We start from the raw sequence: 56,558 nt of genomic DNA on the forward strand, positions 1-56,558 counted from the left end.
GGACAGTGGCGGGAGGCCGCGCGCAACAACGGCGCCACCGGCGTGCAGTACTGGCGGTTCGTGGCCCTGCCGGTCCTCGCGCCCTCGCTGCTCGGCGGGCTCGTGCTGCTCTTCGGCAGCGCCTTCGCCGCCTACGCCACCGCGGCGGCGATGGTCGGCAGCGCGGTCCCGCTGGCCACCCTCCAGATCGCCGACGCCATCTCCGGCAACGTGCTGGTCGGCCAGGAGAACGTGGCCCTCGCCCTGAGCCTCGACATGGTCCTGGTCGCCGGCCTGGTCATGGCGGTCTACCTGCCCCTGCAACGACGGAGCGCCCGATGGCTCGACGCCTGACCCCCTGGCGCTGGGCCGTCCTCGGCCTGGCCGCCCTCTACTTCCTCATCCCGATGGGCGCCTCCGTCCTCTTCACGGTGGACGTGCCCGGCCAGGGCATCACCTTCGACGCCTACACCCAGATCGTGTCCGCCGACGGCTTCCTCTCCAGCCTGCTGCTCTCGCTGGAGCTGGCGGTCGCCACCATCGCCGTCGTCCTGCTGCTGATGGTGCCCGCCGTGGTCGCCCTCCGGCTCAGCGCGCCCAAGCTGCGCCCGGTCGTCGAGATCGTCTGCTCGCTGCCGCTGGTGGTGCCGCCGATCGCGTTCGTGGCCGGCATCGTCACCGTGCTCAAGTGGGGCCCCGACCATCTGTCCAGGACCCCGCTGTTCGAGACGTTCGTCGCCGTCCAGAACCCGGCCTTCCCGGTTGTCCTGGTCCTCGCCTACGTCGTGATGGCACTGCCCTTCGTCTACCGGTCGCTGGACGCCGGACTGCGCGCGATCGACGTGCGCACCCTCGTCGAGGCCGCCCGCAGTTGTGGGGCTTCGTGGCCGCAGGCCCTTGTCCGGGCCGTCCTGCCCAACCTGCGCGGGGCGCTGCTCAACGCGTCCTTCCTCACCCTGGCCCTGGTGCTCGGCGAGTTCACGGTCGCCCAGCTGCTCGGCTTCCAGCCGTTCGCCGTGTGGATCTACAACGTCGGCGGCTCCCAGGCCCAGATGTCCGTCGCCGTGTCCGTGCTCAGTCTCCTGGTGACCTGGGCCCTGCTCCTCGCGCTCGCCGGTGCCGGCGGCCGTGACCGAACCGCTTCCTCCCGGGGATGAACCATGAGTGTCAGCACGCCCGAGAAGGCCACCGCCGCCACCGTCGAATTCCGCTCCCTGCGGCGGGAGTTCGGCGCCACCGTCGCGCTCGACGGACTCGACCTGACCGTCCGCCCCGGCGAGTTCCTCGCCCTGCTCGGCCCGTCCGGCTGCGGCAAGACCACCGCGCTGCGCATGCTCGCCGGGTTCGAACACCCCGACTCCGGTGCGGTGCTGGTGGACGGCGAGGACGTCACCCACGTCCCGGCGCACCGCCGTGACGCCGGGATGGTCTTCCAGTCGTACAGCCTCTTCCCGCATCTGAACGCCGTCGACAACGTGGCGTTCGGGCTGCGCATGCGCAAGGTGCGGACGGCCGAACGCCGCTCCCGCGCCGCCGAGTTGCTGGACCTCGTCGGGCTCGGCGACAAGGGCGAGCGGTTCCCGCACCAGCTCTCCGGCGGCCAGCAGCAGCGCATCGCGCTGGCCCGCGCCCTCGCCCTGCGGCCCCGCGTGCTGCTGTTGGATGAACCGCTGTCCGCGCTTGACGCCAAGGTCCGGCTCAGCCTGCGCGAGGAGATCCGCCGGCTGCAGCAGGAACTCGGCATCACCACCCTGTTCGTCACGCACGACCAGGAGGAGGCGCTGTCCATCGCCGACCGCGTCGCCGTCATGCGCGCCGGACAGCTCGAACAGTGCGCCGAACCGGCCGAGTTGTACGGCCGCCCGGCCACCGCCTTCGTCGCCGAGTTCGTCGGCACGATGAGCCGGATCCCGGGCACGGTCAAGGACGGCTCGGTCGAGGTGCTCGGCCAACGGCTGCCCGTCGACGGACCGGCGCCGGACACGGCCGAGGTCGACGTCCTGGTACGGCCCGAGGCGGTCCAGGTGCGCGCGGACGGCGCCGGTACGGCCACCGTCGTCGCCACCGCCTTCCTCGGCGCGGTCGTCCGGGTCACGGTACGGCTCGCCGACGGCACCGAGGCCAAGGCCGACCTGCCCGCCCACGACGCCGCCGAGCTGGGCGCCGGATCCGCCGTGACCGTGTCGCTGCCCGAGCGGCCGGTGCTCGTGGCGGAACGTGCCCAGAAGTAACGCATCCAGACGTCCGAAAGTATCCGGAAGCTCACCAGCCGAGTGTCCGGAAGCCCAGAAGTGAGGAATGACGACAACGTGACCTGCCACCCACGACTCCCGCTCCAGGCCGTCCTGTTCGACATGGACGGAACGCTCGTCGACACCGAGCGGCTGTGGTGGGAGGCGGTGGAACAGGTCGCCGGACGACCGCTCACCGAAGCGGACGAGCCGGACGTGCTGGGGCGCCCGGTGGAACACACCGCCGGGTGGCTCGCCGCCGCCACGGACCGGCCGGCAGACGGCCTCGCGGCCGCGCTGCACCGGGAGTTCGCGGACCGCGTCCGCACCGGCATCGTGCCCCGCCCCGGCGCCCTCGACCTGCTGGACGCGCTGGCCGCGGCCGCCGTCCCCACCGCCCTGGTCACCGCGTCCCCACGCGCGGTCGCCGACCTCGTGCTCGACGCCCTCGGCGCCGGCCGGTTCGCCGCCTCCGTCACCGCCGACGACACCGGCCGCACCAAGCCCGCCCCCGACCCGTACCTCGCCGCCTGCCGCGCCCTCGGCGTCGAACCCGCGGCCTGTGTCGCCGTCGAGGACACCGAGACCGGGGTCGCCTCGGCCGAGGCGGCCGGCTGCGCCGTACTGGCCGTGCCCTCGCTCGCGCCCATCGGCAGCGCGCCCGGCCGGACCGTCCGGGACAGCCTCGTCGGGGTCACTCCGAAAGAGCTGAGCGAGATGGCCGCACCCCGACTCCGCGTCATGTCCTGGAACCTGTGGCTCGGCGGCAGCCCGGTCGACGACCACCGGGCCAAGCAGGTCAAGGCGATCCTGGACGCGGGAGCGGACGTCGTCGGCCTCCAGGAGACCGCCGGAACAGGTGCCCAGGGGCTGGCCGAGGCCCTCGGCTGGCACCACCACACGGCCGGCGAGAACCTCGGGATCATCAGCCGGTACCCGATCACCGCCCGGCTCGGCGACCCGGAGGTCGGCTTCTACGGAGCCGCGGGCGTACGGATCGCCGTCCGCCCCGGCCGCGAGGTCGACATCTGGACGGCGCATCTGCACTACACGCCCTACGGACCCTACGAGTTCCACTTCGACGGGCTCGGGGCGGCCGACCTGATCGCGCACGAAGAGGTGCGGCTCGGACAGATGCGGGAGGCCCTCAGGCGGATCGGGGACGGTGACGTACCCGTGGTTCTGGCGGGGGACTTCAACTGCCCGTCCCATCTGGACTGGACGGCCGTCGAGTGGCCGGTGACCAGGGCCGCCGAGGAGGCCGGGTTCGGCGACTCCTACCGGGAGGCGCATCCGGACCCGGTGGCCGCGCCCGGGCACACCTGGTCGCCGATCCACCCCGTCCACGAGGACGGCAGCGGGCGGCCCGAGCCGCAGGACCGGATCGACTACGTGCTGCACAGGGGGCTGCGCGTGGTCGACTCCCGGACCTTCGTCCTCGGCGACCCGGCTCCCTGGCCCGAAGTGGCGGGCAACGACTGGCCTTCTGACCACGCGGCCGTCGTGACAACGTTCGCCATGGAGCCCTAGCCAGGGGTTACCCGGGGCAACCATTGCGGTGGGGGTGTCGATGACTTAGGTTGTGCGGGCCTCCCTACTAACTGGTAACACCGGCAGGTAATCCATGCGCTGGCCCCTCGGCCGTCCCACCACAGTCCGTGCGCGGATCGTGGCGCTCGCGCTCGCCCCCGTCGTGGCGCTGACGGTCCTGTGGAGCTTCGCCATGGTGTCCGTCACCGCCGAACTACGCGCGCTGATCCGGCTCCAGGGGGTGTACGACGACTTCGGCACCCCCGTCGACACGGCCGTCGGACAGATCCAGATCGAACGACGGCTGTCGGCGGCCTACCTGGGCGCCCGGCTCGACACGGCGACCGCCGCCGACCTGCTGGCGCAGCAGCGGAGCACCGACCGGGCGGTGGACGCCATGCGGCACGCGATCCAGGACGGCGACCGCGGCCGGCTCAGCGGTCGGCAGCGCCAGTCGCTGGACGCGATGGTGGCCGCCACCGGCAAGCTGGAGAAGCTGCGCGCACGGGTGCTGTCCCGGGAGATCTCCTGGGACAGCGCGGTGGCCGACTACAGCGCCCTCGTCGAGCCCGGCTTCGACGTCGAGTCCACCCTCACCGCTCTCCAGGCCGGACAGCTGGCCAGGGAGTCCCAGGTCGTCATCGAGCTGGTGCGGGTAAGGGAGTTCGTCTCGCGCGAGGACGCGCTGGTCGCCGGGGCGCGGGCCGCCGGACGGCTCACCGACCGGCAGTACGACACCCTCACCGCGACGATCGAGGACCGGCGGGTCTTCGAGCGGACCTATGTCCCGGACCTGCCGTCGGACTCACGGGCGCTGTTCGAGCGGTTCCAGCGCGGGCAGTTGCACCGCTCCCTGGTGAACGGCGAGGACGCACTGCTGCGCGCGGGCGCCGACCGGGCCGGTGCGGCCGTCGCCGCGAACACCTGGCGGTCGACCACGGACCGGGCCGTCAAGCAGTACATGCTGCTGTGCACCAGGTCGGCGGAGAACTCCGGCGCGCGCGGACGGGCCTTCGCCTACCGCGAGTTGACCAAGGCGGCCGTCGTCGGCGTGGCCGGGCTGCTGGCGGTGGGTCTTTCGCTGTGGTTCGCGTGGCGCGGGGCACGCCGTATCTCGCGCCGCCTGGAGACGTTGCGGGACGCGGCCGACCTGCTGACGGCACGCCAGCTGCCCGCCCTGATGGCGCGGTTGAGCGCCGGTGAGCACGTCGACGCGGTCACCGAGGCGCCACCGCTGGCCGCCGGAGAGGCCGGGGACGACGAGATCGGGGACGTCGGCCGGTCGTTCAACCGGGCACGGCTGGCCGCCGTCGAGGCCGCGGTCACCCAGGCCGGCCTCCGCAGGGGCCTGTTCGCGGTCCTCCTCAACATCGCGCGCCGCAACCAGGCTCTGGTGCACCGCCAGTTGAAACTGGTGGACACCCTGGAGCGGCGCACCGAGGACCCGGTCGTCCTCGGCGAACTGTTCCGCATCGACCACCTGACCACCCGGATGCGGCGGCACGCGGAGAGCCTGATCATCCTCTCCGGTGCCACCCCCGGACGGCGCTGGCGGCGGCCCGTGCCCATCGCCGACGTGGTGTCCTCGGCCGTCGGCGAGATCGAGGACTACACCCGGGTCGTGGTGCCGCCGATGCCCGAGGTCGGGGTCGCGGCGGACGCGGTCGCCGACGTCGTGCACCTGGTCGCCGAGCTGCTGGAGAACGCCGCGGTGTTCTCGCCGCCGCACACCCAGGTCACCCTGCGCACCGCCGTGGTGGGCCAGGGCTTCGCCCTGGAGATCGACGACCGGGGCCTCGGTCTCGACGCCGACCAGCTCACCGAGGCCCACCGCACGCTCACCGACCCCGACGCCTTCGACCCGACCCGCCACGACCGGCTCGGCCTGTACGTCGTGGGCCGCCTGGCCGCCCGGCACGGCATCGAGGTGACCCTGCGGGCGTCGGCGTACGGCGGGACGACCGCGGTGGTGCTGCTGCCGCGGGCGGTGCTGGCGGAGGCGGCGGCCGAGGGGGAGCCGGGACGAGCCGAGCGGCGGCTGCGGGAGGTGCCGGCCGGGGAACGCCGGCCGGTGCCGGTGCCCGGCACGCCCGCGGCGCCCGCGCTGCCCACCCGCACCCGCCAGGCCTCCCTCGCCCCCGAACTGCGCACGGAACCGGCGCCCAGCGATACGCGTGACCTGGACGCCGATGAGATGCGGGCGGTCTTCGGCGCCTTCCAGCGTGGTCTGGAACGGGGCCGCAGGGGCCTGCCGACCGAAACCGAGGAGCCGAGCGACATCCAGGAAGGGACGCCCGCCGACGATGAACAGTGACGACCGGAAACAGACCCCCGAAGCGGCCGCGGACCCGTCCGGCGCCCAGCCCGGCAGTGACCTCGGCTGGCTTCTCGATGATCTCGTCGCCCGGACCGACCACGTCCGGCAGGCCGTGCTGCTCACCGCCGACGGGCTGCCGCTCAGCCAGTCCGACGGCATGCGGCGGCGCGACATCGAGCATCTCGCGGCCGTCTGCTCCGGCTTCCACAGCCTGGCCCGCTCGGCCGGTGACCGGTTCGGCGCGGGGGAGGTGCGGCAGACCATGGTGATGCTCGACGACGCCTACCTCTTCGTCACCCCCGCCGGGCACGGCAGCCGGCTCGCCGTCCTCAGCGACGTCCGTACCGACGTCGGCCAGCTGGCCCACGAGATGGCCCTGCTCGTCCGCAGGCTCGGCCGCCACCTGGACGCGGCCGCCCGCTCGACCCCCTGACACCGCGGTGAGCGACGAGCACTGGTACGAGGACGAGACCGGCTCGCTGGTCCGCCCCTACACCGTGACCCAGGGCCGTACCGAGCCGTCCGGACGGCACAGCATCGATCTGATGTCCCAGGTCACGGCGGTGGATGCGGACCCGGCCCGGCCGGACGTCGACCATGCCCGCGCCGCCCTGCTCGCCCTGGTGCGGCGCGGCGCCCGCCCGGTCGTCGAGCTCGCCGCGGACGCCGACCTGCCGCTCACCGTGGTACGCGTGCTGCTCGGCGATCTCGCCGAGGCCGGCCTGGTCCGCATCGACGAGCCGCGCCGTCTTGAGCCGACCGGTCCCGCCGCCGACCCCCGGCTGCTGGAGGTGATCGTGGAGCGGCTGCGCGAGCTCTGACCCCGCGCAACGAATCGCCGCCCGACCCCGGTATCACGCAACGAACCGCTCACCGGCACGCAACGGCTCCTCCTTGTCCGGCCCGGCCCGCGAACCGTACGGTCTAAATGGCCCCAGACCCCCTTGCGTACCGGTGAGGACCCCGCATGCGTACCGCCCTGCTCCAGAGCTCCGGCCGCCCCGGCTCCACCGTCGAGAACCTCAAGGTGCTCGACGAGGCCGCCGGGCGGGCCGCCGCCGCGGGCGCAGCACTGCTTGTCGCCCCGGAGATGTTCCTGACCGGCTACGCGATCGGCGACGACATCGCCCGGCTCGCCGAGCCCGCCGACGGCGACAGCGCGGACGCGATCGCCGAGCTGGCCCACCGGCACGGTCTGGCGATCGTCTACGGGTACCCGGAGCGCGACGGCGACGCCGTCCACAACTCCGCCCAGCTGATCTCCGCCGACGGCATCCGGCTCGCGAACTACCGCAAGTCCCACCTCTTCGGCGGCTTCGAGGCGGACCACTTCACGGCGGGCGACCAGCCGGTCGTCCAGGCCGAACTGGGCGGTCTCACCGTCGGGATCATGATCTGCTACGACGTGGAGTTCCCGGAGCTCGTCCGCGCCCACGCCCTGGCCGGCACCGACCTGCTCCTCGTCCCGACGGCGAACATGCACCCCTTCCAGCTGGTCGCCGAGTCCCTGGTCCCGGTGCGGGCCTGGGAGAACCAGATGTACGTCGCCTACGCCAACCGGGTCGGTCACGAAGGGGAGTTCGAGTTCTTCGGCCTCTCCACGCTGGCCGGACCCGACGGGGTCGCCCGCACCCGCGCCGGCCGCGGCGAGGAACTCGTCATCGCCGACGTCGACCCCGCCTTCCTCGCCGCCTCCCGCGAGGCGAACCCGTACCTGAAGGACCGCCGCCCCGGCCTCTACGGCTCCCTGGCCTGACCTTCCCTCTCCCCCTCTACTTCACGCACGCCGCAAGGAGCCGTACCCCATGACGTCCACCGTGCCCAACGCCGTCGAGCACGCAGACGAGCAGCAGCCGCCGATCACCATGTTCGGCCCGGACTTCCCGTACGCGTACGACGACTTCCTCGCCCACCCGGCGGGCCTCGGCCAGATACCGGCCGGCGAGCACGGCACCGAGGTCGCCGTCATCGGCGGCGGCCTCTCCGGCATCGTGGCCGCGTACGAGCTGATGAAGATGGGCCTGAAGCCGGTCGTGTACGAGGCCGACGAGATCGGCGGGCGGCTGCGGACGGTCGGCTTCGAGGGCTGCGACCCCTCGCTGACCGCCGAGATGGGCGCGATGCGCTTCCCGCCCTCCTCCACCGCCCTCCAGCACTACATCGACCTGGTGGGCCTGGAGACCCGGCCGTTCCCCAACCCCCTTGCGGAGGCGACCCCTTCGACCGTCGTCGACCTCAAGGGCGAGTCGCACTACGCCGAGACGATCGAGGACCTGCCGCAGGTCTACCGTGATGTCGCCGCCGCCTGGAACAAGTGCCTGGACGAGGGCGCCGACTTCTCCGACATGAACCGCGCCATGCGTGAGCGGGACGTGCCGCGTATCCGCGAGATCTGGGCGAAGCTCGTCGAGAAGCTCGACAACCAGACCTTCTACGGCTTCCTCTGCGACTCCGAGGCCTTCAAGTCCTTCCGGCACCGCGAGATCTTCGGCCAGGTCGGCTTCGGCACGGGCGGCTGGGACACCGACTTCCCCAACTCCATCCTGGAGATCCTGCGGGTCGTCTACACCGAGGCCGACGACCACCACCGCGGCATCGTCGGCGGCAGCCAGCAACTCCCGGTCCGGCTCTGGGAGCGCGAGCCGGAGAAGATCGTGCACTGGGCGTACGGGACTTCGCTCGCACAGCTGCACGAGAACGGCGAGCCGCGCCCCGCCGTGACCCGGCTGCACCGCACCACCGGCAACCGGATCACCGTGACCGACGCGGGCGGTGATATCCGCACCTACAAGGCGGCGATCTTCACCGCCCAGTCCTGGATGCTGCTCTCCAAGATCGCCTGCGACGACTCCCTCTTCCCGATCGACCACTGGACCGCGATCGAGCGCACCCACTACATGGAGTCCTCGAAGCTGTTCGTGCCGGTCGACCGGCCCTTCTGGCTGGACAAGGACGAGGACACCGGGCGGGACGTCATGTCGATGACGCTCACCGACCGTATGACCCGCGGTACTTACCTCCTCGACGACGGTCCGGACCGGCCCGCCGTCATCTGCCTCTCCTACACCTGGTGCGACGACAGCCTGAAGTGGCTGCCGCTGTCCGCGAACGAGCGGATGGAGGTCATGCTGAAGTCGCTCGGCGAGATCTATCCCAAGGTCGACATCCGCAAGCACATCATCGGCAACCCGGTGACCGTGTCCTGGGAGAACGAGCCCTACTTCATGGGCGCGTTCAAGGCCAACCTGCCCGGCCACTACCGCTACCAGCGGCGCCTGTTCACGCACTTCGTGCAGGACCGGCTGCCCGAGGACAAGCGGGGCATCTTCCTCGCCGGCGACGACATCTCCTGGACGGCCGGCTGGGCCGAGGGCGCCGTCCAGACCGCGCTGAACGCGGTCTGGGGCGTCATGCACCACTTCGGAGGAGAGACCGACCCGGCCAACCCGGGCCCCGGCGACGTCTACGACGAGATCGCGCCGGTCGAACTCCCCGAGGACTAGACCCCGGCCGCCCGCGCCTTCTCGTACACCTCGGCGGCGACGTCCTTGAGTTCCCGGGCGTCGCGCGCGCTGCTCTGGAGGTCGATCAGGATCTCCTCCAGGCCGACCTCCGCATGCGCCACGAGGTCCTCGACGATCTGGTCGACGCTGCCCTGGAAGGGGCGGCGGTCGGAGCCGTCGTAGGCCTTGGGGGTGTACGTGAGGTTGACCCGCAGGACCGTCTGGATCGGCTCCTGGCGGCCGCGCTCGGCCGCCAGGTCCTGCAACTCCCGCCACTCCGTGGCGACCTGCGCGGCGCCCATGCCCACCGGCAGCCAGCCGTCCGCGTGGTCGACCAGGCGTCGCTTGGCCTTCTTGTTGGTCGCGGCCAGCAGGATCGGGATCGGCCGGGCGGGCTTGGGGCCGACCACGGCGGAGGCGATCTTCGTGAGCTGCCCGTCGTAGCGCACGGGGTCCGGGCCCCACACCGCCCGGCACACCTCGATCAGCTCGTCGAGCACCTTGCCACGCTCCTCGAACGGCCGGATTCCGGCGGCCGCGTACTCGTCGAGGGACCAGCCGGTGCCCAGCCCCGCCACTACCCGGCCGCCGCTCGCCGCGTCCAGCGTGGCCAGGGACTTGGCCAGTTGGAAGGGGACGTGCAACGGCGCCACCAGCACACTGCTGCCCAGCCGCACCCGTTCGGTGGCCGCGGCGGCGAGCGTGAGCGTGATCAACGGGTCCGCCACGCCCCGGTACTCGTCGGGCCAGGGCACCCCCGTCATGCCGTACAGGCCCTGGGTGGCGGGCTCCGGGAACAGGGCCCGCTCGAAGACCCACAGACTGTCGTAGCCGATCTGCTCGGCGGTGCGTGCCACGTCCGGGACGTCCGTGCCGAGGGAGTACTGCCGCATCTGGGGAAGACTGAGGCCGAGCCGAGTCGTCATACCGGTGCTCCTATGCAGTCGGGTGCGCGTCGTCAACGTAAGGCGATCACAAAGGGATTCCGAAGCGGCTCGGGCGCCGACCGGATCAGGCCACCTCAGCCGGGCAGCGGGGTGAGCAGCATCCGGCCCGCCAGACCGACCGCCGCGTCCAGCCGCTCGGTGAACTCCTCGGCCAGGTCGTCGAACCGGCGCAGCGCCCACAAGGCCCGCGCCGCCGACCAGGTCGCGTCCCGCGCCCGCTCCAGACTCCAGGATCCGAGCAGATGGGTCAGCGGGTCGGCGATCTGGAGGAGGTCGGGCCCCGGCATCAGGTCCTCGCGGATGCGCTCCTCAAGGGAGACGAGGAGTTCGCCCACCCGGTCGAACTCGTCCTCCAGGTCCGCCGGTTCGCAGCCGAGCGTGTGGCAGGCGTCCACCACGGCCAGCGCGAGGTCGTGCCCGATGTGCGCGTTGATGCCGGCCAGGGCGAACTGCAGCGGGCGCACGCCGGGATGGCGGCGGAACTGGAACAGCGGGCGCCAACAGGCGGGTGGACGACGGCCGTCGGCCTCCGTGTCGACGGCGGCCAGGTACCGTTCCGCGAACCGTACGTCCAGCGTGGCCGCGGCCCGCGGATCGGTGAACCGGCCCGCGTCCAGGCGCCGTTCGACCTCCTCCGTGACGGCGAGGTAGACACGGTTGAAGACCGCGATCCCGTCCCGCTCGGGCAGGGCCGCGTCCAGGGCGCGCATCCGGAGGACGACGGTGTCGACCGGAGCGATGAGGTGTTCCGACTGCGCCATGGGGGAAGGGTCCCAGCCCTGGCCCGACGCGCGGGCCGACGGGCCCGGCGCTTCCCCGGAACGGGGGAACGGAGCGGACATGGCAGGAGCGGACGCCCACCCCCGTATGCCCTGCGGCGTCATCGCTCCTCATGCGTTGAATCCGGAGGTCGGTGAGATCCGCGACCGCCCGACACCCGGCTGACACATCGAGGGCCGCCGTGCCCACGCCCGCAGAGCGGCGACCTCCTCCAGCCACCGGACGATCTGCGGAAACATCGGGCCTCCATCCGATGTAGATCGCCTCCCGGTTCCATGACCGATGAGGTTCTCCGAGAGGGGCACCTCGGAGAGGAATGGACAGGCATGAGGACCGAGGAGTTCGCACATCCCCCGACCGAGGCGGAGGCCCGGGCCGCCTTCGTGGCCCGGGCGGCCGGCGCGGCGGCCGACGCGGGGGTACTGCTCGACCGGGCGACCGCGCTGCTGCCCTCCGTCGTCGACGGCGGCTCCGGTGGCAGCGGCCGGGACGAGGACCGTCTGGAGGCCGCACTGGCAGGGCTCGCCGCGCACGCGGCCACCCGGCACAGCACCGTCGGCGGTCGGCCGGTGACCGCCCGGTGGGGCCTTGACCTGGTCACCGGCGCGCTACGCCAGGTGCCCGCAGGGCAGCTGGCCATTCCCGGTGACCAGGACACGGCCCGTCCGCCGGGGCACCCCCCGGTCGGGGTGGCGGCCGGTCTCACCTGGGTGTACGCGCTGGAGGCCGGGCTGACCCAGCACTGCGAGGCGCTGCTCGCGCGGCGGCTCGCCGACCCCGGCACCCGCGTGCCCCGGGTCTGCGTCGCCGGTACGTGCGACGGCCGGTGCGTGAGCGGCCTGTGTGCGAGCGGCGTCACCGGTCCGGCCCGACAGCTGTACGAGGCGGGTGAACCCGTCGCGCACGACCTGTCAGGACTGCTGTCCCTGCAGGCCTGTGCGATCCGCGTCGGCCGGCGCCCCGACACGGTCGTCGCCATCGGCGCCACCTGGGCCGCAGCCGTCCGCGGCGCCGTCGAACGCACCCTGCGCTCCCTTCCGCCGCACGCACGCGGGCCCCACACCCTGCCGGCCATCCGCCCGGAGCAGGAGCTTCCCTCGCCGGCCGGCCGGCCGACGGCCCCCGTGCGGTGGACCCGCCCGCTCGACGCACTGCGCGCCCAGGGCCTCAGCCCGGTCGCGGTGTTGCTGGACCAGGATCCGCGCGTCACCGAGGTCCTTCCGTACCTGGTCCATGTCGTGCTGCTCTGCGGCTGATCCCCGCGCGGCTCCCCGTCCGGGGCGGTCACGGAGCGCGCGCCGGAGGTCCCTGCGGTCACGATCCGTCCGGCATGCCCCGGTCGTACCCCGGACTGCCCGGTTCGAGGAGCGGAGGCTCGTAGGTCATGTGGCCGGGAGCCATGACGCGCAGGGCGTGGTAGCCGATGACGACGATCAGCGTTCCCAACGCGATGCCGCTGAGTCGGAAGTTGTTCGTGAGGGTCAGGCTCACGTTGCCGATCCCGGTGATGAGCCCCGCGGCGACCGGAACCAGGTGCAGGGGGTTGGAGAGGTCGACGCGGGAACGAACCCAGATCTGGGCGCCCAGCAGGCCGATCATGCCGTAGAGGATGACCGTGATTCCGCCGAGGACGCCGCCGGGAATGGCGGCCACAACGGCACCGAACTTGGGGCAGAGCCCGAACAGGATCGCGAAGGCGGCGGCGCACCAGTAGGCGGCGGTCGAGTAGACACGCGTGGCGGCCATGACACCGATGTTCTCGGCGTATGTGGTCGTGGCAGGGCCGCCCACGGACGTCGACAGGACAGTCGCTGCGCCGTCGGCCATGATCGCGGTACCGAGCCGGTCGTCCAGTGGTTCACCGGTCATCTCACCGACGGCCTTGACGTGTCCCGCGTTCTCGGCGACGAGGACGATGACGACGGGCAGGGCGACCACGACCGCCGAGAGGGAGAAACTCGGGGCATGGAAGGCCGGAAGGCCGATCCACTCCGCCTTGGGCACGTTCGAGAGGTCGAGACGCCAGTGGTCGACCGACTTGGTACCGCCCGCGGGGGAGTGGATTTTACCGAACGCCCGGTCGAAGACCCATGAGACGACATACCCGAAGGCCAGCCCGAGGAAGATCGCGATGCGGGACCAGAAGCCGCGCAGTACGACAAGGGCGAATCCCGTGAACAGCATGGTCAGAAGAGCAGCCCACTGATCCTGGGGCCAATAGGTACCGGCGGTGACCGGAGCCAGGTTGAACCCGATCAGCATGACCACCGCACCCGTGACCACCGGGGGCAGCACGGCGTGGATGATGCGGGCCCCGAGAGCGCCTACGGCCGCCCCGCACAGGAAAAGGACCGCGCCGACGACCAGCAGTGCGCCGGTGAGCGTCGCCGTGTCACCCCCCTGTGCCCTGATGACGGCGGCCACACCGATGAACGACAGGCTGCTGCCCAGGTAGCTCGGAATATGGCCCTGGGTGATGAGCAGGAACAGGATGGTGGCCACGCCGGAGGCCATAACGGCGAGGTTGGGATCGAGACCCATCAGGATGGGGGCGACGAAGCAGGCTCCGATCATGGAGACCACATGCTGCGCGCCGAGACCGACGGTGCGCCCCCAGGTGAGTCGCTCGTCCGGTCTCACGACCTCACCCGGTGTGAGGCTCTTGCCGTCGCCGTGCAGCTTCCAGCCGAAGCCCGCCATGGTCCGACTCCTTGATGCGTTGCTGGGGTGGTGCTGAGCCCTGCCGGTCGTACCGGGGGCTCGACCACTAGCGGAACATGCAGTTCAGATGCGTGCCGACAGGACGGGCCAGGAGAGTGGGATTCGACCTGCGTCGCACGGCTGACGGTGGCCGGCACTCCGGGTGCGGTGGGGCGGCGGTGGTGGTCGGTGGGCCTCGGCACCAAGCCTGAAGTTGGTCCGCACCATTGTCACGGCTGCCTGGCGGTTCTACGCTCGCACGGTCCTACTCATGAACCACATTCACGTATCTGATTAATATCCGATCGGAGTGCTCGATGAGTGGAAGATCCCGCGCGGCCGTTCTGCTGACGGCTCTGGCGGCCCTCGGAGCCGTCCTCGTCCCCTCCGCGCACGCGGCCGGCCGGGTTCCGGACACGGCCGTCCTCGACGGCACCCGCCTCCAGCGGGCCAGGGCCGATCTCGCCCACGGCGACCCGCAACTCCGCCGCGCCCTCAAGGACTTGACGACCCGCGCCGACGCCTGGCTGGACCAGGGTCCCTGGACGGTCGTCGACAAACCGAAGCCCGCCCCCGGCGGCGACGTCCACGACTACCTGAGCCAGGCCCCCTACTGGTGGCCCACCACCACGCCCACCGCCGACAACCCCTGGGGCTGCCCCTACGTCCAGCGCGACGGCCAGCGCAATCCCGAGGTGGACAGCGGCACCGACCGCCAGGACGTCGAGAAGGTCTTCGACTCGACGTACGACCTCTCCCTGGCCTGGTACTACACGGGCCGCCGGGTCTACGCCGAGAAGGCCGGACAGGTCCTGCGCACCTGGTTCCTGGACCCGGCGACCCGGATGAACCCCAACCTGAACCACGCCCAGTTCATCCCGTGCAAGTACGACGGCCGGTCCATCGGCATCATCGACTTCTCCCAGTCGTACACGAGCGTGGTCGACGCCCTGGCGATCCTCGGCACCGGCGCACCCGGCTGGAGCGCCGCGGACCGTGCGGGGATGCGCAGCTGGAACACGGACTTCCTCGGCTGGCTGAAGAACAGCGACTTCGGCAAGGAGGAGGGCGCCGCCGCCAACAACCACGGCACCTTCTACGACATGCAGCTCGCCGCCCTCGCCTACGCGACCGGCGACAAGGCGCTGGCGAAGAAGACCGTGCTGGACGCGCGGGCGAAGCGAATCGATCCGCAGATCGCCGACGACGGGAGCCAGCCGCAGGAGCTGACCCGCACCCGGAGCTGGCACTACTCGACCTTCGACCTGGTCGCCTACACCCGGCTCGCGGCCATCGGCCGGCATGTCGGGGTGGACCTCTGGACCTATCAAGGGCCCGCCGGACAGGGCCTGTTCAAGGCCGTCGACTACCTGCTGCCCGCCGCGACCGGGGCCGCCGCCTGGACGCACCCGGAACTGGAGTTCCACCGCTACGCGGCGACCGACGTCGTGCACGCGGCGGCCGACGCGGGCGACAAGGCGGCCCGGCGGGCGGTACGACGGCTGGAGGCGCCGCCCGGCGGTGACCTCTGGGAGCTGCGGCCGGCCGCCGAGCAGCTGGACTCGATCGCGGGCTGACGGCACCCACGGAAGGGGTTCCTGAGCGCTCGCTTAGGATGGTGCCGTACCCGATGCTCAGGAGCCCCACCAGTGACCGCCGAAGCCCCGATGGCCCTCGCCCTGTCCTACGGCCGGCTGATCCCGGTCACCGTCCACTTCGACGACCTGGACGCGCTCGGGCTGCTGCACAACGCCCGCTACCCGGTGCTGGTCGAGCGGGCCTGGGCCGAGTTCTGGCAGGGGCACGGCTTCGCCTTCGAGGGCGACTGGGCCGCCGCCGAGGATGCTTGCAACGCGGTCAAGGAGCTCCGGATCGGCTACGAGGCCCCGGTCACCCGGCCGGGCACCTACGCCGTCCACCTCTGGCTGGAACGGCTCGGCAACACCGGCCTGACCTACGGCTTCCGGTTCTGCTCGGAGGACGGCGCGCTCACCTACGCGCAGGGTGCCCGGGTCCTGGTGCGGCTGGACGCGGCCACCCTGCGCCCCGCCCCGTGGAGCGAGCGGTTCAGGGCCGTGGGTCGGGAACTGCTGCGGCCTGCGGACTGACCTCCGACCGGCCGCCCCGCTCCCCGGCGCGCAGCACGCCCGCGAACACCACCAGCCCCAGCGCCAGCGCCGTGACCAGGCAGAACGACACCACCAGGCTGGTCGCCTGGGCCACCCCGCCGATCAGGCTGGGCGCGATCAGGCCCGAGGTGTAGGTGATCGTCGCCACGCCCGCGATCGCCTGACTCGGGTTCGGCCCGGCGTGCCCGGCCGCCGCGAAGCACAGCGGTACGACGACCGCGATGCCGAGGCCCATCAGCCCGAACCCGGTCATCGCCACCGCCGGGTTCCCGGCGAGGACGACCAGCAGACCGCCGAGGGCCGCCAGCACACCCCCGGCGCGCACGGTGCGGACCGCGCCGAAGCGGTTCATCACCGCGTCCCCGCTGATCCGGGCCACCGCCATGGCCAGCATGAACCCCGTGGTGGTGGCCGCCGCGAGCCCGGCCGAGCTGTCCATCCGGTCCCGGAGGAACACCGCCGACCAGTCCAGGCTCGCCCCCTCCGCGAACACCGCGCAGAAGCCCACCGTGCCGATCAGCAGCGCCGACCGGGGCGGCAGCGTGAACCGCGGCGGCGGCTCCTCGTCCTCGCCGGGCTGGATGTCGAGGACCCGACCCGCGGCCAGCGCACCGAGCACGATGAGGACGGCCGCCGCCAGCGCGAAGTGCACCCGCGCGTCCGTGCCCAGATGCGCGGCGAGAGTGCCCGCCGCCGATCCGATCAGGGTGCCCGCGCTCCACATGCCGTGCAGCCCCGACATGATCGACCTGTCGAGCAGCCGCTCGATCTCCACGCCGAGCGCGTTCATCACCACGTCCGCCATGCCCGCGCTCGCGCCGTACACGAACATCGCCAGGCACAGCGTGTAGAGGTTCGTCGCCAGGGACGGCAGGATCAGCGACAGCGTCCACATCGCGATCAGACCGCGCAGGGCCGTTCGGCTGCCGAACCGGTGGCTGATCCGGCCCGCCAGCGGCATCGAGCACGAGGCGCCGAACGCCGTGAACGCGAGGGCGAAGCCCAGCTGTCCCGAGCCCAGGCCCGCATGGTCCTGGATCCACGGCACCCGGGTCGCGAACGAGCCGGTGACGGCACCGTGCACGGTGAACACGGCCGCGACGGCGAACCGTGCGCGCCTCACCTCGTGCTGCTCGTGGGCCGCGTCATTCATCGTTCTTCATCTTCCTGCTCCTCCCCGGGTGGCTGCCGCCCCGCTGCACCGCCGTAAACTATCAGGGACCCTTCCTGATAGATAGATGAACATGCGGCCGTCCTGGCCCGTGCCGATCTGGGAGGATGCCCGCCATGCCCGCCTCACCGAGTACCGCCCGGGCCATCAACGACCGGCTCGCCCTCGACCTGCTCCAGCAGGAAGGTCCGCTGACGGCAGGGCAGTTGAAACAGCTGACCGGGCTCTCCCGGCCGACCGTCGCCGACCTGGTCGAACGGCTCGCCGCGTCCGGCCTGATCACGGTGGTCGGCGAGGCAGGCGAGCGGCGCCGGGGTCCGAACGCCCGGCTGTACGGCATCGTCGCCGACCGCGCGTATCTGGCCGCGCTCGACGTCCGCACCGAGAGTGTCTCGGTGCTGGTGTCCGACCTGGTGGGACGGGTGCTGGCGGAGGGCTCGGTGCCGGTCGGCCCGGAGGCCGGGACGGCGTCGGCGGTCGAGCAGGCGGTGGAGCTGGTCGAGCGCGCGGTGAAGGAGGCGGGGGTCTCCGGCGAGGGGCGGCTGCACACCGTCGGCATCGGCGCGCCCGGGCTCGTCGACCCCGGCACCGGCGAACTCCGCGACTCGGCGGGCCTGCCCGGCTGGCACCGCCGACTGGTCGCAGCCCTCCAGGAACGCTTCCCGAAGGCCCGGGTCGGCGTCGAGAACGAGACCAATCTGGCCGCCCTCGCCGAGCAGCGGGAGGGGGTCGCGCAGGACCGTGACACCTTCGTCCTGCTCTGGCTGGGCGACAGCTGCGGCGCGGCCGTCGTCCTCGACGGCCGCCTGCGCCGGGGCGCCTCCGGAGGCACGGGCGAGATCGGCTTCCTCCCGGTACCGGGCACGACCACGCTGCCCTCGGCGACGGACTGCTCGGGCGGCTACCACTCCCTGGTGGGGGCGGCGGCTGTCGCCGAACTGGCGGCGGAGTACGGGTTGATGGGGGAGGAGGCCGACGCGACGGCTGTCGCGCGGGTGGTCGGGGAGGCAGTGCGGCTGGCGCCCCATAGGGGCGCGGGGAACTGCGCGACCAGCCGCAACGCAACCGCAGACGACCGACGAGCCGACTTGGCACCCCCCGCAGAACACGCCGCCCGCTTCCTCGACGTCCTCGCGGACCGCATCGCCCTCGGCGTCGCCGCGATCGTTGCGGTCCTGGACCCCGGCTGCGCAGCCCTCGGCGGCGAGATCGGCGCAGCCGGCGGCGCGGCGCTCGCCGCCCGGGTCGAGGAGCGGCTGCGCCGGATGTCACCGCTGGCCACCGAGGTCCGGGCGAGCGCGCTCGGCGGCGCGGCCGTCCTGCGCGGCGCCCTCCTGACCGCACGGGAGCGTGCGCAGGACGAGCTGTTCGCACCCCCGGACCGGGGGTGAACGACCCGGCGACGGGCAAGGGCCGTCGTCACCGCCGCCGGGCTCGTCCGCACCCTAAAAGGACTAGACCAGTAGGGTCAATAGATATGGAATGAAGTCAAGATCCCTGGTCCGGGGGTCAGTTGTGCACATGATGGGCCGTCAGGGAAGTCCAGTGGCCGCAGCTGTGAGACACCCCACATGATTCCCTTGCATACACCGCCACCGGGCGTGGCACACTGGCGGTGTACCAGAAGCAGCGCACTCCGGGGTCGGTGAAAGTCCGAACCGGCGGTTATAGTCCGCGACCCGTCCGCTTCCAGCGGCCGGTTGACCAGGTGAAATTCCTGGACCGACGGTTAAAGTCCGGATGGGAGGCAGTGCGCGGCGGGCGAGCATGTGCATGTGCGCGCCGCCGGATCTGGTCTCGTCCGTGACGGGCGGGACCTTGTCGGCGTCGCCCCAGCGCGCTCACCCGTTCATTCTGTCGTCCGTCGACAGGCCCCGGAGTCCGTGCCCCGTTGAGGCAGGAGGACCCGGGAAGTGTTCACCGGAATCGTCGAAGAGCTGGGTGAGATCACCGCCGTCGAGAACCTCGGCGACGCCTCCCGTTTCAGGCTCCGTGGCCCCGTAGTGACCGAGGGCGCACAGCACGGCGACTCCATCGCCGTGAACGGCGTCTGTCTGACCGTCGTGGAACACGAGGGCGACGAGTTCACCGCCGACGTCATGGCGGAGACCCTGCAGCGTTCCTCCCTCGGCGCCCTGGGTGTCGGCTCCCGCGTCAACCTGGAGCGCCCCACCGCCGTGGGCTCCCGACTCGGCGGCCACATCGTGCAGGGCCACGTCGACGGCACCGGTCAGGTGCTGGCGCGCACGCCCTCCGAGAACTGGGAGATCGTCAAGGTCTCGCTCCCGGCCGACCTCGCCCGCTACGTCGTCGAGAAGGGCTCCATCACCGTCGACGGCATCAGCCTCACGGTCGTGGAGGCGGGCCCGGACTACTTCACCGTCAGCCTCATCCCCACCACCCTCGACCTGACCACGCTCGGCCGCAAGCAGCCCGGCGACCCGGTCAACATCGAGGTCGACGTCGTCGCCAAGTACGTGGAGCGGCTGCTCGCGAGCGCGCAGGGAGCGGGCAAGTGAGCTGGCTGAACTCCGAGGCCTTCGTCCTGTTCGGCCAGCACATCCTCTGGTCGGACATGATCGGCAACATCCTCGGCCTGATCGCCCTCGCGCTCGGCTGGCGCCGCAACCTGTGGAGCTGGCCGGTGCAGTTCGCCTCCGGCCTGATCCTCTTCGGCGCCTTCTTCGGCCACCTCACCGGCAGCGCCGGCAAGCAGGCCGTCGTCATGACCGTCGCCCTGTACGGCTGGTGGCAGTGGAACCGCAACAGGGGCCGGGCCGAAGACGGCGGTGACGGCCACATCACCCCCCGCTTCGCCACGTGGCGCGAGCGCGGCGCGATGGTCGCCGCCGCGGCCGTCGGCACGGTCGCCGTCGCCCTGCTCTTCAAGGCCTACCCGTCCCTGTCCTGGGACCCCTGGCCCGACGCCTACATCTTCGTCGGCACCGTCGTCGCCATGTACGCCCAGGCCCGCGGCATGGTCGAGTTCTGGATCGCCTGGCTCCTGGTCGACGTGGTCGGCGTCCCGCTGAACTTCGCCAACGGCTACGCCTTCTCCGGCTTCGTCTACGTCATCTACGGCGCGCTCGTCCTGTGGGGCATGCGCGACTGGTGGCTGCGCTCCCGCCAGGGCACGCGGCCCGCTCTGGAAGGAGCACCCGCATGACCGCGGCACCGATTCTCTACAGCACCGACGGCATGGACGACCTCACGCTCGACCCCGTCGAGCAGGCCATCGCCGACATCGCGGCCGGCCGCCCGATCGTGGTCGTCGACGACGAGGACCGCGAGAACGAGGGCGACCTCGTCATCGCCGCGGAGAAGGCCACCCCCGAGATCATCGCCTTCATGATGAGCGAGTGCCGCGGCTTGATCTGCGCCCCCATGGAGGGCGCGGAACTCGACCGGCTCCGGCTGCCGCAGATGGTCGACGACAACACCGAGTCGATGAAGACCGCGTTCACCGTCTCAGTGGACGCCTCCGCCGCGCACGGCGTCACCACCGGCATCTCGGCCGCCGACCGCGCGACCACCCTCCAACTGCTGGCGAGCGGTACCGCCGAGCCGTCGGACTTCGTCCGCCCCGGCCATGTCTTCCCGCTGCGCGCCCGGCCCGGCGGCGTCCTGACCCGCAACGGCCACACCGAGGCGGCCGTCGACCTCGCCCGCCTCGCGGGCCTGCGTCCGGCCGGCACGATCGTCGAGATCGCCGGCGAGGACGGCCGGATGCTCCGCCTGCCCGAGCTGATCCCGTTCGCCCGCAAGCACGGCCTGACGATCATCTCCATCGCGGACCTGATCACCTACCGGCGGGCCGCGGCCGAGCCCACCGTCCGCCGCGAGGCCGAGGTCAACCTGCCCACCAAGCACGGCACCTTCACCGCGTACGGCTACCGCTCCACCACCGACGGCGTCGAGCACGTCGCCCTCGTCCACGGCGAGATCGGCGACGGCGAGGACGTCGTGGTCCGCATCCACTCCGAGTGCCTCACCGGGGACGTCTTCGGCTCGGCCCGCTGCGACTGCGGCCCTCAGCTCGACGCCGCCCTGGACCGCATCCAGGAGGAGGGCCGGGGCATCGTCGTCTACCTCCGCGGACACGAGGGGCGCGGCATCGGACTGCTGTCCAAGCTGCGCGCCTACGAACTCCAGGAGCGCGGCCGCGACACCCTCGACGCCAACCTCGAACTCGGCCTCCCCGCCGACGCGCGCGACTACGGCGCCGGCGCCCAGATCCTGGCCGACCTCGGCGTGCACAGCGTGCGCCTGATGACCAACAACCCCGACAAGACGGACGCGCTGCTCAGCCACGGCCTCAAGGTCAGCGGCCGGGAGCCGATGCCCGTACAGGCGGGCGAGCACAACCTCCGCTACCTGCGCACCAAGCGGGACCGGATGGGCCACGACCTGCCCTGGCTGGACACACCGACACTGTCCACCTGCGGCAACCAGTAAAGAAACAGCACTGAGGAGAGACGTGAGCGGCAAGGGTGCACCGGAGTTGTCCGTACGCAATGTCAGCGACCTGCGGGTCGCCGTCATCGCGGCCCAGTGGCACGAGAAGGTGATGGACGGACTGGTGGACGGCGCCCTGCGCGCCCTGCGCGACCTCGGCATCGACGAGCCGACCCTGCTCCGGGTCCCCGGCACCTGGGAGCTCTCGGTCGCCGCCAAGGTCCTCGCCGGACGCGGTTACGACGCGGTGGTCGCCCTCGGTGTCGTCATCCGCGGCGGTACCCCGCACTTCGAGTACGTGTGCCAGGGCGTCACCCAGGGCCTCACCCAGGTCTCCGTCGAGACCGGCGTCCCCGTCGGCTTCGGCGTGCTCACCTGCGACAACGAGGAGCAGGCCCTGGACCGGGCGGGCCTTGAGGGCTCCAACGAGGACAAGGGCCACGAGGCGGTGACGGCGGCGGTGTCGATGGCGGCCACCCTCCGCTCAGTATCTGAACCCTGGCACTGAGCGACGCGGCAATTGGCGTAGTCTGGCGCTCACCATGTCCAACAAGACTTTCGAGGAGCTCTTCACCGAGCTCCAGCACAAGGCCGCCCACGGCGACCCCGCGACTTCCCGCACCGCAGAACTGGTCGGCAAGGGCGTCCATGCCATCGGCAAGAAGGTCGTCGAAGAGGCCGCCGAGGTCTGGATGGCCGCCGAGTACGAGGGCAAGGAAGCGGCCGCCGAGGAGATCTCGCAGCTGCTCTACCACGTCCAGGTGATGATGGTCGCCCGCGGCATCTCGCTGGACGACGTCTACGCCCACCTGTAAAACCCCGTTTCAGACATCCCTCTTTCAAAGCGAAGGAAGCCGACCTCATGCTGCGCATCGCCGTCCCCAACAAGGGTTCCCTCTCAGGCCCTGCGGCGGACATGCTGCATGAGGCCGGCTACCGGCAGCGGCGGGAGTCCAAGGAACTCCGCATCGTCGACCCGGTCAACGACGTCGAGTTCTTCTACCTCCGCCCCCGCGACATCGCGATCTACGTCTCCTCCGGCCGCCTCGACATCGGCATCACCGGCCGTGACCTGCTCGTGGACTCCGGCGCCAACGCCGAGGAGATCCTGCCGCTCGGCTTCGCCCGCTCCACCTTCCGCTTCGCCTCCAAGCCCGGCGCGGCGGACGGCCTGGCGGACCTCAAGGGCAGGACGGTCGCCACCTCCTACGAGGGGATCGTCGCCAAGCACCTCGCCGACAGCGGGGTGGACGCCTCCGTCGTCCACCTGGACGGCGCCGTGGAGACCGCCATCGAGCTGGGCGTCGCCGAGGTCATCGCCGACGTCGTCGAGACCGGCACCAGCCTGCGCAACGCGGGCCTGGAGGTCTTCGGCGAGCCGATCATGAAGTCCGAGGCCATCGTGATCCGCCGCACCGGCGCGGACATCGAGGAGCCCAAGGTCCAGCAGTTCCTGCGCCGCCTCCAGGGCGTCCTGGTCGCCCGGACCTACGTGATGATGGACTACGACTGCCGCGTCGAGCAGCTGGAGAAGGCCGTCGCCCTCACCCCGGGCCTGGAGTCGCCGACCGTCTCCCCGCTGCACAACGAGGGCTGGGTCGCCGTCCGCGCCATGGTCCCCACCAAGGACGCCCAGGGCATCATGGACGACCTGTACGACCTCGGCGCCCGCGCCATCCTGACCACGGCCATCCACGCCTGCCGCCTCTGAGGGGCCCGCGAGAGATGTCCGAGCTTCCCGTGTTGCCCGTCACCTTCCGGCCGGGCCACACCCGCGTGATACTGCTCACCGCGGGTCTCGCGATATTCGTCACCATCTCCGGGGTCGCGCTGCTCCTCGAACAGCTCGGCCCGGGGGAGAAGCTCAGCTTCATCGTCACCGGCGGGCTGATCTTCTGGGCACTGGCCCAGCTGGCCCGGGTCAAGGTGGTCGCCGACGAGTCCGGGGTCACGGTCGTGAACATCGCCGGCAAGCGGCGGCTGGAGTGGGCGGAGATCCTGCGGGTGAACCTCCGCCCGGGTGACCCGTGGGTGTTCCTCGACCTCAGCGACGGCACCAGTCTGCCCGCCCTCGGCATCCAGCCGGGCATCGCCAAGCAGCACGCGATCGCCGACGCCAAGGCCCTGCGCGCCCTCGCCGAGGCCCACGCGGTCCGCGACCCCGAGCAGCATCAGGGCTGAAATCACGCAACTTCGGGGCCGCCTCGGGGCCGTCGACCCTGCCGCAATGGCCCATGTCTTGATTAATCTGTTGGCGGAGGCTTTTCACGTCCCGCCTTCGCCCCTGTCGCGCGCCCCGCGCACAGGGGTTCCTGCTACCCGAGGAGTGACCCTCTCCGGCGATGGACGGATCGTCCTGTAGTACCTGCGCCGCCCCCTCCCGACATACCGCGGACTGCCTTTTCGCAGTCCGTGAAGGTTCGGAGGCGGCGGCATCATGACCACCCCCCTGCTGCTCCTGGCAGCCGCGTTCCTGCTCATCCTGGCCAACGGCTTCTTCGTGGCCGCCGAGTTCGGTCTGGTGACCGTCGAGCGCCCGGAGGCCGAGAAGGCCGCGGCCGACGGCGACAAGCGCGCCCTTACGGTCGTCGAGTCGCTGAAGGAGCTGTCCTTCCAGCTCTCCGGCACCCAGCTCGGCATCACCATCACCTCCCTGGTCGTCGGCATGCTCGCCGAACCGGCACTGGCCGAGCTGCTGCGCGCCCCGTTCACCGCGATCGGCCTCCCCGAGGGCGCGGTCTCCGGTATCGCGGTCGTCGTGGGCATGCTGGTCGCCTCGGCGGTCCAGATGGTGATCGGCGAACTCGTACCCAAGAACTGGGCGGTGTCCAAGCCCCTCCAGGTCGCGCGCTTCGTCGCCGGCCCGCAGGCCCGCTTCTCCCGCCTGTTCCGCCCGGTGATCGCCGCGCTGAACACGGTCGCCAACCGGCTCGTCCGAGCCCTCGGCGTCGAACCCGCCGAGGAGCTGGCCTCCGCCCGCACCCCCGGCGAGCTCGTCTCACTGGCCCGGCACTCCGCCCGGGCCGGCGCGCTGGAACAGGACACGGCCGACCTGTTCGTCCGCACCCTGTCCCTGGGCGAGCTGACCGCACAGCACGTGATGACCCCCCGGGTGAAGGTCAGCGCGCTACAGGACTCGGCGACCGCCGAGGACGTCGTCAACCTCACCCGGGCCACCGGTCTGTCCCGCTTCCCGGTCTACCGGGAGAAGATCGACGAAATCGTCGGCATGGCCCATCTCAAGGACGCACTGGCGATCCCCGTGCACGAACGCCTGCACACCCCGGCCGGCCGTATCGCCCGCCAGGCCCTCCTCGTCCCCGAGACCCTCCCGGTCCAGCCCCTGCTGGCCCGGCTGCGCTCCGAGCAGCCCATCGCGGTCGTCGTCGACGAGTACGGCGGCACGGCCGGGGTCGTCACCCTGGAGGACATCGTCGAGGAACTCGTCGGCGAGGTCCGTGACGAGCACGACAGCCCGGACGCGCCGGAACTCGCGGCCGCTCCGCCGCAGGACGGCAAGCCCGCCTGGGACGTCGACGGCAGTGTCCGCGTCGACATCCTCCAGCGGATAGGCCTCGACGTGCCCGAGGGCCCGTACGAGACGGTCGCCGGCCTGGTCGCCGACCTGCTCGGCCGTATCCCGGCGCCGGGCGACCGCGCGGAACTGCCCGGCTGGCGGCTGTCCGTCCGCCGCGTGGGCCACTACCGCGCCGAGCGCGTCCGCATAGTCCGCACCGCCCCCGCCGTCGCGGAGGCCGCCCGATGAGCCTCCTCCAACTGGTCTTCGCCGGCCTGCTGGTACTGGCCAACGGCTTCTTCGTGGGCGCGGAGTTCGCCCTCGTCTCGGTCCGCCGCAGCCAGATCGAACCCCTCGGCACGGCCCGGGCCCGCCAGGTCCTGTACGGCCTGGAACGCCTTCCGCAGATGATGGCCGCGGCCCAGTTCGGCATCACGGTCTGCTCCCTCACGCTCGGCGCGGTCGCCGAGCCGACGGTGGCGCACCTGCTGGAGCCGCTGTTCGAGGCGGTCCACCTGCCGGACGGCATGATCCACCCCCTGGGCTATGTGATCGCGCTCGCCGCAGTGGTCTTCTTCCACCTGGTCATCGGCGAGATGGTGCCGAAGAACCTGGCGATGGCGGCGCCGGAGAAGGTCGCGCTGTGGCTGAGCCCCGGCCTGGTCGCCTTCGCGCGCGTCTGCCGGCCGATCACGGTCGCCCTCGGGGCCTGCGCCCAGGGCATCCTCAAGCTCTTCCGGGTGGAGCCGAAGGACGAGGTCGAGGCCGTCGTCACCAGCGAGCAGCTCAACCGCCTCCTGGAGGACTCCGGCCAGGCGGGCCTCCTCGACCCCGAGGAGCAGGAGCGCCTGGAGGACGCGCTGGAGCTGGGCTCCCGCCCGGTGACGGACGTCCTGCTGCGCCGCGAGTCCCTGATCACGGTCCCGCCGTCGGTCACCCCGGGCCAGATCGTCGAACTCACGGCCCGCACCGGCTACTCCCGCTTCCCGGTGGCGACCGAGTCCGGGGCGTTCATGGGCTACGTGCATGTGAAGGACGTCCTGGACCTGGAGGACTCGGACCGGGCGGTCCCGCAACACATATGGCGCCCGATGACGACCCTCCGGGCGGAACTTCCGCTCGACGACGCGCTGACGGTGATGCGGCGGGCGGCGACGCACCTGGCACAGGTCGCCGACGGGAAGGGCCGGGTACTGGGGCTGGTCGCGCTGGAGGACGTACTGGAACTACTGGTGGGCGAGGTCACGGACCCGGCACACCGGGAGAGGCCGCCGACGCGGACTCCGGAGCCGCGGTCCAGTGGCGAGCCGGAGGAGGTCCTGGCCGGCTGAGGTCGCGGGGGAGCTGCGGGCCCGGTGGGGGCTGGTCGCGCAGTTCCTCCCCCAGCCTTCGGCCGGGGGGGACCCCCAGCGCCCCTTTCGGGGCGCTGCAGTCGCTGCTTCTTTCCAGTCGCGGGCAGTCGTGCCTCCCCCAGTGCCTGAAGGGCCTGGGAGGTGCCCCCAGGGCGGCACGGGTGGGCGCGGCGGCACCCTGCAAGCGCGGGTAGGCATCCCTACCTCTGCGCCAGCCCCCACGCACCCCCGCCTACATACCCGCCGCCGGATCGTGCGGACCCCGTCCCGACAGCACCTCCCCGTACGCCTGCATCAGGTCCGGCAGTCGCAGTGTCGCCAGGTCGTCCCTCGACAGCACCCCGGGATACGTCGACAGCCGCAGATCCCGGTACGCGCAGCTCTTCTCGTACAGCGTGCGCAGGAACCGCCCGTTGCCCAGCTCGTCGATCCACCCCTGATCGACCACATGCCCGGCGATCGACCGCAGCTCGTCCAGCGCCTCCTCGTCCCACGTGTCACCGTTCTCGGCGGCCAGCACCTCGCCGATAGAGGTCAGTTCGAGGGGCCGGTAGGACGGGAAGTCGACGCGGGTCGTGAAGCGGGAGGAGAGCCCCGGGTTGGCGGTCAGCAGCCGGTCCATGCCCTCCGGGTAGCCGGCCAGGATCACCACCAGGTGGTCGCGGTTGTCCTCGGCCCGCTTGAGCAGCACCTGCAGTGCCTCGTCGCCGTACGCGTCCCCCTTGCCGTAGCCCGAGTTGGAGAGCGAGTAGGCCTCGTCGACGAAGAGCACGCCACCGATCGCGGAGTCGATCAGTTCGTTGGCCTTCACGGCGGTCTGGCCCAGGTACTCGCCGACCAGGTCCGCCCGCTGCGCCTCCACCAGGTGGTCCCCGCCCAGCAGCCCCAGCGCGTAGAACACCCGCCCCAGAATCCGCGCGACCGTGGTCTTGCCGGTCCCCGACGGCCCCGAAAAGACGAAGTGGCGTTTCGGCGGCTGCACCGGCAGCCCCTGCCCGGCCCGCAACCGCGCCATGTTCAACTGCGCGGACAGCGCCTTGACCTGCCGTTTCACGGGTTCGAGCCCGACCATGCGCTCGAGTTCGGCGAGCGCCTCCTCGAGTAACGCGGGGTCGGTCGGCCCGGCGGGCAGCGGCGGCGACGGCACGGCCTTCTCACGCACCGCAGGGTCGATCACCGACGGCATCGCCCCGGCCGGCGGCTCCGGATCGCCGAGCCGCAGATCGCGTCCCTCCATGCCGAACAGCGGGTCGAGCATGTCCGGCCCGTCCACCACGTCCTGCCCGGCACCGGTGAGCGTGATCGCCGCGAAGTCGGCGGCGTCGTCGTACCCGTCGCCCTCGGCTATCGCGGCCAGCCGCGCCGAGGTGTCCATGAACGCGGGGTCGACCCGGTGCACGGCCCGGTAGAGGGGGAGGGCCGCGGCGCTGCGGCCGGTGCCCTCGTGGGCCCGCGCCAGCCAGTAGCGCAGCTCCTTGCGCTGCGGCTGCTCGCTGCGGCAGCGCATCAGTGCGGCGGAGAGGTGCGGTTCCGCCTGGCCGTACATTTCGAGGCGGACCCGGGCCATCCCGCCGAAGAGTCCCGCCTCGATACCGAGCATGGGGTCGTCCATGAGCGGGTCGGTGTGCCGGACCAGCTGCTCCCAGTCCTTGACCAGATAGGCCCGGCAGGCGTGCAGGAAGCGGACCTGCGGGTCGGCGTCCACCGGCGGGAGCCCGGCGAGGGCCCGGTCGAGCTCCGGGACGTGCCGGCCGTCCAGCCAGTGGGAGGCATGGGCAAGCAGCAGGTCGCGCGGACTCTCGAGGACCGGCTGCACCCACCAGCCCAGCCAGTACCAGGAGTTGAGCGTGCGCCGGTGCCGGCCGCGTTGTTCGCCGAAGCGGTCCCGGTGCCGGAACATGCGCAGCAGCGCGGTCGTCGTGTCCACGCGCAGCGCGTGCAGCCCGAGCCAGGCGTCGGCCATCCCGGGATCCATCCGCACCGCGGCGCGGAACTCCTCCTCGGCCTGCGGATAGGCGCCCATCGTGTAGGCGTCCACGCCTCGCAGCCAGGCGAGGTCGGCCGGGGCCTCGGGGCCCTGCGTGCCGAAATCCATCACGTCCCCCACAAACCGTGCCCCCGTGGTTGGCCCCCGGGCTCCCCCCGATGGCCGCCGTTGGTCGAACCGCTGTGCCGCGGACCGGAGTTGCAGGTGCGCGAAGCAGCCGTTCGAAGGTCGCACCGAGGGCATCGTACCTGCGGTTCCACCGCCCGCCGAAGGGTGCCGCACAGGCCGTTTGACGAGGTGGGGGCAGACAGGGCGCACTCAGCCCGGTGACCGAGGGTGAGCGGGGGAGTGCACGCGGCGCACACAAAAGGGATAAAGGGCAGAACGAAGCCCCCGATCACGGGGGAACAACCGGGGGCTTCGCGTCTGCGGGGCGGCCTCCAACGGCCGCACATTGAGAACGTAAGACCTGTACGGCCCTTGGGTCAAGCCGAGTTGAGGTACTCGGGCAACTTCTCAGAGGCGCGTCTTCACAAGTTCAGCACACTGCGGACGGTCCATCACGATGAGTGACCGTCTGGTCCGGTCCAATGGACGTCATGGGTCCCGGGAGTACCTCGTACCCCTTCTGTGACTGTGTCACCAGAAGGTCGGCGTACGGCTTTGACGGGTCCTCGGTGAAGTGTGCGTGTTCCGCCCTGACCCATTCGGCCCAGAAGTCCCGTTGTTCCGCGCCGTCCCGCAGTCGGCCACGCGTCCAGGACTCCTCGTGCGGCAACTCCATCCACAGCAGCCGCGCCAGGAACGGGCGCAGTGTCCGGCGGCCGGCGCCGACGCCCTCGACGAGGATCACGGGGGCGGCCGGCGGCAGGGGGCGGGGCGGTCCGAAGCGGCGGGCGTGCCAGTCGTAAGGCGTGTAGTGCGCGGTCTCGCCGCGGCCGAGCGGCTCGATCACCTGGGTCAGCAGCCGGCCGGTCCAGCCGAACAGTTCCTCGTGGCTGGCGATGTCGTCGAGGTGGAGCACCGGTGCCCCGTCCAGTGCGGCGGCCAACTGCCCGGCGAACGTGGTCTTTCCGGAGCCGGCGTGGCCGTCGACGCCGACCAGGCGGACCGGGCCGCAGGAGGGCGGCAGGGCCCTGAGCGCGGAGGCGAGTCGGTAAATGACGATTCCCGAGGTGTGCTGCGGTGTGGGGTGTTTTCCGGAAACAGTCTAGTAGTGCGGCGCATGGCGGGCGTCCGCGGCCTCGATGAAGTAACGGCTTGAACTATTTTTGAGCCGTCCCCAACCGTTCCCATTAATATTTCCCACCGGCTGACCGATATGTCGACATCGAACGTTCCCGGGGTGCCTGCGGCTGAGTAGGGTGCCTTCTGCATGACTGCTGGGTGTCATACGGGGATGGACAGGGGACCATGGCCGCGGAGTTATTCGAAGGGCACTACGTATGGCATCCGGCGGCCGATGACCGCATGCTCGCGAGCGTATGCGTGGACGTGCGCGCCGGAAGATATCGAAGTGCCCAAGAGGCCCTGGCCGAGACCCGTTCCGACTTCGCCCTGCGCGCCCACCGCTCCCTGGTCCTGGCCTCCGAGGCGGCCGGCACCGATCTGGTCGAACGCTGGCTGGCCGAGGAGCCGGGCCGCGAGTCCGCGCTGATGTGGGCCCGGGTGGCCGTGCAGCGGGCGATCCGGGCGGCCGACGCCCGCGACGAGCGCGCCGAGGCGCTGGAGCGGATCGCCCTCGCCGCCTGCGACCGGGCCGCCGCCATGGACCCCGCCGACCCCACACCCTGGGCCGCCAAGCTGGCCATGGCCCGACTGCACCGACCGCACGATCCCGCCCCCGCCGGCCTGCTGACCTCACCGCCCGGCCCCTGGCGGCTGTTCGCGCACGTCCTCGCCCTGGATCCCTGGCACCGCGAGGCGCACCACCGTTTCCTCTCCTTCTTCTTCACCCGGTACGGCGGCTCGGTCAACGCCGCCTGGGACGTCGCCGCCTTCCTCGGCCAGCGAGCCCCCGCCGACTCCGCGTTACGGCTGCTGCCCCTGGTCGCCCTGGTGGAGAGCCACAACCCCACCCAGCTGCTCGCCGAGCAGGTCTGGGAACAGCCCCAGTGGCGCGCCACCGCGTTGTCGGTCTACCGCAACTGGCTGCCCACGGTGGCCGGATACCGCTTCACCCCGGTACTCGACCTGGCCTACCTCGCGCACGCGCTGGTCATGGCCCAGTGCGAGTTCGAGGCCCGGGCGGTCTTCACGGCCATGGGGCCGTACGCCTCCCGCATGCCCTGGAGTGTCTTCGGTGAGCCCGCCGACCAGCTCTCCCGCGCCCGCCGCGCCTGCGGCCTGCCCATCCCCTCATAGAGCGACCCTCACAGAGAGAAAGGCCGGTAAGTGTCAGAACGCACAGCGGACTCCGCCCCCCTCGACGACGACGCGACCCTGCATGCGATGGGATATCCGCGGAAACTCACCCGCCGATTCCAGGCATTCGACAATTTCGCGATCTCCTTCACCATCATCAACATCCTCTCCGGAATTTTCTCGGCGTTCGGATTCGGTATGAATGCGGGCGGCCCCCGCATTCTCGTGTTCGGCTGGATCGGCGTCTGCCTGCTGGTGCTGTGCATCGGGGCCGCGATGGCGGAAGTCGCCTCCGCCTATCCGACGAGCGGCGCGCTCTATTTCTCCGCCGGTAAACTCGCCAAACGACACAAGGGCGCCTGGTCCTGGTACACGGGCTGGCTGAACTTCGTGGGCCAGATCGGCGGCACGGCGGCCACCGGATACGCGGCCGCCACCTTCATCCAGGCCTTCATCGCCCTGCAGTGGCCCTCGTACGAGCCGACCACCCACCAGACGGTGCTGATCACGGCCCTGGTCATCGTGGTCCAGGGGCTCGCCAACACCTACACCGTCCAGCTCGTCGCCGTACTGAACCGGATTTCCGTGTGGTGGCTGCTGATCGGACTCGTGGTGATCGTGAGCACACTGATCGTGATGCCGGACCATCATCAGTCGGCGTCCTTCGTGACGCATTTCGTGAACAACACAGGCTTCACCAACGGCCTTTACGGCGGCATGCTCGGCCTGCTGGTCACCAGTTGGACCTTCACCGGCTTCGACGGCAGCTTCCACATGTCCGAGGAAACGGTCCAGGCGACCGTGAACGCCCCCAGAGGGATCACCCGTTCGATCGGCTATTCGGCGATCACGGGCCTCATCCTGATGCTCGCCCTGGTGTACAGCATCGGCGACTACGACAAGGTGGCGAGCTCTTCCGCGCCGCCCGTGCAGATTCTCATCGACGGACTCGGCATGGGCTGGGCCAAGGCGATGCTGCTCGTCGTCATCGGCGCCATGCTCTTCTGCGGCCTCGCCAATCTCACCAGCAACACCCGGCAGATCTTCGCCTTCTCCCGGGACGGCGCCATGCCCGGCTCCCGCCTGTGGCACTCGGTCTCGCCCCGCACCCGTACGCCCGTCAAGGCGGTGTGGCTCGCGGTGGCCTGCTCGGTCGCCCTGGTGGTGCCGGGCTGGTGGTCGCACACGGCGTTCACCGCGATCGTCAGCGTCAACGTCGTCGGCCTGTTCCTCGCCTACGCCGTGCCGGTGTTCCTGCGGCTGCGCCTCGGTGACGAGTTCCAGCCGGGGCCGTGGAACCTGGGCCGCTGGAGCAGGCCGGTCGGCTGGCTGGCGGTGACCTGGATCCTGCTCAGCAGCATCCTGTTCATGCTGCCGCAGGCCTCGCCGATCACCGTCGACTCCTTCAACTACGCGCCGATCGCCCTGGCCGTCGTCCTGGTCGTGGCCACGGTCTGGTGGTTCGCCACCGCCCGCCGCCGCTTCCAGGGCCCGGTCAGCTACGGCCGTCCCGACGAGGTCGCCGCGATGGACCTCATCTGACCCGGCGAGGACCCGCATGAAGGAGGCCCCGGTCACCGCGCCGGGGCCCTTTCAGCGGACGAGACCAATATTGGTGGGCGTGGCATGGGCGGAAGTGCTGGCAGGGGCATGGCGCCTGTTCCATAGTTGGCGCACAGTCTCGCAACGGACCAGCTCCGACTCGTACCCCTGGGGGTCCCCCGCCGATGAGCAGAGCCGAACAGCCGTCCCGCAGAACCGTTCTGGCAGCCGCCGCCTCCGTCGCGGCCGCGGCCGTGGCCCAGGGAGTGGTCTCCGCGGTGCCCGCGGCCGCGGCGCCCGAGACCGAAGCTGAGGAGGGCGGCGGCCGGGCCCCGACCCGCCCGATCGACTACCGCTCCTGGACGACCTGCAGCGACTGGCGGACCGGTACCGCCAAGGGCGTGGGAGCCGTCGCCGGGGACCGCCCCGGCGTGGTGATGGGCACCCCGGCCGGCACCACCTCCTACCTCGACCCCCACACCGGCACCACCGCCACCTGGGAGTACGGCACCTGGACCGGCCCGGTGCACCAGCTCGCCGTCCCCGCCACCGAGGCCGTCGCCTCCTGGAACGCGGACACCCCGGCCGGCACCTGGATCCAGGTCGAACTGCACGGCACCTACTCCGACGGCACCGCCACCCCCTGGTACGTGATGGGCCGCTGGGCCGCCGGCGACCAGGACATCAAGCGGACCTCGGTCGACGGCCAGGGCGACGGCAGAAGCGCCATCTCGACGGACACCTTCGCCATCGGCGACGCCTCGACCGGCCTGCGCCTCACCTCGTACCAGCTGCGTCTGACCCTGTACCGCAAGCCCGGCACCAAGCTCACCCCGACCGTCTGGCGGCTGGGCGCCATGGGCTCGGACATCCCGGACCGCTTCACCGTCCCCGCCTCCACCCCGGGCCTGGCCCAGGAACTCAAGGTCCCGCGCTACTCGCAGGAGATCCACAAGGGCCAGTACCCCGAGTACGACAACGGCGGCGAGGCCTGGTGCAGCCCCACCTCCTCGCAGATGATCGTCGAGTACTGGGGCGGCCGGCCCACCGCCGCGCAGCTTGCCTGGGTCGACCCGTCGTACACCGACCCCCAGGTCTGCCATGCGGCCCGCTACACCTACGACTACCAGTACGGGGGCTGCGGCAACTGGCCGTTCAACGCCGCCTACGCCGCCACCTACAAGGACCTCCAGGGCGTGGTGACGCGACTGGCCTCCCTGACCGACCTGGAGACCCTGATCGCGGCCGGCATCCCGGCCATAACATCACAGTCGTTCCTGTCGTCGGAGCTGACGGGCGCCGGATACGGCACCTCGGGGCATCTGATGACCGTGATCGGCTTCACCGCGGAAGGCGACGTGATCGCCAACGACCCGTTCTCGGCCGCCGACGACGCGGTCCGACGGGTCTATCTCCGGCGGGAGTTCGAGAACATCTGGCTGCGCACCAAGCGCTACAACGCCAGCGGCAAGGTCGTCTCCGGCACCGGGGGCATCTGCTACCTGTACTTCCCGGCCGCTCCGAGCCCGAGCCAGCTCAAGGCGCTCGACGCGGTGGGCGTGCGCTGACCAGGCACGACAGCGGCCTCCGGTACGTCGAGGGCCGCTGATCTGTGACCAAGCTCTCCGCCGTAAAAGCCGCAATCGGTGGCATGGTGGACGACATGACCACGAACTCCGCCACCGCCGCCCGCGCCCGTACCGGCGGCCCGAAAGAAGACGGCCCGAAGGTCCTGGAACACATCATGGGCTGGACCCTTGTCGTGGTCATCGCCATGCTGGTGACCCAACTCGGGCTGCTGTGACCTGACCCACGACCCGAGCTGACATACTGCGGATGTCCCACAGCCCGTTGAGACCAGGGTCGGAATTGAATATCAGTCAACAACGTGCCGCCGCCCGTCCCCAGGCGCGCGGCACCGAGCGCTCCGTGGCTCGTCGTGCCGAACTCATCGCCATCGGGCGGAAGTTGTTCGCCGACACCTCCTACGACGCGCTCTCCATGGACGACATCGCCAAGCAGGCGCATGTCGCCAAAGGGCTGATCTACTACTACTTCCAGTCCAAGCGCGGCTACTACCTGGCGATCATCCAGGACTCCGTCGCCGACCTGGTCACCTTCGCGGCGAGCGGCCTGGAGCTGCCTCAGGTGGACCGCGTCCACCGCACCATCGACAGCTACCTGCGCTACGCCGAGCACCACCAGGCCGCCTACCGCACCATCGTCAGCGGCGGGGTCGGCTTCGACACCGAGGTGCACGCCATCCGGGACGGGGTGCGCGAGGCGATCGTCGCGACCATCGCCGAGGGCGCGTACGGCCGCACCGACGTCGCCCCGCTTGCCAGGATGGGCCTGCTCGCCTGGCTGTGCAGCGTGGAGGGCGCCACCCTCGACTGGATCGACCGCCCCGGACTCACCCGCGACACCATGCGCGACCTCCTGGTCAAGACCCTCGGCGGCACCCTGCGTGCCATCGAGGAGATCGACCCGGCCTACCCCGCCCCGGCCCCGGCCCGCCGGGACACCTGACGAGGAACCGCACAAGGGGCGGGGGTCTCGTGGTACCCCGCCCCAAGTCCCCCGTGACGGGGGCTAGTTGATGGCCCTGATCAGCTCACCGTTGGTGGTGTCGCCGCTCAGCTCGCAGAAGAAGGTGCCGCCGAGGCCCTGCTGGTTCTCGTACGTCATCTTGGTCGCCATCGTCGCCGGGCACTTGGTCGACCGCCTTGTAGTCGTCGATGCCCTGCTCGTACGTCCCCACCGCCGGGCCGGTCGCCGTGCCGCCGGGGGCCGCCTGGGTGACGCCGGACCAGCCGCGGCCGTGGAAGCCGATGCCGGCCAGCAGTCCGGCGCCGAGGACGGCGCAACAGGCCGCGGACAGCAGCGCCCGGAACCGCAAGCGGTGGGGAGTGTGCATCGGGTGTCTCCTCCTGGGGGAGAGGGGAACGCGCGCCGATTGGCGTGAATGCGGTAAAGCGTTGGTCATGAACACTAGGAGGACTAGACCAGTGGGGTCAATGGTTCGGACCAATTTCGGGGCTGGTGAATGTTGTCCTGGAATTAGCGAAGTAAGCGGTCGTTAACTGGTGACGGGAGGTCCCTGATCGGGCATACTCACTGCGCAGCCGCAGGTCAGCAGCTTCCGAGACCCGGAAATGCGCACCTCGGCCGCACCCGAACGACAGGCGGAGCCGCCCCTACCCGGTGGGCGGCGACCGCCGGTGCCCGACAGGGAGGAGACCGACGCCATGTCCGACCGCGACCCGCAGCCGGTGGAGCGTCAACTGCCCACGGAAGAGGCGAGGGACCTGCTCTCGCTGGTCCGGGAGATCGCCCACCGTGAGATCGCGCCGAAGGCGGCTGAGGAGGAGGACGCCGGACGCTTCCCGCGCGAGGTCTTCACCCTGCTCTCGGAGTCAGGCCTGCTCGGCCTGCCCTACGACTCCGAGTACGGCGGCGGCGACCAGCCCTACGAGGTCTACCTCCAGGTGCTGGAGGAACTGGCCACGGCCCGTCTGACCGTCGGCCTCGGCGTCAGCGTGCACACCCTCGCCGGTTACGCGCTCGCCGCCTACGGCACCAAGGAGCAGCAGGTCGAGTACCTGCCCGCGATACTCGGCGGCGGCCTGCTCGGCGCCTACTGCCTCTCGGAGCCTGCCTCCGGTTCCGATGCCGCCTCGCTGCGGACCAGGGCCGTCCGGGACGGCGACTCCTGGGTGATCAACGGCACCAAGGCCTGGATCACGCACGGCGGCATCGCCGACTTCTACACGGTGATGGCCCGTACCGGCGGGGAGGGCTCGCACGGGATCACCGCCTTCCTGGTCCCCGGCGACGCCGAGGGCCTCAGTGGCGCGATGCCCGAGAAGAAGATGGGCATGAAGGGCTCGCCCACCGCCCAGGTCCACTTCGACGACGTCCGGGTCTTGGACGACCGCCGGCTCGGCGAGGAAGGGCAGGGCTTCGCCATCGCCCTCTCCGCGCTGGACTCCGGCCGGCTCGGCATCGCGGCCTGTGCGATCGGCCTGGCCCAGGCGGCCCTGGACGAGGCCGTCGCCTACGCCACCGGCCGGCGCCAGTTCGGGCACCCCATCTCCGACTTCCAGGGCCTGCGCTTCATGATCGCCGACATGGCCACCCAGATCGAGGCCGGCCGCGCCCTCTATCTCGCGGCGGCGAGGCTCCGGGACGCGGGCCGGCCGTTCGCCAAGCAGGCCGCCATGGCCAAGCTGCACTGCACCGACACCGCGATGAAGGTGACCACCGACGCCGTCCAGATACTCGGCGGCTACGGCTACACCGCGGACTTCCCGGTCGAGCGCTTCATGCGCGAGGCCAAGGTCCTGCAGATCGTCGAGGGCACCAACCAGATCCAGCGGATGGTCATCGCCCGTCATGTGGCGGGGCCTGAAAGTCGCTGAACTGCCCGCGTGCGACCGTCGGGGCCGCCAGCCTGATCCACTCCGGGTCGTGGCGGCCCGGCAGGGTGCGGCCCCGGTCGGCCCAGGTGCGCATGAGGTCGCTGTAGATGGGCGGATCCTGCGGCGTGGGCGGCGGCGGAACCGATTCTGCCGGCGGGGACACGAAGACGCGGCGCTGACGGCCGATGGTCGAGTACGTGGTCGTCATGCCCGGCCAACGCGGCGGCGGCCGCCTCGGTCACCGATCACCGGAATCGCGAGTGAGTTCGTGGGCGTCCGCCCCCGCATCTGGCCAGTCCCCGCTTTCTGACGTACCGTCAGCCGGACCGTCTCCAGCCTCCCGGGGAGGCATGCCGTGGCCGACGACCGTCCCGTACCGCTCGACGAGTACCCCGTGCACCAGGTCCCGCTCTCCATGAAGCACGTCGCCACCGGGGACCGGAACGCCTACGACCGCTGCATCTTCCACGTCCTGGACCACCGCGGCCGCGCCCTGCTCATCCTCGGCCTCGGCGTCTACCCCAACGTCGGCGTGATCGACGCCTATGCCACCCTGCGCACCGGGGACACCCTGCACGCCGTACGGGCCTCGGACGCCCTCGGCGACGACCGGATGCGGCTGGCGGTCGGCCCGCTGCGCATCGAGGTCGGGGAACCGCTCCGCCGCTTCCGTCTGACCTGCGACGACTCGATCTCCTACGACCTCACCTGGACCGCGGACTTCCCGGCCCTGTGGGAGCCGCACCACCTGCAGCGCCGGGGTGGCCGGCTGACGTTGGAGGGCCGCAGGTTCGTACAGGCCGGGGGAGTGTCCGGGGTCATCCGGGCCGGAGACGAGGAGTTCCGCGTCGACCCGGCCGGCTGGACCGGCACCCGGGACCGCAGCTGGGGCGTCCGCCCGATCCCGGGTGAGGAGGGCGGCCGGCTCGCCGCGGAGCACCCGGCCGAGGGCTTCCACTGGATCTGGTCCCCGGTCCGCTTCGAGGACCGCTTCCTGATGGTCATCACCCAGGAGGACGCCGACGGCCACCGCACCCTCAACGACGCCACCGTGGTCCGCCCCGGCCACCGCGACCGCCAACTCGGCTGGCCCCATACCGAGATCACCTACCGCTCCGGCACCCGACACCCCGAACGCGCCGTCATCCACCTCGGCGACCCGCGCAAACCCCAGGAGCTGGAGGCGGAGATCCTCGCCTCCTCACCGCTCGCGGTCGGCGCCGGCTACCCACCGGCGGACGACTGGCAGCACGGCACCTGGCAGGGCCGCGCCTGGGTGGACCGCCGTACCTACGACCTGACCGCACCCCACCCCCGTGCGGCCTACGGCGTCACCGACCACTCCGCCCGCTTCCGCCTGGACGGCCGGGTCGGGTACGGCATCTTCGAGCACGGCTCGTTCGGCAGACACGATCCGAGCGGCTTCACCGGCTTCGACTCGGTGGCGCCCTGAGGGAGGCCACGATGACGGCAAAACCGCGCCCGCGCACCACCACCCGCGACCCGGAGGACCTCACGCGCCGGCTGACGGCCTGGCTGGACACCCGGCTCCCCGGCGCCAAGGCGGTCGGCGTCACCGTCCCCGTCTCCAACGGCCTGTCCAGCGAGACCCTGCTGTTCGACATCGAGCACCCCGAACCACCCTTGCGGGCCTGCGCGTTGAGACTCGCGGCGGACTCTTCGGCGTACACGGTCTTCCCGTCGTACGACATGACCCGCCAGTACCGCACCATGCGACTGGTCGCCGAACACACCGACCTGCCCGTACCCCGCGTGCTGTGGCTGGAGGAGGATCCGGGACCGCTCGGCGCGCCCTTCTTCGTCATGGCACGGGTCGAGGGGCGCGTCCCGCCCGATGTCATGCCCTATACCTACGCGGGGAATTGGCTGCACGCGGCGACCGACGCCGAACGTGATCGCCTCGAAGCCGCGTCCGTCGGCCTGTTGGCCCGGCTGCACGACCAAGTCCCCGCGAAGAAAGCGGAGTTCCTGGTCCTCCCTGGGGAGGGCGACGCCCTGCACCGGCACGTCGAGTCCCAACGCGCTTACTACGACTGGGTGGTGGACGGACTCGCCCGCTCACCCCTGATCGAGGCCGCGTTCGACAGACTGGCGCAGTGGTGGCCGAGCGAGACCGGCACACCCGTCCTCAACTGGGGCGACGCGCGCATCGGCAACGTCGTCTACGACGGCTTCGACCCCGTCGCCGTCCTCGACTGGGAGATGGCGGCACCGGCCCCGCGCGAGGTGGATCTCGGCTGGACCGTCTATCTGCACCGCTTCTTCCAGGACCTCACGGCCGCCTCCGGACAGCGCGGGCTGCCGGGCTTCCTGCGCCGCGACCACGTCGAGGCCCGCTACGCCCGGCTGACCGGCCACACCCCGCGCGACATGGACTTCTACACCCTGTACGCCGCCCTGCGGCACGCGATCGTCATGCTGCGCATCGCCTATCGGCAGGTGTACTTCAAAGAGGTCGCCGTCCCGGCGGATCCGGACACACTGATCCTGCACCACGGCAGTCTGCGCGCCATGGTGCAGGGCAGCTACTGGGACGCGGTGCGGTGACTCAGGCGGCCTGGCGGTCGACGGCGTAGCCGCCGCGGCGCATCGCCGGTACGCGCATCGGGCGCGAGCCCGGGCCGCCGACGTGCGAGAAAGGCTGCGTGCGCCAGTTCAGACTCTGCGGGAGGACGAGCAGGAGGGCGGTCTCCTGCTCCTGCGGCTCGGCCGACTCGTCCGTGGAGCGGATGTCGGCGGCCGTGCGGCCCGTACCGGCACAGACCGTGAGACCGAACGGGTTCCACGGCGAGGCGCACAGCGCGTGCTCCGGCAGGAACTCCTCGTCCGCCAGCAGCGCGATGGACTGCGCGCAGTCCGGGCAGATCACCCGGTACATCTCGAAGGTGTCGTAGTCGTCCAGTTCATCGGCGTCGAAGAGGTCGGGTTCGACGCCCTCCGGCTCGGGCTCGACGACCAACTGCGGGCGCTTGGACGTGGTACGACCAGGGCGCTTGAGACTCTGCATGGGTAACTCCCCCTCGGGCTGGGCCGTAAGGCGCTGCGGCCTCGACCACAGCAAGCACTTCCCGTCCGGTCTGCGGGGTAATCACGAGACCATCACGGAGCCCGTTCAGGGGCTGTGTCGTTCGTCACATGCCGAACGCAGGTGCCCGGTGCGGTGGATTTGTCCCTCAGGCGGCGCACAGCCTGCTCCCTGTCACATCACGAACCGGCCATGACCTGCACCGCTGAGGTATCCCAGGAGATCAGGCGCAATGTAGTTTTTGCGCCATGGAGGAGCTGGACCGTCAAATTGTGCAGCTGCTCGTCAAGGACGGGCGGATGAGCTACACAGACCTGGGCAAGGCCACGGGTCTTTCCACGTCGGCCGTGCACCAGCGGGTGCGCCGGCTGGAACAGCGCGGCGTGATCCGCGGCTATGCCGCGGTCGTGGACCCGGAGGCCGTCGGGCTGCCCATGACGGCGTTCATCTCGGTGAAACCGTTCGACCCCAGCGCCCCCGACGACATCGCGGACCGTCTGGCGGGCGTCCCCGAGATCGAGGCGTGCCACAGCGTGGCCGGAGACGAGAACTACATCCTCAAGGTGCGGGTGGCGACCCCGCACGAACTGGAGGAACTGCTGGCGCGGCTGCGCAGCCTGGCGGGGGTGTCCACGCGGACGACGGTGGTGTTGTCGACGCCTTATGAGGCACGGCCGCCGCGGATTTGAGCGCCGGTGGTCTTACGGTCGTGTGTCGGGTGCGGGTGAGTCGTGGCTGGTCGCGCAGTTCCTCCCCCAGCCTTCGGCCGGGGGTTCGCCAGCGCCCCTTTCGGAGCGCGTTGGGGGCGCCCCTCGTTCGGAGTGATCGGTGTCAGGGGCGAGACTGTCCCCTATGAGTGATCGCACCGACCAGCCCCAGACCGTCCTCCTCCGTCGTGGAGAGGTGCACAGTCCCGCCGATCCGTTCGCTACCGCGATGGTCGTGGAGCGGGGGCAGGTGGCCTGGGTCGGATCCGAGGGGGCCGCCGACGCCTTCGCGGACGGTGTCGACGAGATCGTCGACCTGGACGGTGCCCTGGTCACCCCCGCCTTCACGGACGCCCATGTCCACACCACGTCCACCGGGCTCGCGCTGACCGGCCTCGACCTGTCCGGGGCGGCCTCGCTGGACGCGGCCCTCGCACTGGTGCGGGACTTCGCCGCCGCCCGCCCGGACGACCGGGTCCTGCTCGGGCACGGCTGGGACGCCTCCCGCTGGTCCGACGGCCGCCCGCCGACCCGCGCCGAGCTGGACGCGGCCACCGGCGGACGTCCCCTCTATCTCTCCCGTATCGACGTCCACTCGGCCGTCGTCACCTCGGCCCTGCTGGACCTGGTCCCGTGCGCGGTCCCGCGGGAGGATGCCCCGCTCACGAGCGACGCCCACCACGCCGTACGCGCCGCCGCGTTCGCGGCTGTGACGCCCGCGCAGCGCGCCGAGGCCCAGCGCACCGCCCTCGCACACGCGGCCTCCCTCGGCATCGGCACCGTGCACGAGTGCGGGGGGCCGAAGATCTCCTCCGAGGACGACTTCACCGGGCTGCTGGGGCTCGCCGCCGGGCTGCCCGGCCCCCGGGTGGTCGGCTACTGGGCGGAGGAGGACGCCGACAAGGCGCGCGAGCTGGGCGCGCTCGGCGCCGCCGGCGACCTGTTCGTGGACGGCGCCCTCGGCTCCCACACCGCCTGCCTGCACGAGCCGTACGCCGACGCGGGCCACACCGGTGCCGCCTACCTGGACGCGGCCGCCGTCGCCGCCCATGTCGCCTCCTGCATCGAGGCCGGCCTGCAGGCGGGCTTCCACGCCATCGGCGACGCCGCCGTGAGCGCCGTCGTGGAGGGTGTGCGCGCCGCCGCCGAGAAGGTCGGCCCGGCCCGCGTCCGCGCCGCCCGGCACCGTGTCGAGCACGCCGAGATGCTCACGTCCGAGCACGTCGCCGCCTTCGCGGAACTCGGTCTGATCGCCTCCGTGCAGCCGGCCTTCGACGCCCTGTGGGGCGGCGAGGACGGCATGTACGCCCGGCGGCTCGGCACGGAGCGGGCGCGCACCCTGAACCCCTACGCGGCCCTCCTCAAGGCCGGGGTCCCGCTCGCCTTCGGCTCCGACAGCCCGGTCACCCCCCTGGATCCCTGGGGGACCGTCCGCGCCGCCGCCTTCCACCACACGCCCGAGCACCGCGTCTCCGTACGCGCCGCGTTCACGGCGCACACGCGTGGCGGCTGGCGGGCGATCGGCCGGGACGACGCGGGCGTCCTGGTGCCCGGCGCGCCCGCCGACTACGCGGTCTGGCGCACCGACGAGCTGGTCGTCCAGGCACCCGACGACCGCGTCGCCCGCTGGTCCACCGACCCCCGCTCCGGCACCCCCGGCCTGCCCGACCTGAGCCCGGGACGTGACCTGCCGGTCTGTCTGCGTACCGTGGTGGGGGGCCGGACCGTGTTCGTACGACCGGGCGAGTGACCCGGTCGCATTCGTACGGCCGGGCGAGTGATCTCCCGGGGTGGCGCGACCGCGATCGACCGCCGTCGCCCCGTCGCGCGACCTGCGCATCCTCCCAGCTGACCAGGGGTTTGAGGTTGTCCGGGCAGGTCGGACGACTGTTGACAGCCAGCCGCAGCGGGCCGGTAGGTTCGGCGGAGTCCACCACCGGACGCCCGACCGGGGAGCAGTTCGCGCACTCGTCGCAGCGCCGCTGGGTCAGGGACGGTGTGCCGCACCGGGGCACCGTCACTGGGAGCCAGGCTCAGCGCCCGCGCCGACGAGGGAACGTTCCGGCCGGTCGGGAGGTGTGACCCGGGTGGGGCCCGGACGCTCAGTAGACAACGGCTTTCGGTCGACCCGCAGCCAGCGGGCCCCAGGTCGGCCCGAAGGGCGCCGGGCCCCCATCCGTAGGGGAACAAAGTCGCTGCGCGGGGGAACAGGGTGGCGAAAGCGCGGATGACGGCCACCCGGAACGGGCATCCTTACCCCGTTCTTGTGCAATCGACACCACCATACGAATGAGCTGTCACGTCAGCGCAGGCCGCGGCCACTATGGTGGACCCCTGCGTACGACATGAAGGGGCAGCAGTGAACGACGGCGACGGGACCCTCGCGGCAAAGGCCCAGGGTAGGCAGTTCGGCCCGCTCGGCACGGCCTTGGTGATCATTCCGACCTACAACGAGGCGGAGAACATCAAGTCCATCGTCGGCCGGGTGCGCAAGGCCGTCCCCGAGGCGCACGTTCTGGTGGCGGACGACAACAGCCCCGACGGCACGGGCAAGCTCGCCGACGAACTGGCCGCCGAGGACGACCGTGTCCAGGTGCTGCACCGCAAGGGCAAGGAGGGCCTCGGCGCCGCCTACCTCGCGGGCTTCCACTGGGGCATGGACAACGGCTACGGCGTGCTCGTCGAGATGGACGCCGACGGCTCCCACCAGCCGGAGGAGCTGCCGCGCCTGCTCACCGCGCTGAAGGGCGCCGACCTGGTGCTCGGCTCCCGCTGGGTACCCGGCGGCCGGGTCGTGAACTGGCCGAAGTCCCGCGAGTTCATCTCCCGGGGCGGATCCCTGTACTCCCGCCTCGCCCTCGACCTCCCGCTCCGGGACATCACCGGCGGCTACCGCGCCTTCCGGCGCGAGACGCTGGAGGGCCTGGGCCTGGACGAGGTCGCCTCCCAGGGCTACTGCTTCCAGGTCGACCTGGCCCGCCGGGCGATCAAGGCCGGCTTCCATGTCGTGGAGGTGCCCATCACGTTCGTGGAGCGTGAGCTGGGCGACTCCAAGATGAGCCGCGACATCCTCGTGGAGGCCCTGTGGCGGGTCACCTCGTGGGGCGTCACCGAGCGAGTGGGAAAGATCACCGGCAAGGGTAAGCAGCCCTAGCGGGGACGTCAGGGCCGGCGGTCACAGCGAGGGCCCGGAACACTCACAGATCCGGTTGATCGTCCCCTTATCCCGCACTGAGCCGGGCCCAGGCACACTGGGGGCATGACGACTGGCGCGCAGACCCCTCCGTACACCGCCCGGCCCCGGCGCTCCCGGCTCGCCAGATATCTGCCGCTGGGTGTGGCGGCGTGGCTGGTGCTGGAGATCTGGCTGCTGACGGTGGTCGCCGGCGCGGCGGGCGGCATGACCGTGTTCCTGCTGCTGGTGGCGGGTTTCGTCGCCGGTTCCGTGGTCATGAAGCGGGCCGGCCGGCGTGCCTTCCGGAGTCTCAACGAGGCGATCCAGCGCGGCGGCTCCCCGGAGCGCGGCGGCGGCAACGGCCTGATGATGCTCGGCGGCCTGCTGCTCATGATCCCCGGTCTGGTCTCCGACGCGCTCGGCCTGCTGCTTCTGCTGCCGCCGGTCCAGAAGGCGGTCTCCCGCCTCACGGAACGCACCCTCGACCGCAAGCTCCGCGCCGCCGCCCCCGGCACCCTGGGCAACGCCTTCCAGCAGGCCCGCATGCACCGCCCGGACGGGAAGGTGGTCCAGGGCGAGGTGATCCGGAACGACGCTCCGGAGGACGGGGACGAGCCGACGAAGGAGCGCCCGCCGCTGACGCGATGACCCGCCGCCCCGGGCATGCGAAACCGAGGGCGCCGTACGTTCAGCGAACGTACGGCGCCCTCGGTTTGTTATGTCGGTTTTCCCGTTACACGGGACTATGCGGACTTGCGGCTGTCCCTCGGATGAATCGCGATGTTCATCGCCCCGGAGCGCAGAACCGCCAGACGCTCCTCGAGGACCTCTTCGAGCTCCTCACGGGTGCGCCGCTCCATCAGCATGTCCCAGTGGGTACGCGCGGGCTTGGCCTTCTTCTCTTCAGGGCCGTCGCCGTCCACGAGGAGTGCCTGGGCCCCGCAGACCTTGCACTCCCACTCCGGCGGGATCTCCGCCTCGACCGAGAAGGGCATCTCGAACCGGTGCCCCTTCTCGCATGCGTACTCCACGGCCTGGCGCGGGGCCAGGTCGATACCGCGGTCCGTCTCGTAGCTGGTCACCACGAGGCGCGTACCGCGAAGAGCTCGCTCACTCATGAATCGTGCCTCCCGGGCTTGTCGCCCACAGGACAGGTGTCGCTGTCGTCGTCATCCGGTCAACGTCCGGTCGGCGGTAAAGATTCCCGTTCCGGGTCATGCGTCGCCGTCGTAGCCGCCCCTTGTTGTACCCACCAGTGCCCGCTTTGTCACATCTGCTAACAGATGTCACCCAGCGTTTCGGCATCTTTGACGCGCAGTAACGGTACGCCTGGCAGGCCAAACGCGTACACTACCGCCCTTTCGCGTTGAACGCTAAATCTTCTCGCTGGATCTTGTCGTCAGATCTTCTGCGGCACCGGGTTGCCGGCCTCACTGATCGCCTGTCGCACCGGCACCCGCGCGAGCAGCGCGAACCCGATGACGAAGAAGACCACCAGCGAGATGATCGCCGAGCGGTAGCTTCCGGTCAGCTGGTAAGTGATCCCGAACAGCAACGGTCCCAGCCAGCTCATCCCCCGATCGCTCACCTCGTACGCCGCGAAGTACTCGGCTTCTTTTCCGGGCGGTACGAGATGCGAGAACAGGGAGCGGGACAGCGCCTGGCTGCCGCCGAGGACGAGACCGATGCCGCCCGCGAGGACGAAGAACCACACCGGTGCCCCGGCCGGCAGGAAGTACCCCGCCGCCAGCGTCACCGTCCACGCCACCAGCGACCCGAGAATCGTGCGCTTCGCCCCGTGGGTCCGCGCCAGCCGCCCCATCGTCAGGGCACCGGCCACGGCCAGCACCTGCACCATCAGGACGGCGCCGATGAGTGTCGACTGACCGAGCCCGAGCTCCTGGGAACCGTAGATGGACGCCTGGGAGATGACGGTCTGGATGCCGTCGTTGTAGATGAGGTACGCCAGCAGGAAGGAGAGCGTCAACGGGTGGCGGCGCATGTCCCGGACCGTTGCAGCGAGCTGACGCAGTCCCGGCGCCGTCGCCTCGGCCGTCCGGCCGCCCCGGTCGCGCAGCCACCGCAGCGCTACCAGGGTGAAGGCGCCCCACCACAGTCCCGCCGCGGCCAGACAGATCCGGACCGCTTGCGTCTCGGAGAGGCCGAAGGAGTCGTGCGCGGAGTAGAGGACCAGGTCGGCGATGAGCACCAGGGAGCCGGACGCGTAGCCGAAGGCCCAGCCGCGGGAGGAGATCGTGTCGCGTTCCTCGGGCGGTGCGATCTGGGGGAGGTAGGAGTTGTACAGCATCAGGGCGACGCACTGGGCGGCGTTCGCGACGATCAGCAGCGCCCCGCCGAGCAGGTAGCGGTCACCGTCCAGGAAGAACATGCCCGTCGTCGCCACGGCCCCGGTGTACGCGGCCGCGCCGAGCAGTTGCTTCTTGCGCCCGGTGCGGTCGGCCGCGCTGCCCACCAGGGGCATGAGCACGACCGCCACGATCACCGACAGGGAGACCGAGTAGGCGAAGAAGGAGCCCGCCCGGACCGGGATTCCCAGCGGGTGCACATAGCCGTCGGCGTCGGCCGCGTTGTCGGCGACCGACGTCAGATACGGACCCAGGAACACGGTGAGGACGCTCGTCGAGTAGACGGAGCACGCCCAGTCGTAGAAGTACCAGCCGCGCTGTTCGCGCCGCAGCCCGGTGGCCTCGTCCGAGACCCCCGTCCGCACGGTTTCGGTGCCCACCCGTGCCCTCGCCTTTCCCGCAGCGGTGCCGTGCGCGGGTCTCAGACCCAGACGCCCCGGTCCTGCATGACCTCGCGCAACGTGTCGATGTGATCGGTCATGATGCCATCGACACCCAGGTCCAGGAGCCGGTGCATCCGCTCCGGTTCGTTGATGGTCCACACGTGGACGTGCAGCCCGCGCGCGTGGGCGGCGCGCACGAAGCGCCGGTCGACCACCGGAACGCCGGACTGGGACTCGGGCACCTGCGCGGCGACCGCCGACCGGCGCACCGCAGCCGGCAGCCCCCAGGAGCGCAGCCGCAGCCCGACCACGCCGCGCGTACCGAACGAGGTGGCCAGCCGCGGCCCCGCGATGCGCTGCGCCCGCAGCACCCGTGCCTCCGAGAACGACCCGACGCAGACGCGGTCGTACGCGTCCGTCTTCTCGATCAGGTCGAGGAGCGGCCGCAGCGCCGGCTCCGTCTTGGCGTCCACGTTCCAGCGGACGTCCGGGAACTCCTCGAGCAGTTCCTCGAAGAGGGGGAGCGGCTCGCGGCCCGCCACGCGCGCGTGCCGTACGTCCTCCCACGGCAGGTCGGCGATCCGGCCGGCCCCGTCCGTGACCCGGTCCAGGGTGTCGTCGTGGAAGGCGACGAGCTTCCCGTCCGTCGTGGCGTGCACATCGGTCTCGATGTAGCGGTAGCCGAGCTCGACCGCGCGGCGGAACTGCGCCACGGTGTTCTCCAGGCCGTCGGCGGCCCCGCCCCGGTGGGCGAAGGCGATGGGGCCGGGGTGGTCCAGGTACGGGTGGCGTGTCAGCGTGCTCACGAACGCAGTATGGCCTGCTCCGATGACCCCTTGGCAACGACCGCGCTGCGACCGGATGCCGTCCGCACGGCGAACACCCTCAGGAACAGCTGGGCGAGCGGCCCGATGGCCACGGCGTAGAGCAGGGTGCCCACGCCGATCGTCCCGCCGAGCGCGAAGCCGGTGACGACCACGGCGACCTCGATCGCCGTCCGGATCAGCCGGATCGAACGGCCGGTACGCCGGTGCAGCCCCGTCATCAGACCGTCGCGCGGACCCGGTCCGAGGCTCGCCGCGATGTACAGCCCGGTCGCCACCCCGTTGAGTACGATCCCCGCCGCCATCAGCGGGATCCGCACGGCGAACGCGTGTGCCACGGGGACGACGGCGAGCGTGGCGTTCATCGCCAGGCCGATGACGAAGACGTTGGAGACCGTGCCGAGGCCCGGACGCTGCCGCAGCGGGATCCACAGGAGCAGCACGGCCGCGCCCACGATGATCGCCACCGTGCCGATGCTCAGCCCGGTGTGCCGGGCGAGCCCCTGGTGCAGCACGCCCCACGGCTCCAGACCCAGACCGGCCACGACGAGAAGCGCGGAGCTCACGCCGTACAACGTGAGCCCCACGTAGAGCCGGACCAACCGTCGCCCGAGACGGCCTTGCGTGGACAAGAGATACCCCCTGGTGGTGAATGTGGCCTGACCCGTGTCACTCTGTGGCTTGGGAGAGTGAGCCATCCATGGCCAATTCGGGGAAGGTGGACTGATTCTCGTGACGCAGTGGACTTCGGCGGTGGGTGCCGCACAGCTCGCCCGGCTGCTCAACTCGCAGCAGGAGCGCCCGGCCGGTCCCGGCACCCGGCGTCCGCCCGCCTACCGTGCGCTCGCCGACGGGGTCCGGCTGCTGGTGCTCGAAGGGCGTGTCCCGGTCGCCGCCAGGCTGCCCGCCGAACGCGAGCTGGCGCTCTCCCTGTCCGTCAGCCGTACGACCGTGGCGGCCGCGTACGAGGCGCTGCGCGCGGAGGGGTTCCTGGAGTCCCGACGGGGCGCCGGCAGCTGGACCGCCGTCCCGGCGGGCAACCCGCTGCCCGCCCGAGGCCTCGAACCACTGCCCCCCGAGGCCCTCGGCTCGCTGATCGACCTAGGCACCGCGGCCCTGCCCGCCCCCGAGCCATGGCTGACCCGCGCGGTCCAGGGCGCCCTGGAGGAACTCCCGCCGTACGCCCACACCCACGGCGACTATCCGGCCGGCCTCCCGGTCCTGCGCTCGATGATCGCGGAGCGCTACACCGCGCGCGGGATCCCGACCATGCCCGAGCAGATCATGGTCACGACGGGTGCGATGGGCGCGATCGACGCGATCTGTCACCTCTTCGGCGGACGGGGCGAACGCATCGCCGTCGAGTCGCCTTCGTACGCCAACATCCTGCAGCTGATGCGGGAGGCGGGCGCCCGGCTGGTCCCCGTCGCGATGGCCGAGGGGCTGTCGGGGTGGGACATGGACCGCTGGCGCCAGGTCCTGCGGGAGGCGGCGCCCCGGATCGCGTACGTCGTCGCCGACTTCCACAACCCCACCGGGGCGCTCGCCGACGAGGACCAACGCCGTCGGCTGGTGGACGCGGCCCGCTCGGCGGGGACGGTGCTGGTCGCCGACGAGACGATGACCGAGCTGTGGCTGGACGACGATGTGGAGATGCCGCGCCAGGTCTGCGGTTTCGACCCGGCGGGCTCGACCGTCGTCACGGTCGGCTCGGCCAGCAAGGCCTTCTGGGCGGGCATGCGCATCGGCTGGGTACGGGCGGCTCCCGACGTGATCCGCAGCCTTGTCTCCGCGCGGGCCTATGCCGACCTGGGGACGCCGGTGCTGGAGCAGCTGGCGGTGAACTGGCTGTTCAGCACGGGCGGTTGGGAACAGGCCGTGGAACTGCGCCGGGCGCAGGCGCGGGAGAACCGGGACGATCTGCTGACCGCGATCCGACGGGAGCTGCCGGGCTGGGAGTTCGAGGTGCCGAAGGGCGGCCTGACGCTCTGGGTCCGTACCGGGGGCCTGTCGGGCTCCCGGCTGGCGGAGGCGGGGGAGCGGGTGGGGGTGCGGGTCCCCTCGGGGCCGCGGTTCGGGGTCGACGGGGCCTTCGAGGGCTATGTGCGCCTTCCGTTCACCGTGGGGGGAGCGGTGGCGGAGGAGGCGGCGGTGCGGTTGGCCGCAGCGGCGCGGCTGGTGGAGTCGGGGGTTACGGGAGGGAGCGAGTCGCCGCGGAGTTTTGTGGCGTAGTGGTTCGGCTGCGGGTGGGTGGGGGCTGGTCGCGCAGTTCTTCCCCCAGCGCCCCTGAAGGGGCGCAAGCGCGGGCGAGTGAGACCCACCCCACCTCAGCCCTCGGCGACCGCAGCCTCCACCGGCACCGCTTCCAGCTCCTCACTCCGCGGTGGCAGCAAGGACAGCACTGCTTCGCGGTACACGTCACTCGTCGCATCGTCGTACGGATCCGGAGTGGCCGGTACCTGAAGCCGCAGTACCGGTCCGTGCCCCAGTCGGGCGTAGCCCCGCCCCGCCGGCACCTGGGCCAGCGGTGTCGTATGCGGCGGAGCTCCCAGCGCCGCCGCCAGCTCGTCCGGAAGTGCCGGACCGAGCACGACACGCGCGCGCGTGTGCTGTCGTACCGCCTCGCTCAACGCGTCCGCGCTGTCGAGGTGCTCGGCGACGACCACGGTGACGTTCGCCGCGCGGCCGTGCCGGAGGGGGATCTGGAGGAGGGCCTGCGGGTCCTTGTGACCGTCCGCCGAGGCCAGGTGGAGGAAGGGGCTCGGGCGGTCCAGCAGGATCCAGAGGGGACGCCGGCAGTCGTCCGGCGGCGGGTGGCCCGTCTGGCGCGCGCGGTTGACGGCGATGAGCCGCCGTTCCGTCTCGTGCGCCGCCCACTCCAGGCTGGCCAGCGCCCCGGCGAGGCCGCACTCCACGGCGAGGACCCCGGCCCGGCCGGACAGGCAGGCGTACTCGCCGGTGCCGCCGCCCTCGACGACCAGCACGTCACCGTACTGGAGGGCCTGCAGGGCGATGGAGCGCAGCAGGGTCGAGGTGCCGCTGCCGGGGCGGCCCATGACGAGCAGGTGCGGTTCGGTGGAGCGGGCGCCGGTGCGCCAGACGACCGGCGGCACGTCGCGATGCTCCTCGCCGTACGCGAGGGGGAGCGTGCGCTGGACCTCGGTGGGATCGGTGAAGCCGAGGACCGTCTCGCCCGGCGCGGTGACGAAGCGCTGGGCGGCGATGTCGGTGGGCAGTGGGGCGAGGACGGTCACCGTGAGCAGGTTTCCCTCCTCGTCCCACGCGAAGTGGTACTCCCGGCCCCGCCCGGACTTCGCGGTGAGCAGGTACTCGATCCGCGCGCGGGCCTCGGGCTCGCCGTCCGGGAAGTACGCGGGGTAGCGGATCACCAGCTGGCCGATACGGCCCGCGTCGTCGAACTCGTGGGCGATGAACGCTTTCTCCCACTCCCCGCCGTGTGCGTACAGCGGCGCCGGGTCCTCGGCGGCCGAGAAGTACGGCACCAGGGCCTCGTACAGGGACTGGAGTCGCTGGGTCTGCGACTCGTCGGGGCCCTCCGGCGGGGGTGCGGCGTGGTCGCGGCCGTGCCAGGCGCTCGCCGCCATCAGGGTGATGACGGCGAGCAGTGGTCCGTACGGCACCAGCGCCACGACCAGGACGACCGAGGCCACCATGAAGAGCAGTGGTCCGCGCTTGTCCTTGGGTGTCTCCGCCCATCTGCGCCGCCCGGCCGAGGCCAGCCGGCGCAGCCCGCGGGTCACTGTGATGAGCGGATGGAGGACATCGGTGGCGCTGTCTGCGGCCGTCCGGGCCAGATCCCGGCTGCGGGCGAGCTGTGCGCTGCCGTTGCTCAGAATTCGGGGGAGAGGGCGCAGGGCCACTGCTGTCTCCTGACGGTGCGTACGGGCGGGAGGGGCGTCAGAACTTGATGCCGCCGAGCAGGCTGGCCAGGCTCTCGCCGCCGGCCTTGATGCTCGGGGCGATGGCCGTGCTGGCGAGGTAGAAGCCGAAGAGCGCCGAGGTCGTGGCGTGCGACGCCTTCAGCCCGTCCTTGCGGAAGAAGAGGAAGACGATGATGCCGAGCAGGACCACGCCTGACATGGAGAGGATCATTTGAGATCTCCTGGTGTCGAAGGGGGGGACAGTCACCATGAGTTCTTCCAGGATCACAGCAGGTATCCATACGATAAAAGGTGCAAATGAGTGAATTTCGGCGAATTTCACTCGATTGGCGGATCGTTTCTGATTCATCCTGACCGCCGTGATCTTTACCTCGGGCAGATCCGCTCATGTTCACCCTGAGCCAGTACGCTGGCGATTCACTCGTACGGCCCCGCGGCCCGCCCGTTGCCGTACGCTCCCCCCGTCCGCGGAAGTCACCGCAGTACACAGGAGAGGCGGTCCGGCCGATGAGCGAAGCCCCCGACCCGGAGGTCGTGGAGCTGGCTACCAGGATCTTCGATCTGGCCCGGCAGGGGCGGACCGAGGCGCTCGTGGCGTACCTCGACGCGGGCGTTCCGGCCAACCTCACCAACGACCGCGGCGACTCCCTCGTGATGCTCGCCGCCTACCACGGGCACGCCGAGGCGGTGCGCGAGCTGCTCGCCCGGGGTGCCGCGGCGGACCGGGTCAACGACCGAGGCCAGACCCCGCTCGCCGGTGCGGTCTTCAAGGGTGAGACGGAAGTGATCAAGGTGCTGCTTGAGGCCGGCGCCGACCCGGCGGCGGGTACTCCGTCGGCCGTCGACACCGCGCGGATGTTCGCCAAGACGGAACTTCTGGAACTGTTCGGTACCCACTGACCCAACTGACCCATCTGTTCTGACCAGCTAAAACACACAAAACGGGGGAGGCGGTACAGGGCCGCCGAAATTTCGGTCGCGGCAGGTCGAAGTGCCGAGTCATCATGACGTCGTGATTCACGGACGCGATGGCTGGGCAGGTGTTGCCGCACCGCGCGGGCCGTGATGCGGTCCGCATGGGCCACTGACGAGAGGCAGAGAGAAATGGTCTACAGCAAGCAAGAGACGGCGGGCGCTCCGACGTTGTGTCACGCGGCCAGGTAGTGCGTGTTCTCCGGTTGCGTCGACGCTTGATGTGAGGCTGTTTCCCATGTTCGATCCGGTCATAGCGCCCAGCGGTACGCTGCTCGGCCTGCTTCAGCGGGGCCGCGGCGACGGCACGCTGCACGCGCTCACCGCCCCGCGCGCCGAGGCGCTCGCGGCTCTGAACCACTGTGTGCTGCGCGATCCCCGCCACGACTGGCAGGTGGAGAACCGCTCCCTGTACTACGCCCGGCTCTACCTCGACCTGAACGGCGAGCTGGACGCCATCGAGGCGCACCTCTTCGACACCGAGGACATCCTCGACACCGAGGAGTCCCGCACCGGCCTCGCGCTGGCCGTGCTCGGGCACCTCGCCTCCTACGGCAGGCGGGACGCGCTCGAACTGTTGCGCAGGTACGCCGCCATCGGCGCCAACTGGGCCTGGGCCCTGGACGAACTGGCGCTGCGCGACGACGACGCGGGCCTGCGCTCGCTCGCCGCCCCGGTGCTCGCGCGGTTCGCCACGGACGCCGAGGGCGAGGCCGAGCTGGCCGCCGCCGTGCGGGACGCCTTCGAACCACGGCCCTGGCGGCTGTGGGCCGAGGATCCCCGCGAATCGATCGCCGCGCGCGTGCGTGCCGCGCACGAAACCGGATGCTTCGACCGCTGGCAACGCCAGATGCGACCAACCGGGCCCCGTCCGGGGTGGAGCGTGCAGGCGGTCTTCGAGTGGGCCCAGCAGGGCGTCGAACGGGGCGCGGCCCTCCATGTGCCCGCTGCCCGCTGCCTGGTCGCCGTGGCCGGACCCGAGGACCGGCCGGAGATTCTCCAGGCCGCCAAGGACGGCACCGACGGAGCCCGCTGCACCGCGCTGCGCTACCTCGCCGACACCAACGACCCCGACGCGCTGAACCTCATCGAAACGGCCGCGATCGACGGTACGGCCACCGTCGTGGAGGCCGCCGTCGACGCCTTCGAACGCATGCGCAGCGTCGCCGCCGTCGACCACGCCCGCGGCTGGGCCCGCCGGCCCGACGCCCTCGGCGCCGCCGCCGGACGGATGCTTGCCTGCCGGGGCGGAGCCCAGGACAGCGACCTCGTGCTCGCGGCGCTCCGGGAGGCCGTACGGGGCGAGGGCCCCGACGCGCCGACGCTGTGGACCCTCGTCGACGGCACCGGACGACTCGGAATCGCCTGCGCCGCACCCGTGCTGCGCCACGTCTACCGCGAGACCGCCTCGTCCCATCTCCGCGGCCGCGCCGCCCGCGCCCTGGCCGCCACCGACCCCTCCTTCGCCACCGGATTCGCCGTCGAATGCCTGTGGGACTGCGAGGAGACCACCCGTGAGATCGCCGCCCGGCACGCCGAGACCGGTGACGCCCGGGTCGTCGAACAGCTCCGCCGGCTCGCCGCCGACCCCGCCGAGGAGGCCGAGGTCCAGACGGCCGTACGCAGCCGCATCGGACCGGACACCACCGCCGTGTGACGCATCGCCACGGGGGACCACGGCTTCACCACGGGAACCACGGGGGGTCCCGTACACGTTCCATATCCGGACGACTGCGCGTCGGGTGAACAACCGGTGACCGGCAGGTCAGCCGGGCATGGCCACCGGCTGGCCCGCTCGGGTGTGCAGGTCAACGCTCATGGGACGTTTAACAACCGGAAAGATCCACTTTGACGCGGCCACGTCCAGCGCGGCGACAACACCGGTATGCGTGTCGTCATCGTGACCGAATCCTTTCCCCCCGATGTGAACGGCGTGGCCCACTGCGCGCTCCAGACCGCCCGACACCTCGTCGATCGCGGTCACGCTCCCCTCGTCGTCGCTCCGGCTCCCGCCCCCGGACACAGGCTCGACGCCTCCGCCGCGCCCTGCCCTGTGGTCCACGTCCCCTCCCTCCCGCTCCCGGGCTATCCCCAGGTCCGCGTCGCTCTCCCCAGCCGTAAGCTCGCCGCCGCGCTGATCGAGCACCGCCCCGACGTCGTCCACCTGGCCAGCCCCTTCATCCTCGGCGTCCGCGGCATGGCGGCCGCCGCCCGCCTCGGCATCCCCGCCGTCGCCGTCTACCAGACCGACCTGGCCGGATACGCCCGTACCTACGTGGGCGCCGGCGAGGCGGCTGCCTGGCGGCGGATCCGGTCCGTCCACGGCGCGGCCGACCGCACCCTCGCCCCGTCCACCGCCTCGATCAGCGACCTGGAGGCGCACGGAGTCCCCCGGATCCAGCTGTGGCAGCGCGGCGTGGACACCGTCCGCTTCCGCCCCGAGTTCCGTGACGAGGCGCTGCGCCGCGAGATCGCCCCGAACGGCGAGGTCATCGTCGGCTACGTCGGCCGCCTGGCGCCCGAGAAGCAGGTCGAGCTCCTCGCCGGGGTCTGCGGCCTGGAAGGCGTGAAGGTCGTGATCGTGGGCGACGGGCCCGCTCAGGCCCACCTCACCGAGGCGCTGCCCGGCGCGGTCTTCCTCGGCCGCCGCACCGGCCACGACCTCGCCCGGATCTTCGCCTCGTTCGACGTCTTCGCGCACACCGGCCCCTTCGAGACGTTCTGCCAGACCGTCCAGGAGGCCATGGCCAGCGGCGTCCCGGTCGTCGCCCCCGCCGCCGGCGGCCCGATCGACCTGGTCGACCACGGCCGCACCGGCTTCCTCGTCCCGCCGCGCGACGCCGGCGCCGTCCGCGAGGCCGTCGCGTCCCTGGTGGCCGCCCCCGCGATGCGGGCCGGTTTCGGCGCCGCCGCGCGCGCGACCGTCGAGGGCCGCACCTGGGCCGCGGTCGGCGACCAGCTGATCCAGCACTACGAGGACGTGCTCGCGGCACGCCGGCCGGTGGTGGCGGCATGACCGGCGAACCGCTGCGCATCGTCCGCCTCGCCAACTTCGTGGCACCCTCCTCCGGCGGCTTGCGCACCGCCCTGCGCGAGCTCGGCAAGGGCTTCGTGGCCGCCGGTCACGAATCGGTCCTGATCGTGCCCGGCGAGCGCTACTCGGACCGGATCGAGGAGCAGGGCCGGGTCATCACCCTGCCCGGCCCGATGCTGCCCGGCACCGGCGGCTACCGCGTGCTCGTCGACAAACAGCGGGTCCAGACCCTCCTGGAGCACCTGGCTCCGGACCGCCTGGAGGTGTCCGACCGCACCACCCTGCGCTGGACCGGCCGCTGGGCCCGGCGCGCCCGGATACCCGCCGTGATGGTCTCCCACGAGACCGCCGACGGTGTCCTGCGCACCTGGGGCATGTCCGAGAACATGTCCCGGCGCACCGCCGACGCCCTCAACATCCGTACGGCGCACACGTACGCGCGCGTGGTGTGCACCACCGAGTTCGCCGAGCGCGAGTTCATCCGCATCGGCGCGCGCAACGTCGTACGCGCCCCCCTCGGCGTCGACCTGACGGGCCGCCACCCCTCACTGCGCGACCTTGGCCTCCGGGAACGCTACGCGCGCGAGGACGAGACGCTCCTCGTCATGTGCTCGCGGCTGTCCGTGGAGAAGCGGCCCGGCACCGCCCTCGACGCCCTGGAGGCGATGGTGCGGCGCGGGCGCCGGGTGGTCCTGGTCGTCGCCGGCGACGGGCCGCTGCGGGAGCGTCTGGAGCAGCGGGCGCGGGAGCGCAGGCTGCCGGTGACCTTCCTGGGGCATGTCTCCGACCGGGACAGCCTGGGCGCGCTGCAGGCGTCCGCCGATGTCGCCCTGGCGCCCGGACCCGCCGAGACCTTCGGGCTCGCGGCCCTGGAGGCCATGGCCTGCGGGACGCCCGTGGTCGCCAGCGCCTCCTCCGCGCTGCCCGAGGTGATCGGGTCCGCGGGGGCCACCGCGGCCGACCGCGGGGAGGCGTTCGCCGACGCCGTGGAGATGCTCCTGGAGCGTCCCGCCGCCGAGCGCCGGGAAGCGGCACGCGCGCGTGCGGAGTGCTTCAGCTGGGGAACGGCCGTGGAGGCCTTCCTCGCCGCGCACGACGCGCCGGTGCTGTGCCGTCGTGACGAGAGCGCAGTGACGGAACCGGTCCGTCGTGTCGTTCCGGAGGGCGTGGCATGAGAGCGGTCCGGTTCGTGGCGCTCGGGGACTCGCTGACCGAGGGAGTGGG

Annotated in this window: 54 protein-coding genes, 1 pseudogene and 1 riboswitch (2 of these 56 only partly in view); of the genes and pseudogenes, 40 read left to right on the top strand and 15 right to left on the bottom strand. The window is 71.3% G+C overall.

Features of this window, described 5'->3' with window-relative positions; translation table 11 throughout:
- The 9 genes from EDD90_RS43425 to EDD90_RS43465 form a co-directional block, all read left to right on the top strand.
- Positions 1-333, top strand: partial view of an ABC transporter permease subunit gene (locus EDD90_RS43425; protein ID WP_123978558.1) — the 3' portion only. It extends 567 nt beyond the left edge of the window; 333 of the gene's 900 nt are visible here — the last part of the coding sequence; its start codon lies beyond the left edge, outside the window; it ends in the stop codon at positions 331-333.
- Positions 318-1,136 (top strand): ABC transporter permease, encoded by an 819-nt coding sequence (locus EDD90_RS43430; RefSeq protein ID WP_123978559.1) that lies wholly within the window; start codon positions 318-320, stop codon positions 1,134-1,136. The genes EDD90_RS43425 and EDD90_RS43430 overlap by 16 nt, the downstream gene beginning before the upstream one ends.
- A 3-nt stretch (positions 1,137-1,139) precedes the next feature.
- The gene (locus tag EDD90_RS43435) at positions 1,140-2,210 is read left to right on the top strand and encodes an ABC transporter ATP-binding protein (RefSeq protein ID WP_123978560.1); all 1,071 of its coding nucleotides are present in this window, start codon (positions 1,140-1,142) and stop codon (positions 2,208-2,210) included.
- A 78-nt stretch (positions 2,211-2,288) separates the two neighbouring features.
- Positions 2,289-3,740, top strand: coding sequence for an HAD-IA family hydrolase (locus EDD90_RS43440; RefSeq protein WP_123978561.1), 1,452 nt, complete (start codon positions 2,289-2,291; stop codon positions 3,738-3,740).
- 94 nt (positions 3,741-3,834) lie between these two features.
- Positions 3,835-6,054, top strand: a complete 2,220-nt coding sequence (locus EDD90_RS43445) for a nitrate- and nitrite sensing domain-containing protein (protein WP_123978562.1) — start codon at positions 3,835-3,837, stop codon at positions 6,052-6,054.
- A complete protein-coding gene (locus EDD90_RS43450) occupies positions 6,044-6,490 on the top strand; it encodes a roadblock/LC7 domain-containing protein (protein WP_123978563.1) in 447 nt (148 codons plus the stop codon). The genes EDD90_RS43445 and EDD90_RS43450 overlap by 11 nt, the downstream gene beginning before the upstream one ends.
- Positions 6,491-6,497: 7 nt before the next feature.
- Positions 6,498-6,878 (top strand): DUF742 domain-containing protein, encoded by a 381-nt coding sequence (locus tag EDD90_RS43455; protein ID WP_123978564.1) that lies wholly within the window; start codon positions 6,498-6,500, stop codon positions 6,876-6,878.
- A gap of 146 nt (positions 6,879-7,024) precedes the next feature.
- Positions 7,025-7,813, top strand: a complete 789-nt coding sequence (locus tag EDD90_RS43460; RefSeq protein ID WP_123978565.1) for a carbon-nitrogen hydrolase family protein — start codon at positions 7,025-7,027, stop codon at positions 7,811-7,813.
- Between the two features lie 49 nt (positions 7,814-7,862).
- Positions 7,863-9,560 carry an NAD(P)/FAD-dependent oxidoreductase gene (locus tag EDD90_RS43465; RefSeq protein ID WP_123978566.1) on the top strand — a complete coding sequence of 566 codons (1,698 nt, stop codon included), beginning with the start codon at positions 7,863-7,865 and terminating at the stop codon, positions 9,558-9,560.
- Here EDD90_RS43465 and EDD90_RS43470 read toward each other — a convergent pair.
- Both EDD90_RS43470 and EDD90_RS43475 read right to left on the bottom strand, forming a co-directional pair.
- The gene (locus tag EDD90_RS43470; RefSeq protein ID WP_123978567.1) at positions 9,557-10,486 is read right to left on the bottom strand and encodes an LLM class F420-dependent oxidoreductase; all 930 of its coding nucleotides are present in this window, start codon (positions 10,484-10,486) and stop codon (positions 9,557-9,559) included. The two genes, EDD90_RS43465 and EDD90_RS43470, sit on opposite strands and share 4 nt — an antisense overlap.
- A gap of 95 nt (positions 10,487-10,581) precedes the next feature.
- Complete coding sequence (locus EDD90_RS43475; RefSeq protein WP_123978568.1) at positions 10,582-11,268, bottom strand: DUF5995 family protein; 687 nt, start codon at positions 11,266-11,268, stop codon at positions 10,582-10,584.
- Positions 11,269-11,613: 345 nt separating this feature from the next.
- On the opposite strand from EDD90_RS43475, the gene EDD90_RS43480 reads away from it, so the two are divergent.
- A complete protein-coding gene (locus EDD90_RS43480) occupies positions 11,614-12,543 on the top strand; it encodes a hypothetical protein (RefSeq protein ID WP_123978569.1) in 930 nt (309 codons plus the stop codon).
- Positions 12,544-12,601: 58 nt separating this feature from the next.
- Here the strand turns inward: EDD90_RS43480 and EDD90_RS43485 are convergent, their stop codons facing one another.
- Positions 12,602-13,987 carry a uracil-xanthine permease family protein gene (locus tag EDD90_RS43485; protein ID WP_123978570.1) on the bottom strand — a complete coding sequence of 462 codons (1,386 nt, stop codon included), beginning with the start codon at positions 13,985-13,987 and terminating at the stop codon, positions 12,602-12,604.
- A 317-nt stretch (positions 13,988-14,304) separates the two neighbouring features.
- Between EDD90_RS43485 and EDD90_RS43490 the strand changes: the two genes are divergently transcribed.
- Both EDD90_RS43490 and EDD90_RS43495 read left to right on the top strand, forming a co-directional pair.
- Positions 14,305-15,564, top strand: a complete 1,260-nt coding sequence (locus EDD90_RS43490; protein ID WP_123978571.1) for an alginate lyase family protein — start codon at positions 14,305-14,307, stop codon at positions 15,562-15,564.
- Positions 15,565-15,636: 72 nt separating this feature from the next.
- The gene (locus tag EDD90_RS43495; protein ID WP_123978572.1) at positions 15,637-16,095 is read left to right on the top strand and encodes a thioesterase family protein; all 459 of its coding nucleotides are present in this window, start codon (positions 15,637-15,639) and stop codon (positions 16,093-16,095) included.
- On the opposite strand, the gene EDD90_RS43500 is transcribed toward EDD90_RS43495, so the two are convergent.
- Complete coding sequence (locus tag EDD90_RS43500) at positions 16,055-17,269, bottom strand: MFS transporter (RefSeq protein ID WP_123978573.1); 1,215 nt, start codon at positions 17,267-17,269, stop codon at positions 16,055-16,057. The two genes, EDD90_RS43495 and EDD90_RS43500, sit on opposite strands and share 41 nt — an antisense overlap.
- 134 nt (positions 17,270-17,403) lie before the next feature.
- Between EDD90_RS43500 and EDD90_RS43505 the strand changes: the two genes are divergently transcribed.
- The 10 genes from EDD90_RS43505 (at position 17,404) to EDD90_RS43550 (ending at position 26,590) form a co-directional block, all read left to right on the top strand.
- Entirely contained in the window at positions 17,404-18,678 is a 1,275-nt protein-coding gene (locus tag EDD90_RS43505) for an ROK family transcriptional regulator (RefSeq protein ID WP_123978574.1), read from the top strand.
- 236 nt (positions 18,679-18,914) lie between these two features.
- A riboswitch (FMN riboswitch) is annotated at positions 18,915-19,045 on the top strand.
- Between the two features lie 155 nt (positions 19,046-19,200).
- Positions 19,201-19,806: a riboflavin synthase gene (locus EDD90_RS43510; RefSeq protein ID WP_123978575.1), complete on the top strand. Its 606-nt coding sequence runs from the start codon at positions 19,201-19,203 to the stop codon at positions 19,804-19,806.
- On the top strand, positions 19,803-20,453 hold the full coding sequence (gene pnuC / locus EDD90_RS43515) for a nicotinamide riboside transporter PnuC (RefSeq protein WP_123978576.1): 651 nt from the start codon (positions 19,803-19,805) through the stop codon (positions 20,451-20,453). Before EDD90_RS43510 ends, pnuC begins: the two co-directional genes overlap by 4 nt.
- The gene (locus EDD90_RS43520; protein ID WP_123978577.1) at positions 20,450-21,742 is read left to right on the top strand and encodes a bifunctional 3,4-dihydroxy-2-butanone-4-phosphate synthase/GTP cyclohydrolase II; all 1,293 of its coding nucleotides are present in this window, start codon (positions 20,450-20,452) and stop codon (positions 21,740-21,742) included. Before pnuC ends, EDD90_RS43520 begins: the two co-directional genes overlap by 4 nt.
- Before the next feature lie 22 nt (positions 21,743-21,764).
- A complete protein-coding gene (gene ribH, locus EDD90_RS43525; RefSeq protein ID WP_123978578.1) occupies positions 21,765-22,250 on the top strand; it encodes a 6,7-dimethyl-8-ribityllumazine synthase in 486 nt (161 codons plus the stop codon).
- A 34-nt stretch (positions 22,251-22,284) separates the two neighbouring features.
- Positions 22,285-22,557 (top strand): phosphoribosyl-ATP diphosphatase, encoded by a 273-nt coding sequence (locus tag EDD90_RS43530; RefSeq protein ID WP_030946750.1) that lies wholly within the window; start codon positions 22,285-22,287, stop codon positions 22,555-22,557.
- 47 nt (positions 22,558-22,604) lie between these two features.
- Complete coding sequence (gene hisG, locus EDD90_RS43535) at positions 22,605-23,453, top strand: ATP phosphoribosyltransferase (RefSeq protein ID WP_123978579.1); 849 nt, start codon at positions 22,605-22,607, stop codon at positions 23,451-23,453.
- 14 nt (positions 23,454-23,467) lie between these two features.
- On the top strand, positions 23,468-23,923 hold the full coding sequence (locus EDD90_RS43540; protein WP_123978580.1) for a PH domain-containing protein: 456 nt from the start codon (positions 23,468-23,470) through the stop codon (positions 23,921-23,923).
- Between the two features lie 256 nt (positions 23,924-24,179).
- The gene (locus EDD90_RS43545) at positions 24,180-25,508 is read left to right on the top strand and encodes a hemolysin family protein (protein ID WP_123978581.1); all 1,329 of its coding nucleotides are present in this window, start codon (positions 24,180-24,182) and stop codon (positions 25,506-25,508) included.
- The gene (locus EDD90_RS43550) at positions 25,505-26,590 is read left to right on the top strand and encodes a hemolysin family protein (RefSeq protein ID WP_123978582.1); all 1,086 of its coding nucleotides are present in this window, start codon (positions 25,505-25,507) and stop codon (positions 26,588-26,590) included. The genes EDD90_RS43545 and EDD90_RS43550 overlap by 4 nt, the downstream gene beginning before the upstream one ends.
- 253 nt (positions 26,591-26,843) lie before the next feature.
- On the opposite strand, the gene EDD90_RS43555 is transcribed toward EDD90_RS43550, so the two are convergent.
- Both EDD90_RS43555 and EDD90_RS43560 read right to left on the bottom strand, forming a co-directional pair.
- Complete coding sequence (locus tag EDD90_RS43555) at positions 26,844-28,706, bottom strand: AAA family ATPase (RefSeq protein WP_123978583.1); 1,863 nt, start codon at positions 28,704-28,706, stop codon at positions 26,844-26,846.
- A 430-nt stretch (positions 28,707-29,136) separates the two neighbouring features.
- On the bottom strand, positions 29,137-29,766 hold the full coding sequence (locus EDD90_RS43560) for a uridine kinase (RefSeq protein ID WP_398928743.1): 630 nt from the start codon (positions 29,764-29,766) through the stop codon (positions 29,137-29,139).
- Between the two features lie 245 nt (positions 29,767-30,011).
- Here EDD90_RS43560 and EDD90_RS43565 point away from each other — a divergent pair, with 245 nt between their 5' ends.
- The 5 genes from EDD90_RS43565 to EDD90_RS43585 all read left to right on the top strand — a co-directional run bounded on the left by EDD90_RS43565 (position 30,012) and on the right by EDD90_RS43585 (position 35,033).
- The gene (locus EDD90_RS43565; RefSeq protein WP_123978585.1) at positions 30,012-30,962 is read left to right on the top strand and encodes a hypothetical protein; all 951 of its coding nucleotides are present in this window, start codon (positions 30,012-30,014) and stop codon (positions 30,960-30,962) included.
- 87 nt (positions 30,963-31,049) lie between these two features.
- Positions 31,050-32,504: an amino acid permease gene (locus EDD90_RS43570; RefSeq protein WP_185149662.1), complete on the top strand. Its 1,455-nt coding sequence runs from the start codon at positions 31,050-31,052 to the stop codon at positions 32,502-32,504.
- 185 nt (positions 32,505-32,689) lie between these two features.
- On the top strand, positions 32,690-34,072 hold the full coding sequence (locus EDD90_RS43575; protein WP_123978587.1) for a peptidase C39 family protein: 1,383 nt from the start codon (positions 32,690-32,692) through the stop codon (positions 34,070-34,072).
- Positions 34,073-34,167: 95 nt separating this feature from the next.
- The gene (locus EDD90_RS43580; RefSeq protein WP_123978588.1) at positions 34,168-34,308 is read left to right on the top strand and encodes an SCO1431 family membrane protein; all 141 of its coding nucleotides are present in this window, start codon (positions 34,168-34,170) and stop codon (positions 34,306-34,308) included.
- 65 nt (positions 34,309-34,373) lie between these two features.
- Complete coding sequence (locus EDD90_RS43585; protein ID WP_123978589.1) at positions 34,374-35,033, top strand: TetR/AcrR family transcriptional regulator; 660 nt, start codon at positions 34,374-34,376, stop codon at positions 35,031-35,033.
- Positions 35,034-35,096: 63 nt separating this feature from the next.
- Here the strand turns inward: EDD90_RS43585 and EDD90_RS43590 are convergent.
- A pseudogene (locus EDD90_RS43590) lies at positions 35,097-35,349 on the bottom strand (chitinase); the annotation flags it as partial.
- A 403-nt stretch (positions 35,350-35,752) separates the two neighbouring features.
- Here EDD90_RS43590 and EDD90_RS43595 point away from each other — a divergent pair.
- The 3 genes from EDD90_RS43595 to EDD90_RS43610 all read left to right on the top strand — a co-directional run bounded on the left by EDD90_RS43595 (position 35,753) and on the right by EDD90_RS43610 (position 39,493).
- A complete protein-coding gene (locus EDD90_RS43595; RefSeq protein ID WP_123978590.1) occupies positions 35,753-36,925 on the top strand; it encodes an acyl-CoA dehydrogenase family protein in 1,173 nt (390 codons plus the stop codon).
- Between the two features lie 355 nt (positions 36,926-37,280).
- Positions 37,281-38,378: a hypothetical protein gene (locus EDD90_RS43605; protein ID WP_123978592.1), complete on the top strand. Its 1,098-nt coding sequence runs from the start codon at positions 37,281-37,283 to the stop codon at positions 38,376-38,378.
- 11 nt (positions 38,379-38,389) lie between these two features.
- Entirely contained in the window at positions 38,390-39,493 is a 1,104-nt protein-coding gene (locus EDD90_RS43610; protein WP_123978593.1) for a phosphotransferase family protein, read from the top strand.
- Position 39,494: 1 nt separating this feature from the next.
- On the opposite strand, the gene EDD90_RS43615 is transcribed toward EDD90_RS43610, so the two are convergent.
- The gene (locus tag EDD90_RS43615; protein ID WP_123978594.1) at positions 39,495-39,953 is read right to left on the bottom strand and encodes a hypothetical protein; all 459 of its coding nucleotides are present in this window, start codon (positions 39,951-39,953) and stop codon (positions 39,495-39,497) included.
- 266 nt (positions 39,954-40,219) lie between these two features.
- Here EDD90_RS43615 and EDD90_RS43620 point away from each other — a divergent pair, with 266 nt between their 5' ends.
- From EDD90_RS43620 to fxsA, 4 genes are all read left to right on the top strand, one after another.
- The gene (locus tag EDD90_RS43620; protein WP_004002750.1) at positions 40,220-40,660 is read left to right on the top strand and encodes an Lrp/AsnC family transcriptional regulator; all 441 of its coding nucleotides are present in this window, start codon (positions 40,220-40,222) and stop codon (positions 40,658-40,660) included.
- Between the two features lie 163 nt (positions 40,661-40,823).
- Positions 40,824-42,428, top strand: a complete 1,605-nt coding sequence (locus EDD90_RS43625; protein ID WP_123978595.1) for an amidohydrolase — start codon at positions 40,824-40,826, stop codon at positions 42,426-42,428.
- A 609-nt stretch (positions 42,429-43,037) separates the two neighbouring features.
- A complete protein-coding gene (locus tag EDD90_RS43630) occupies positions 43,038-43,832 on the top strand; it encodes a polyprenol monophosphomannose synthase (RefSeq protein WP_123978596.1) in 795 nt (264 codons plus the stop codon).
- 105 nt (positions 43,833-43,937) lie between these two features.
- Positions 43,938-44,501, top strand: a complete 564-nt coding sequence (fxsA, locus tag EDD90_RS43635; protein ID WP_123978597.1) for an FxsA family membrane protein — start codon at positions 43,938-43,940, stop codon at positions 44,499-44,501.
- A gap of 95 nt (positions 44,502-44,596) precedes the next feature.
- On the opposite strand, the gene EDD90_RS43640 is transcribed toward fxsA, so the two are convergent.
- The 4 genes from EDD90_RS43640 to EDD90_RS43655 all read right to left on the bottom strand — a co-directional run bounded on the left by EDD90_RS43640 (position 44,597) and on the right by EDD90_RS43655 (position 48,058).
- Entirely contained in the window at positions 44,597-44,971 is a 375-nt protein-coding gene (locus EDD90_RS43640) for an RNA polymerase-binding protein RbpA (protein WP_010046329.1), read from the bottom strand.
- Positions 44,972-45,252: 281 nt separating this feature from the next.
- On the bottom strand, positions 45,253-46,599 hold the full coding sequence (locus EDD90_RS43645) for an MFS transporter (protein WP_123978598.1): 1,347 nt from the start codon (positions 46,597-46,599) through the stop codon (positions 45,253-45,255).
- A 41-nt stretch (positions 46,600-46,640) separates the two neighbouring features.
- Positions 46,641-47,408: a glycerophosphodiester phosphodiesterase gene (locus EDD90_RS43650; RefSeq protein WP_123978599.1), complete on the bottom strand. Its 768-nt coding sequence runs from the start codon at positions 47,406-47,408 to the stop codon at positions 46,641-46,643.
- Entirely contained in the window at positions 47,405-48,058 is a 654-nt protein-coding gene (locus tag EDD90_RS43655) for a YitT family protein (RefSeq protein WP_123978600.1), read from the bottom strand. The genes EDD90_RS43650 and EDD90_RS43655 overlap by 4 nt, the downstream gene beginning before the upstream one ends.
- A gap of 100 nt (positions 48,059-48,158) precedes the next feature.
- Here EDD90_RS43655 and EDD90_RS43660 point away from each other — a divergent pair, with 100 nt between their 5' ends.
- Positions 48,159-49,658 carry a PLP-dependent aminotransferase family protein gene (locus tag EDD90_RS43660; protein WP_123978601.1) on the top strand — a complete coding sequence of 500 codons (1,500 nt, stop codon included), beginning with the start codon at positions 48,159-48,161 and terminating at the stop codon, positions 49,656-49,658.
- A gap of 95 nt (positions 49,659-49,753) precedes the next feature.
- Here the strand turns inward: EDD90_RS43660 and EDD90_RS43665 are convergent, their stop codons facing one another.
- Both EDD90_RS43665 and EDD90_RS43670 read right to left on the bottom strand, forming a co-directional pair.
- A complete protein-coding gene (locus EDD90_RS43665) occupies positions 49,754-51,307 on the bottom strand; it encodes an ABC transporter ATP-binding protein (protein WP_123978602.1) in 1,554 nt (517 codons plus the stop codon).
- A 37-nt stretch (positions 51,308-51,344) separates the two neighbouring features.
- Complete coding sequence (locus EDD90_RS43670; RefSeq protein ID WP_123978603.1) at positions 51,345-51,539, bottom strand: hypothetical protein; 195 nt, start codon at positions 51,537-51,539, stop codon at positions 51,345-51,347.
- Positions 51,540-51,835: 296 nt separating this feature from the next.
- On the opposite strand from EDD90_RS43670, the gene EDD90_RS43675 reads away from it, so the two are divergent.
- Together EDD90_RS43675 and EDD90_RS43685 are read left to right on the top strand one after the other, a co-directional pair.
- On the top strand, positions 51,836-52,228 hold the full coding sequence (locus EDD90_RS43675) for an ankyrin repeat domain-containing protein (protein ID WP_123978604.1): 393 nt from the start codon (positions 51,836-51,838) through the stop codon (positions 52,226-52,228).
- Between the two features lie 310 nt (positions 52,229-52,538).
- Entirely contained in the window at positions 52,539-53,957 is a 1,419-nt protein-coding gene (locus EDD90_RS43685) for a HEAT repeat domain-containing protein (protein ID WP_123978605.1), read from the top strand.
- A 108-nt stretch (positions 53,958-54,065) separates the two neighbouring features.
- Here the strand turns inward: EDD90_RS43685 and EDD90_RS55940 are convergent, their stop codons facing one another.
- A complete protein-coding gene (locus tag EDD90_RS55940) occupies positions 54,066-54,284 on the bottom strand; it encodes a hypothetical protein (RefSeq protein ID WP_185149711.1) in 219 nt (72 codons plus the stop codon).
- Between EDD90_RS55940 and EDD90_RS43690 the strand changes: the two genes are divergently transcribed.
- The 3 genes in view from EDD90_RS43690 to EDD90_RS43700 are tightly spaced (each overlapping or abutting the next) and all read left to right on the top strand, a layout consistent with a single transcriptional unit that may run on beyond the window.
- Entirely contained in the window at positions 54,186-55,316 is a 1,131-nt protein-coding gene (locus EDD90_RS43690; RefSeq protein ID WP_123978606.1) for a glycosyltransferase family 1 protein, read from the top strand. The two genes, EDD90_RS55940 and EDD90_RS43690, sit on opposite strands and share 99 nt — an antisense overlap.
- A complete protein-coding gene (locus EDD90_RS43695) occupies positions 55,313-56,509 on the top strand; it encodes a glycosyltransferase (RefSeq protein ID WP_123978607.1) in 1,197 nt (398 codons plus the stop codon). Before EDD90_RS43690 ends, EDD90_RS43695 begins: the two co-directional genes overlap by 4 nt.
- A protein-coding gene (locus EDD90_RS43700) for an SGNH/GDSL hydrolase family protein (RefSeq protein ID WP_123978608.1) crosses the window boundary here: on the top strand, positions 56,506-56,558 show its start. Its footprint extends 799 nt past the window's final position; only the first 53 of its 852 coding nucleotides appear in the window; its start codon is at positions 56,506-56,508; its stop codon lies off the right edge, out of view. Before EDD90_RS43695 ends, EDD90_RS43700 begins: the two co-directional genes overlap by 4 nt.

This window comes from Streptomyces sp. Ag109_O5-1 (genome assembly GCF_003814875.1).
Taxonomy (GTDB): domain Bacteria; phylum Actinomycetota; class Actinomycetes; order Streptomycetales; family Streptomycetaceae; genus Streptomyces; species Streptomyces sasae.

Coding starts and splice junctions, on each gene's coding strand:
- EDD90_RS43640 (WP_010046329.1), bottom strand. CDS start 44,971: ATGAGTGAGCGAGCTCTTCGCGGTACGCGCCTCGTGGTGACCAGCTAC.
- EDD90_RS43480 (WP_123978569.1), top strand. CDS start 11,614: ATGAGGACCGAGGAGTTCGCACATCCCCCGACCGAGGCGGAGGCCCGG.
- EDD90_RS43500 (WP_123978573.1), bottom strand. CDS start 17,269: ATGAATGACGCGGCCCACGAGCAGCACGAGGTGAGGCGCGCACGGTTC.
- EDD90_RS43620 (WP_004002750.1), top strand. CDS start 40,220: ATGGAGGAGCTGGACCGTCAAATTGTGCAGCTGCTCGTCAAGGACGGG.
- EDD90_RS43695 (WP_123978607.1), top strand. CDS start 55,313: ATGACCGGCGAACCGCTGCGCATCGTCCGCCTCGCCAACTTCGTGGCA.
- EDD90_RS43570 (WP_185149662.1), top strand. CDS start 31,050: ATGGGATATCCGCGGAAACTCACCCGCCGATTCCAGGCATTCGACAAT.
- EDD90_RS43490 (WP_123978571.1), top strand. CDS start 14,305: ATGAGTGGAAGATCCCGCGCGGCCGTTCTGCTGACGGCTCTGGCGGCC.
- EDD90_RS43610 (WP_123978593.1), top strand. CDS start 38,390: ATGACGGCAAAACCGCGCCCGCGCACCACCACCCGCGACCCGGAGGAC.
- EDD90_RS43555 (WP_123978583.1), bottom strand. CDS start 28,706: ATGGATTTCGGCACGCAGGGCCCCGAGGCCCCGGCCGACCTCGCCTGG.
- EDD90_RS43460 (WP_123978565.1), top strand. CDS start 7,025: ATGCGTACCGCCCTGCTCCAGAGCTCCGGCCGCCCCGGCTCCACCGTC.
- EDD90_RS43625 (WP_123978595.1), top strand. CDS start 40,824: ATGAGTGATCGCACCGACCAGCCCCAGACCGTCCTCCTCCGTCGTGGA.
- EDD90_RS43575 (WP_123978587.1), top strand. CDS start 32,690: ATGAGCAGAGCCGAACAGCCGTCCCGCAGAACCGTTCTGGCAGCCGCC.
- EDD90_RS43470 (WP_123978567.1), bottom strand. CDS start 10,486: ATGACGACTCGGCTCGGCCTCAGTCTTCCCCAGATGCGGCAGTACTCC.
- EDD90_RS43685 (WP_123978605.1), top strand. CDS start 52,539: ATGTTCGATCCGGTCATAGCGCCCAGCGGTACGCTGCTCGGCCTGCTT.
- EDD90_RS43615 (WP_123978594.1), bottom strand. CDS start 39,953: ATGCAGAGTCTCAAGCGCCCTGGTCGTACCACGTCCAAGCGCCCGCAG.
- EDD90_RS43430 (WP_123978559.1), top strand. CDS start 318: ATGGCTCGACGCCTGACCCCCTGGCGCTGGGCCGTCCTCGGCCTGGCC.
- EDD90_RS43580 (WP_123978588.1), top strand. CDS start 34,168: ATGACCACGAACTCCGCCACCGCCGCCCGCGCCCGTACCGGCGGCCCG.
- EDD90_RS43435 (WP_123978560.1), top strand. CDS start 1,140: ATGAGTGTCAGCACGCCCGAGAAGGCCACCGCCGCCACCGTCGAATTC.
- EDD90_RS43675 (WP_123978604.1), top strand. CDS start 51,836: ATGAGCGAAGCCCCCGACCCGGAGGTCGTGGAGCTGGCTACCAGGATC.
- EDD90_RS43550 (WP_123978582.1), top strand. CDS start 25,505: ATGAGCCTCCTCCAACTGGTCTTCGCCGGCCTGCTGGTACTGGCCAAC.
- EDD90_RS43565 (WP_123978585.1), top strand. CDS start 30,012: ATGGCCGCGGAGTTATTCGAAGGGCACTACGTATGGCATCCGGCGGCC.
- EDD90_RS43545 (WP_123978581.1), top strand. CDS start 24,180: ATGACCACCCCCCTGCTGCTCCTGGCAGCCGCGTTCCTGCTCATCCTG.
- EDD90_RS43595 (WP_123978590.1), top strand. CDS start 35,753: ATGTCCGACCGCGACCCGCAGCCGGTGGAGCGTCAACTGCCCACGGAA.
- EDD90_RS43540 (WP_123978580.1), top strand. CDS start 23,468: ATGTCCGAGCTTCCCGTGTTGCCCGTCACCTTCCGGCCGGGCCACACC.
- EDD90_RS43520 (WP_123978577.1), top strand. CDS start 20,450: ATGACCGCGGCACCGATTCTCTACAGCACCGACGGCATGGACGACCTC.
- EDD90_RS43505 (WP_123978574.1), top strand. CDS start 17,404: ATGCCCGCCTCACCGAGTACCGCCCGGGCCATCAACGACCGGCTCGCC.
- fxsA (WP_123978597.1), top strand. CDS start 43,938: ATGACGACTGGCGCGCAGACCCCTCCGTACACCGCCCGGCCCCGGCGC.
- EDD90_RS43450 (WP_123978563.1), top strand. CDS start 6,044: ATGAACAGTGACGACCGGAAACAGACCCCCGAAGCGGCCGCGGACCCG.
- EDD90_RS43690 (WP_123978606.1), top strand. CDS start 54,186: ATGCGTGTCGTCATCGTGACCGAATCCTTTCCCCCCGATGTGAACGGC.
- EDD90_RS43485 (WP_123978570.1), bottom strand. CDS start 13,987: ATGGCGGGCTTCGGCTGGAAGCTGCACGGCGACGGCAAGAGCCTCACA.
- EDD90_RS43475 (WP_123978568.1), bottom strand. CDS start 11,268: ATGGCGCAGTCGGAACACCTCATCGCTCCGGTCGACACCGTCGTCCTC.
- hisG (WP_123978579.1), top strand. CDS start 22,605: ATGCTGCGCATCGCCGTCCCCAACAAGGGTTCCCTCTCAGGCCCTGCG.
- EDD90_RS43465 (WP_123978566.1), top strand. CDS start 7,863: ATGACGTCCACCGTGCCCAACGCCGTCGAGCACGCAGACGAGCAGCAG.
- EDD90_RS43670 (WP_123978603.1), bottom strand. CDS start 51,539: ATGATCCTCTCCATGTCAGGCGTGGTCCTGCTCGGCATCATCGTCTTC.
- EDD90_RS43530 (WP_030946750.1), top strand. CDS start 22,285: ATGTCCAACAAGACTTTCGAGGAGCTCTTCACCGAGCTCCAGCACAAG.
- EDD90_RS43445 (WP_123978562.1), top strand. CDS start 3,835: ATGCGCTGGCCCCTCGGCCGTCCCACCACAGTCCGTGCGCGGATCGTG.